Here is a 56761-nt window from a genome sequence, read left to right on the forward strand (position 1 = left end):
CGGAACTTCATGCCGAACAGCGGGCGCAGCAGCGGCACGCGTCGGATGATCGCGAATCCGATCCAGCAACCAGCGACGGTGCCGATCAGCACGGCGCTCGCTTCGATGCCCGCCGGCAGTCGCAGCGGCACCAGCCAGTAGGCGAGCAGCACGATCAGGCTCTGGTGCAGCACGTACCAGGGGAAGACGGCTTCCGTCGCCCACCCCAGCCACGGGAACGGGCGGTCGAGGTACGCCTTCGACCAGCCGAGCACCGCGGCGATCGCCCACCAGATGTAGACGCTGCGCAGCGCCCAGATGAGCTGCTGCGCGCCCGGCGCGTCGTCGGGCAACGCCACGCCGAGGCCGTAGTAGACGGGGAACAGCAGCAGCGCTGCGACGAGCGCGCGGCGGCGCAGGCGCGCCAGTTCGTCCCAGACGCCGCCCGAACGCGCGAGCCAGAAGCCGTAGAGGAACATCGTGAAGTAGAGGACATCGCGGTAGCCGTCGTGCACCAGGTCGCCGGTGTCCTCGAAGTGGCCCTGCAGGGTCACGGTTTCGATTGCAATCGGAATGGCGGGGATCAGCAGCAGCGCCCAGCCGCGCAGGCCCGTGAACGCGGCACGCACGCGCAGCCCGGGACGCGAGTCGAGCAGCGGCTTCACCAGCACCAGCGCGACGGTGAACGCCCAGACGTACGCGAGGTACCAGAGATGGTTCCAGGTGATGCCGTTGGTGTCGCCGTCGAACGCGCCCTTGGGCCACGGCTTGAACTCGTAGTAGCGGAACAGGAAGTCGAAGAAGCCCGGCTTCACGAAGCCGGTCTGGATCCCCTGCACGTAGGGCTGCACCGGCACGATCACCAACATGCCGAACACCAGCGGCAGCAGCAGCCGCCAGGTGCGCTGGCCGAGGAAGGCGAAGCCGCCGGTGCGCGCCATTAGGAAGGCGCTGGAGATACCGGAGATCAGGAAGATCAGCGACATCCGCCAGCGATTGACCACCAGCATCGGGATCTGCAGCCAGTCGGCGGTATGGGTGCTCTTGATGTGCCAGCCCCAGTCGCCGACGTAGAGCATCCCCCAGTGGTAGAGGATCAGCAGGGCGAAGGCGAGGGCGCGCAGGGCGTCGATGTCGTGGCGTCGCGTCATGTCGGCGGTCCGGGTGGAAGTGGGCCGACTCTCGTTGCGCGACAACGCGTTGCGGCACGCCCGGGGACGCATCGGGCCGCCCCGGGGACGAGCGGTGGACGGTTGGGACGGACGCATCGCCCGGGTCGCGTCCAACAGTGACAATGCGCGGATGGCCGATACCTCCCGCACCGCGCCCGACTCCGACTGGACCCGCTACCAGCCCTGGCGGCCGTGGGTGGAGTACGGGTTCTGGATCGCGATGTTCGTGATCAATGCGATCGCGAACAGCATCACCGCCGACTTCGACCTCCACCGTGCCCACGTCGACGTCCGCGACTGGGAGCCGGTGATCTGGGAGCTCAGCAGCAATCTCATGGTGCTGCTGCTCGTCCCCGCCATCGTCGCGTTCACCCGATGGCGGCCGATCCACTTCGACAACTGGAAGCGTCGGTTGCCGGAATACCTCGGCGCCAGCATGGTCTGGTCGATCCTCCACGTGGCCGGCATGGTCGCGTTGCGCAAGATCGGCTACGCCGCGCTCGGCAGCCACTACGACTTCGGCAACTGGCCGCTCGAGAGCGGCTACGAGTACCTGAAGGACGTCCGCGGCTTCGCGACCATGGTGGCGCTGATCGAGGGCTACCGCCTGTTCCTGCGCCGCCTGCAGGGCGAGGCGAGCCTGCTCGGCGCGCCGGACGATTCACCGGCTGCCGAAGCCGTTGCCCGTCCCGAGCGTTTCCTGGTGCGCAAGCTGGGCAAGGAATTCCTGGTGCCGGCCGCCGACATCGAATGGCTGCAGGCGGCGAGCAACTACGTGAACCTGCATGTGCGCGGCCGCGACTATCCGCTGCGAACCACCATGGCGCAGATCGAGGATCGCCTCGACCCCGCCACCTTCCGCCGAGTGCACCGCAGCTACATGGTCAACCTCGACCGCGTGGAGCGCATCGAGCCGCTGGAGTCGGGCGACGCGCGCATCGTCATGCACGACGGCGCGATCGTGCCGTGCAGCCGTCGCTATCGCGCGGCGCTGCGTGGCGATTCGACGGTGTCGGCGGCGGCCTGAAGCGTCCGAACAGTCACGTCGCTCATCGGCGCGGCAGCAGGCGACCCGCTCGGCGTTCGCGAAGGAGGTCCGTCGCCCTGTTCACGAATAGGGTCGCGATGCGTGCCTCGTGACAGCTCAAGGCGATGCCCGACGGCGCCGATAACGACGCCATGCGAATCCGCGTCCTGCTCCTGCTGACCGTCCTGCCGTCCATGGCATTCGCCAGCGGACGCGTCGACGACATCCTTCGCGAGCAGCACCGGCATGGCTACCGTTCCGCCGCGGTCGCGATCGATCAGTTGCAGTCCGCCGATGACCGTCCGACTGCGACGTCCGACGCCGGCATGCGCATGCGTTACAACGCCGCCGTGCTGCACCTCGCGGTCACGTCGCGGCGCCCGCGCATGGTGGCGACCGCACGCGACGCGCTGGCCGTACTCGACGGGATGGCGCGCGACGAGGCGTGCACGCGTTGCGCCAGCGAGGCCCGCATCGCGCGTGCGTCCGATGCATTGACGCGTCGCGAGACCGACGAGGCGGAGGGCTACCTGCGCGGCCTCGAAACGCGCGTGCCCGACGCCATGGCTGATCTCTCGGGACGGCTGCACTACCAGCGCGCACGTCTGTACAACCTGCGCGGCAATTACGTCGGCGGCGTCGCCGAGGCGTTGCGCGCCTCCGAACTGTTTGAGGGCGTGGGCGATGCCAGCGGCGCGCTGATGAGCCAGGCGCTGATGGTGTCCATGAGTACCGCACTGGCCGACTACCCGCGCGCCGAAGCGATCGGCCGTCGCGCATATGCAGAAGCACAACGCATCGGCTTCAACTTCGCGATGGCGTCGCTGCGCCTCAACATGGCGTACGCCTACGGCCGCGCCGGTCGGAGCGACGACCAGCTGCACGCGCTCGAGGAGGCGATCGCGCTGTCGCACGGCCAGGAGGGCATGGAAGAGTTCGAGGCGATCAGCCTGTCCAATCTCGCCGACCACTGGCTGATCGAGAAGGACTACGCGAAGGCGCTCGACGCCGCACGCCGGGGCGAAGCGCTCGCGCGCCGCACCGATGACCCGCGCAGCCTGTCGTATGCGCTTACCAACGACGGCGTTGCGACGGCGCATCTGGGCGATATCGATACCGGCCTGCGCCGCGTGCGCGAAGCCATCGCGATCGCCGAGCGCACTGGCGCGCGTGGCGACGTGATCGGCATGAACGGCGAACTGGTGGGCATTCTCAAGCTTGCTGGTCGCTATCGCGAGGCGTTCGAAGCGCTGGAGCAGGTCGCGTCGCTGCAGGCCGACCTCACCCGGCAGGAGCGCGACAAGACCTTGCTCGAAATGCAGGAGCGCTACTCCGCGCAGAGCCGCCAGCGCGAGATCGATCGGCTCGGCGCCGCCAATCGAATCAAGCAGGCGGAACTCGCGGCGCGTACGTGGCAGCAACGCCTGTGGGCGGCGCTGGCGGTCGTGCTCGCGCTCGCCGCGGTGCCGCTGGTGCAGCTGATCAAGCGTGTGCGCAACGACAACCGGCGTCTGTCGGGCGACGTGGCGATGCTCGCCGAGCAGTCGCTGCACGATCCACTCACCGGCGTCGCCAACCGTCGCCAGTGCCATGCACTCATGGCGCAGCATGCGGGCAACCCGGCGGCCGCCGTCGGGCTCCTGCTGCTGGACGTCGACTTCTTCAAGAAGGTCAACGATGCCTGGGGCCATGCGGCCGGCGACCGCGTGCTGATCGAGATCGCGACGCGACTGCGCGGACTCGTGCGCCAGGACGATGCGGTCGTGCGCTGGGGCGGCGAGGAGTTCGCGCTGGTGCTGCCCGGGATCGGCGAAGACGCGCTGGCGGCGCTGGCGTCCCGCGTGCTCCAGGCGATCGGCACGGCGCCGGTCGATCTCGGCGGTCACCTCGTGGACATCACGGTTTCCGTCGGCGCCGTGGTGCACCCGATGCATCCAGGCGGCGAATGGCAGCAGGCGATGCACGTCGCCGATCTCGCGCTGTATCTCTCGAAATCCGCGGGTCGCAATCGCGCCACGCTCGTGATGGACGTCGCAGTCGACGCCGACATGGCCGAGCTGGGCCGCGATCTTGCCGGTGCCCAGGCGCGCGGCGAGGTGCAGCTGCAGAGCGTCGTCGGGCCGTCGATGCACGCATCGGTCGATCGGCCGGACCGCGCAATGGCCTAGGCGCCCCCGACTTGTCTGAGCGGGTCAGCGGGCGGCCCCTGCACACCATCAAGTGTTCAGGCGCGCTGCCGATAGTAGGGACGATGACTCGTATTCTCCTCGCGCTCGCCCTGGTGCTCGCGGCCACGGCCGCGCGCGCGGAGACGGTGGACGCGATCCTCGACGACGTGCGCCTGCACGGCTTCGTTCGTCCACAGAACGTGCTGCAGCGTCTTTATGCCGCTGACGATCGACCGGGTGAGGACGCACCGGCGACGACACGCGCGACTTACCTGATCGCGATCGAAGGCTTCGAACGACAGCGCGATGCTTTCGATCGGGCGGACCCGGTGTTGGCACGCCTCGAACGCATGGTGGTCGCCGAGCACTGCCAACCCTGTGACCTCGCCGTGCGATTGTCGCGGGCGCAGCGCGCGACCGGGGTCGGCCATACCGCCGAGGCGCAGGCGATCGTCGCCCGCGCGGAAGCGTTGTCGCTGATCGCCGGCGATCAGCTGCGCTTCGAATTCCTGCTCACGCGTGCGCGGGTGAACGATCTGCGCACCGAAATGGCCTCCGGCATCGCCGATGCGGTGCAGGCCCGCGCGCTCGCGGCGCGACATGGGTGGACGGCCGACGAAGTCCGCGCGATGAGCCCGATGGTGGGCATGAATGCGGACCTTGGTGACTTCGCGCGCGCCGAGGCGCTGGGCAATGAGGCGTATCGCCTGGCGGAGCGGATCGGCTTCGCATACCTGCTTCCCACCATCCGCGCCCAGCAGGCCTACATCTACAGCATGCGTGGCGACGGCGAGTTGCAGCGTCAGGCGCTGCTGGACGTGCTGCGCCTCGCCGGCGATGACGCGTCGCTTCGCAAGCTCGTCGCCATCACGCTCGGCAACCTGTCCGACTACTACCTGCAGACGAACGAACTGCAGAAGGCGCTCGACGTCGCGGACCGCGCGCGAGCGCTATCCGCATCGCAGCACGACGACAACGGCGTCGCCGTCGCCGGTGCGAACCGGGGCATCGCGCTGGTACGGCTCGGCCGCTACGACGAGGGCATCGCCGACCTGCTCGCCGCGAAGACACTCGCCGAGCGCATCGGCGCGCGCACCTACCTGCTCGCCATTCTCGACGAGCTAGTGAAGGCGTACGAGAAGGCGGGGCGCCTGCGCGAGGCGGTGGCGACCATGCACGCGGAGCTCGAGCTCAACCAGGAAATGGTGAAGCAGGAGCGCGACAAGGCGGTGTTGGAGCTGCAGGAGAAGTACGCGTCCGAACGCCGCGGTCGCGAGATCGAGCGCCTGTCGATCGCGAACCGGGCGCAGGCCGCGGAGATGGAAGCACATCGCTGGCAGCAGCGCCTGTGGACGACGGTCGCGGTGCTGTCGCTGCTCGCCCTGGTCGCGCTGGTGCGCTACGGCTCGCGCGAGCGACGCGCCAACCGCAAGTTGTCGGGCGACATCGCGGTGCTGTCCGAGCAGACGATGGTGGATCCGCTGACCGGCGTCGCCAATCGCCGCTGGTGCGAGGCGGAGATGCAGCGGCGCGTCGGCTCGACGGTCGGCCTGATGCTGCTGGACGTCGACTTCTTCAAGCGCGTGAACGATACCTGGGGCCATGCCGCGGGCGATCGCGTGCTGGTGGAGATCGGTCGTCGCCTGCGTGCGCTGGTGCGCCAGAACGATGCCGTCGTGCGCTGGGGTGGCGAGGAGTTCGCGCTGCTGCTGCCGGACGCCGCCGGCGAGCGCCTGCCGCAGCTCGCCGAGCGCGTGATGCAGCACATCGCCGGCGAGCCGATCGATATCGGCGGACAGGCGATCGTGGTGTCGGTCTCGATCGGCGCGGTGATGTCGCCGCTGCGCGAGGGCGTCGACTGGCAGCACGCGATGCACGTGGCCGATCTCGCGCTCTACATGTCGAAAGGCGGCGGCCGCAATTGCGCGACCTGCGTGGTGGATGTCGTGCCGACGGCCGATGTCGCAGCGATCGCGAACGACCTCGCTGCGGCGAGTGCACGCGGGGACGTCACGCTGCAGATGGTCGAGGGCCCGTCGCCGGCGCGCCGGCCTGCCGCACGGGTCGTCTGACTACTTCTCGACGAACGCGCGTTCGAAGACGTACTGACCGGCGGTGCCGATACGCGGCGCCGCGGTGAAGCCGCGAGCGTCGAGCAGGGCGCGGAAGTCGGCCAGCATCTGCGGGCTGCCGCAGATCATCGCGCGGTCGTGCTGCGCGTTGAGAGGCTCGATGCCGAGCTGCTCCATCATCTGTCCGCTCGCCATCAGGTCGGTGAGGCGACCGCGGTGGTCGTTGTCATTGAACGCGAAAGGCTCGCGCGAGACGGCCGGGTAATACAGAAGCTTCTGCGCGATCTGCTCGCCGAGGAATTCGTGGCGTGGCAGCTCGTTGACGATGTAGTCGCGATAGGCGAGGTCCGCCGCCGAGCGCACGCCGTGGCAGAGCACCACGCGCTCGAAGCGCTCGTAGGTTTCCGGATCCTTGATGACCGACAGCCACGGCGCGAAGCCGGTGCCGGTGCCCAGCAGATAGAGGTTGCGGCCGGGATGCAGGTCGCTGATCAGCAGCGTGCCGGTCGGCTTGCGGCCGATCAGCACGGTGTCGCCGGGCTTGATGTGCTGCAGGCGCGAGGTCAGCGGGCCGTTCTGCACCTTGATGCTGAAGAACTCAAGCTGCTCTTCCCAGTTGGCGCTGGCAATGGAATACGCGCGCATCAACGGACGGCCGTCGACCTCCAGCCCGATCATCACGAACTGGCCGTTGTCGAACCGGAAGCCGTCGTCGCGGGTCGTGGTGAAGCTGAAGTAGGCGTCCGTCCAGTGGCGGACGTCGAGCACGGTCTCGGTGCCGAAAGGCGAGGACATCGGCAGGCGGGCGAAATGTGGGGGCGCGAATTTTAGCCGACCGGCGAGCCCGGGCTGGCGTCGGTGCCCTGAATCGCCGACGTCGCGGCGGCTTCGGCCAGTGTCGGCCGGGCGGCGTCGCGGTCGACCTCCGCCGCGATCGCACCCAGCGCGTCGGCGCGGATCAGGCCGAGGGACGCTGCGTGTTCGGCGATCGCGCGGCTGTCGCGGGCGCGCAGCATGGGCACGCGCGTGCCGGCGACACGGCCGATGTGTGCATCGACCGCGGCATCGCGCGGCGAATCGAGATCCGGATCGACGTCGCGGATGTAGATCGCGGCGATGCGGTCGCCGAACTCCGACGCGGCTTCGGCATACAGCTCCGCATCGGCCTGGCCGGAATCGCCGAGCAGCACCCAGCGCAGGCGCGGGAAGCGGGCGATGAGCTCACGTGCGCGCTCCAGCTTGTGGCCGTGGCCGGACGACTTGAGGAGCTTGGTGGGGTCCAGCCCGAAATCGCGCAGGAACATCGGCCCGGCCGGCAGCTTGTTGAGGGCCATGAACTCGTCCAGCAGGTCGTAGAGGTTCCACGGCGAACTCGAGACGTAGAACAGCGGCACGCGACCGCGGCCGTCGATACCGGCCTGCAGCGCCTGGTAGAGCGGCGCGGCGCCTTTCAGCGGTTTGCGCGTGCGCGCGTTGTGCAGGAACGTGAGTTGCGCGGCCGTCGTCCAGTCGGTGATCGCACTGTCGAGCACGGTGTCGTCGATGTCGGAGATCACCCCGATGCGCGCGTCGTCGTGCACGTAGAGCAGAGGTTGCGCGGTCGCGAGGCGGCCGTCGGCGAGGCTCGCGGTCGCCTGCGTCCACAACCCATCGGGCAGGGGCGGAGCGGGCAGGGTGGCGGCGTAGTAGCCCTCGTCGTCGCTGACGGTTTCGACCGCATGCGTGCCGATCGACAGTCGCAGCGGGGCGTGCGGCACCTCCGCACTCATGAATCGGCCGATGGAGTGCCGCAGGTTGCGCAGGCGCGAGTCCCGTTCCGTGGGACCGCCCTTAGGCGCATCGGCGAGCACGCGGCCGCGCAGCTCGATCCCGGACGCGTCGCCCCAGCCGCGATAGGCCGCGATGTACGCGGGTTCGCGCGGGGCGAGGCGGCGGTGCAGCCCGTCGGCGACGTCCTCCAGCGCGGAGAGCGCTGCGAGCAGTGGGTTGGGGGCGTGGGGCGAGGTCATGACCCGCACACGATAACGGCCGGACCCGTGAGGGCCCGGCCGTCGAGTTCATGGCGCGTTGGATCAGCGGGCGACGAGGCTGCGCGTCGTCCGCGTCGGGCAGGCGAGCAGCCGCGATTCATGCAGCCACTTGTTGTCCGGGTAGTACGAGAACACGAACTGGCCGCCCTTCAGCGTATCGATGATCTCGTGCGCCACCTGCGCGCGCACCGCGGGGCAGCCATGGCTGCGGCCGATGCGGCCCATCTTCTGCGCCATCGACGGATCCACGTACCACGCCCCGTGCATCACGATCGCGCGGGCTCGGGCGTTGTCGTTGAAGCCGGGTTCCAGCCCGTCCATGCGCAGCGAATAGCCGTTGTTGCCCTGGTACGTCTCCGCGGTGCGAAACAGGCCGAGGCTGGTCTGGTGGCTGCCGTCGAGGTTGGAGAAGTTGCGCGCGTAGTTGTCGCCGGTGCCCTGGCCATGCGCGACGTACTCGTTGTACATGACGCGCGGGTTGCGCAGGTCGAACACCCACAGACGCTTCTGCGTCGAGGGCATCGAGTAGTCGATGACGGCGAGCTTTTCGCCCGCACCCGTTGCGTCGCCGCTGCTGATCGCGCATTCGCGCGCTTCCAGCGCCATCTCGATCACCTTCGGATTCGCACCGGGCGCGAGCGTGGCGAGGCGCGATGCCAGCGACATCGACGGCGCGGTCGGTGCCGGCGTCGAAATCGGTGCGATCGGCGAGCTCACCGGCGACGGCGCGCGGGCGATGCTGGGTTCTGCCGGCGAAAGGGCCGGCAACAGGCAGCAGGCAATGGCCGAAGCCATGGCGAGATAGGTGCGCATCCACTGACCCCTTTGGTTCGAGACGACCGCTTCAGGGACGTGCAGTCCCGGTGAAGCTCGACCAAGGTTAGGGCAGTGAACGCTGCGTGCAAGCAGCCGGATTCAGGTCACGGTTCAGCCCGGCTGTTCAGTGAAGGCCGCGCTCCTCCTTCGGGCGCGCGCGATGGTCGGTGAGCAGCACGCTGACCACGACGAACAGCCCCAGGCACGCCGCCAGCAGGAAGAGCACGATCGCCACGGCGGGATAGCCGAACAGGCGCGCCCCGGTATCGACCTTCATCATCAGCGCCGACGACACCAGCAGCGCGGCGATGATCAGGCCTACCGTGATGCGGTTGGCGATCTTCTGCATGTTCTCCATGAGCTTGGAGTCGTCCAGCCCGTCGACCCGCACCTGCAGCCGGTTATCCGCCAGCAGGGTGAGCAGGTTGTTGAGCTTGCGCGGCGCCTCGCGCACGAGGCCTTCCACCTCGATCAGTTCGCCCGCGAGTCCCGCCGGCGAAAGCGACTTGCGCAGCCGTTGGCGCATGACGTTCTCGAGGTGGTCACGGACGACGTCCTTGGCGTCCATCTCCGGATCGAGTGCGTCGCAGATCGATTCGAGATTCAACAGGGTCTTGCCGAGCAGCGACAGCTCCGGCGGCGTGCGCAGGCCGCAGGCGGTCGCGATGCGCGTCATGTCGAGCACCAGCCGGCCCTCCGACACCGTGTCGCTGCCCGAACGCGCGGCGTACGACGCGACGAGCTGGCCGATTTCGCGCATGTAGCGCTCTTCGTCGAAGTCTTCGAGACGCGTGGAGATCGAGATGTTCTCGATGGCGACGTCTTCGCCGCGACCATCGACCGACGCGAAGAGCAGCTTCAACAGGCGGTCGCGCCGGCGCGGCGGCACGTGCGCGATCATGCCGAGGTCGAAGATCGCGAGACGGCCATCGTTCGTCAGCAGAAGATTGCCGGGGTGCGGATCGGCGTGGATTTCGCCGTGCACGAAGGCCTGGTCGAGATAGGCACGCAGCAGCGCTTCGGCCAGCGAACCCAGCGGTTGCTCGGTGCGCTGCAGGCCGGTGATGTCGGTGACCTTCTTGCCGCGGATGAGATCCATCGTCAGCACGCGCTTGCTGCTGACGCTCCACACCGGGCGCGGCACCACCAGCTGCGGATAGCGTTCGAGGCGATCGCCGAAACGCTGCAGGTTCTCGGCTTCCTGGCGGTAGTCGAGCTCCGCGAGCAGCGCGCGTCCAAACTCGTTGACCCAGTCGCTGAAGCGCACCCGCCGCCCCATGTCGGTGCCGCGATCGATCTTGCTCGCGATCGAACGCAGCGATTCGAGGTCGCCGTGGATGCTTGCGACCGCGTCCGGACGCTGCACCTTCACCGCGACTTCGCGGCCGTCACGCAGCACCGCGCGGTGCACCTGCGCCAGCGACGCGCTGCCGAGCGGCGTGTCGTCGAATTCGGCGAACACCTTGTTCGGGCGCACGCCGAGTTCGGCTTCCAGCACCTCGTGCACCACCTCGGGCGCCAACGGCTGCACGTTGTCCTGCATGCGGGCGAGGGCGGCGATGTATTCGGGCGGCACCATGTCGGCACGCGTGGACAACGCCTGGCCGAGCTTCACGAAGGTCGGACCCAGCGCTTCGAGGTCGTCGACGAACTCGTCGGGCTTGCCGCTGGCCTGGGGCGCGCTGGCGTCGCCATTGAGATCCTGCAGCGATGCATCGCTTTCCAGCCCGTTGAAGATGCCCGCGCTGCGGTACTTCAACAGGAACTTCACGATCTGTGCGGTGCGCGCGAGGCCGGTGCTCTGCTCGGACATGGGGTTCTCCATCGATCGACGCAGGCTAGGCGCACGGCTGTCAACGCCGCTTCATCGCGCCCGCGGCAGGCTGGGGCCATGGACGATCGGCGAACGCTCTGGACCGTAGGCCACTCGACCCACCCGTGGGACGCGTTCGTCGCGCTGCTGCACCAGGCCGGCATCGAGGCGGTGGCGGACGTGCGCCGTTTCACCGGCTCGCGGCGCCATCCGCAGTTCAACGACGAGGCGATGGCGCGAGCCCTGGCGGCGATCGGTATCGACTACGTGCCGTTCCGCGATCTGGGCGGCCGGCGCCGGCCGCGACCGGATACCCACAACGCGGCATGGCGGAACGAGGCCTTTCGCGGTTACGCGGATTACCTGGAGACCGACGAGTACCGCCATGCCGCCGAGCGGCTCAGCGGGCTGGCCGCGTTGAAGGTGACTACCGTGATGTGCGCCGAGGCGATGTGGTGGCAGTGCCACCGTGCGCTCATTTCCGACGACTTCAAGTCGCGCGGCTGGACGGTGCTGCATCTGCAGCCTGGCGGGCGTGTGCAGGAGCATCCGTATACGGCGGCGGCGCGCATTGTCGACGGGCGTCTGACGTATTCGGAACCGCAGGTGCAGGGTGGGTTGTTCTGAGGGCCGCAGTACAGGAGATCCCGGCGCCATGCGTTGAGCACCCAGCGGGCAACCAGCGGCGAATCCGGTTTCGCGATGCGCTAGCGGACGATGTTGTTCGCGTACTTCTTGCTTCGGCAGCTGACACGAATCGTCTAGACCCCGAAGGGGCGGCCGACAGGACGTCGGCCGCCGCCACCCGAGGCAGGATGCCGAGTGTGGCGATCGCGAGAAGGCTGTCCGCTCGCGAGCTGTAGATTCGTCGAGGAAGGTGCTTTCTTTTGGTTATCTTTTCTTTGCGCCAGCAAAGAAAAGTAACTCGGCCGCGTCAGCGGACGAAACGCTTCTGCCTTCGGCGCACGCCGCCGGCGACACGGGCGAACTATTTCCCCTTCGCTTTGGCAAACGCCGCCGCCAGCGCATTGTTCGCGAACGCCGGCTGCGCCTGCGCCTTCGGTGCCGGGCCACGCGATGGGCCACGATCATTCGACGGACGCCCACCCTGCGGGCGCGGCGCCTCGCGATCATTGCGCGGCGCCCGCGGCGCGGTGTCGTCGAGACGGCAGGTCAGGCCGATGCGCTTGCGCGGCACGTCCACCTCCTGCACGCGCACCTTCACGATGTCGCCGACCTTGACGACGTCGCGCGGATCTTTCACGTAGGTGTTCGACAGCGCGGAGATGTGCACGAGGCCGTCCTGGTGCACGCCGATGTCGACGAACGCGCCGAACGCGGCGACGTTGGTGACGACGCCTTCCAGCACCATGCCGGGCTTCAGATCCTTGATGTCCTCGACGCCATCGGCGAAGCGCGCGGCCTTGAACTCCGGGCGCGGATCGCGGCCGGGTTTCTCGAGTTCCTTGAGGATGTCGCGCACCGTGGGCGCGCCGAAGCGGTCGTCGACGAACTGCTCCGCGCGCAGGCCGCGAAGCGTGGGTGCATCACCGATGAGCGCGCGGATCGGCTTGCCGGTCGACGCGACGATGCGCTCGACGACGGGGTACGCCTCGGGATGCACCGAGCTCGCATCCAGCGGCTCGTCGCCATCGGCGATGCGGAGGAAGCCTGCGCACTGCTCGAACGCCTTGTCGCCCAGGCGCGGCACCTTCAGCAGCTCCTTGCGCGACTTGAATGCACCGTTCGTGTCGCGGTGACGCACGATGTTCTCGGCGACCGTCGACGTCAGACCCGACACGCGTGCGAGCAGCGCGGCGGACGCGGTGTTCACGTGTACGCCGACGGCGTTCACGCAGTCCTCGACCCTGGCATCGAGCGCGCGCGCCAGCTTGTACTGGTCGACATCGTGCTGGTACTGGCCGACGCCGATCGCCTTCGGCTCGATCTTGACGAGCTCTGCGAGCGGATCCTGCAGGCGACGCGCGATCGACACCGCGCCGCGGATCGACACGTCGACATCGGGAAATTCGCGCGACGCGAGTTCGGATGCGGAGTACACCGACGCGCCGGCTTCGCTGACGACGATCTTGGTGAGCTTGAGCTCCGGCGCGAGCTTGATCAGGTCCGCCGCGAGCTTGTCGGTCTCGCGCGACGCGGTGCCGTTGCCGATCGAGATCAGCTCGACGCCGTGCTGCTTGCACAGACGGCCCAGCGTCGCGAGCGACTGGTCCCACTGGCGCTTCGGCTCGTGCGGATAGATCGTGTCCGTCGCGACGAGCTTGCCCGTGCGATCGACCACCGCGACCTTCACGCCGGTGCGCAGGCCTGGATCGAGGCCGAGCACGGTGCGCGGACCCGCCGGCGCGGCAAGCAGTAGATCCTTGAGGTTGTCGCCGAACACGTTGATCGCTTCGGCCTCGGCGCGTTCGCGTGCCTGCGCAGTGAGGTCGAGCATCAGGTGCAGATGCAGCTTCGCCTTCCACGTCAGGCGCGCGCAGTCCATCAGCCACTGGTCCGCGGCACGCCCTCCGTTGCGAATTCCCGCGTGCTTGGCGACGCGGCCGGTCGCGATCAGATGACCGGCTTCGGCATCGGTGCCCGGATCGAGGTCGAACTGCAGGAACTCCTCGCGACGCCCGCGCAACAGCGCGAGCATGCGATGCGACGGGATCTTCGAAATGGGTTCGGCGTGGTCGAAATAGTCGCGGTACTTCGCGCCTTCGTTCTCCTTGCCTTCGATCACCTTCGAACGCACGACACCGACCTGCGACAGCCACTCGCGCAGTTCGCCGACGAGTGCGGCGTCTTCGCCCCATCGCTCCATCAGGATGGCGCGCGCGCCGTCGAGCGCGGCCTTGGCGTCGGCGACGCCCTTGTCCGCATCGACGTATGTTGCCGCGACGGCGTCAGGCGACTGCGTGGGATCCGCGAGCAGCGCGTCGGCCAGCGGCTCGAGTCCGGCTTCGCGCGCGATCTGCGCGCGCGTGCGGCGCTTGGGCTTGTACGGGAGATACAGGTCTTCGAGGCGCGCCTTGCTGTCGGCCGCGAGGAGATCCGCGCGCAACTCGTCCGTGAGCTTGCCCTGTTCCTCGATGCTGGCGATGACCTGCACGCGGCGGTCTTCGAGTTCGCGCAGATAACTCAGCCGCGTTTCGAGCTCACGCAGCTGCGTGTCGTCGAGGCCGCCCGTCACTTCCTTTCGATAGCGTGCGATGAAGGGCACGGTCGCGCCCTCGTCCAGCAGCGCCACCGCCGCTTCCACCTGTCGGGCCTGCGCATTGATTTCTTCCGCAATGCGGCGGGCGATGTGCTGGGCGGTGCTGCGGTCCTGCATGGGCGATGCGTCGACGATCGGATGGGGCGGCGATTGTGGCCCCCATGTCCGGGTGCGTCGACGTTGACAGCGGCGGGCGCGCTGTGGCGGCGTCAGCGCGGTGGTTCGAGCCGCAGCAGTTCGCCGTCGTCTTCGTCGGTCAGCACGTAGACCGCGCCGTCGGCGCCGATGCGCACGTCGCGGATGCGGAGCTTGCGGTCCTCCAGCAGCCGTTCTTCCGACACGATGCGGTCGCCGTCGAGCGTGAGGCGGATCAGGCAACGGTCGGCGAGGGCGCCGAGGAAGAGGCTGTCGTTCCACTTCGAGCCGGGGTGGCCGGTGTAGAACGCCATGCCCGACAGCCCGGGCGATTTCATCCACACGTGGTACGGCGACTCCATGCCCGGCACGTCAGTGCCCTTCGTTTCGGGGTAGGGAAAGGGCGTCGCGTAGTCCTTGCCGTGGCTCGCGATCGGCCAGCCGTAGTTCTTTCCCGGCTGCGGAAGGTTGATTTCGTCGCCACCGCGCGGGCCGTGTTCGGCCTCCCACAGTTTCCCGGTGCGCGGATCGATGGACAGCGACTGCACGTTGCGGTGGCCGTAGCTCCATATCTCGGGGCGCGCATCGCTGCGGCCCACGAACGGGTTGTCGGGCGGGATCGCGCCGTCGAGCGTGAGCCGAACGAGCTTGCCCTGCAGCATGCTCAGATCCTGGGCACGCATGCGCTGAAAGCGCTCGCCCTGGCTGATGAAGACGTGGCCGGCGCGGTCGAAGGCCAGTCGCGAGCCGAAATGGTTGGGGCCTTCCAGCTTGGGTTCCTGCCGGTAGATCACGCTGAATCCGGTGAGGCGTGGGCCGTCGAGGACGCCGTACCCTGCGGCCGTTCCCGCGGTGCCGTCCGCGCCGGCTTCGGCATAGGTGAGGTAGACGCGTCGACTGCTCGCGAAGTCGGGTGCGAGCGCGACGTCGAGCAGGCCGCCCTGGCCCTGCGCCCACACGGCCGGAACGCCCTCGATGGGCGCGGACAGACGACCGTCGCGTTCGACATAGCGCAGGCGACCGGGGCGTTCGGTCACGAGGAAGCGCCCGTCGGGCAGCAGCGCCAGCCCCCACGGGTGTTCGAGCCCGCTGGCGACACGGGTAATCCGCGGCGCGGCGTCCGCAACGTGCGCCGCCGTCGAAACGGGCACCGGCGGCGCATCGCCGGCCCGGCAACCCGCGGTGGCAAGCGCGCATAGAACGAGCGTGGCAACGGCGGCGCGATGCATGGCGTCTCCCCGGCTGAACAGGACAAGGGTGTGACCGTATCGCCAGTCCGCGCGATGACGGTATCGCGACGGGTGGCGAGCTGTTATCGGCTGCACAGTTTCATGCTGCGATCCGTTAACAGAATGCCGTTATTGACCCACAAGTGACGTACAGCGACCTACCGGCGGCAACTTGATCACGTCCCCCCGCGAATCACGCGAACGATCGGCTCCGACCACGGAGGCCCGGCAACGGAGCCTCGCGTCGGCGCGCCTGCTGCGCGCGCCCGTCGCGTTCGCGGTGCTGGCAGGCCTGCTGATGGCGGCGGTGGCGCGCATTCCGTCGCCGTGGATGGCTGCCGGCGTTGTCGGTCTGGTAGTGGGTGGCTGGTGCGGCATGTGGCTGGCGCGACCGCTGCCCGGCCGCGCCGACCTGCGCTGGCTCGCACCCGCGTTCGGCATGGCCGCGGGCCTGTTCGCCGCGCGCGTGACGCCGGCCACCGCGATCGTCACGACCGCCGCGGCCACCTCGATCGTCGGTGGCATCCGCGTGCTGGTGCGCCAGCTGCAACCGCATGCGGACTGGGACGATCCCGCGCCCGCATCGATCGCGCTCGCCACGCTGGCCGCAGTCGCGGCCGTGCTCGCGTGGCTGTGCACGCAGGGCGTTCCGTTGCTGCAGGGCGCTTGGCTCGCGCTGTGGCCGGCCATCGTCGTCGGCGCCATCGCAGCGTTCGCCGCGGCGCTCACGCTCGCGGCGGTCGACCCGCCGGATCCGTTCGCCGAGGATCCGCGTCGCGCAACGCTGGTGTTGTCGCTCGCGTTGCTCCTCGGCGCGGGTGCGCTGTCGATCTTCTCGCCGCGTCTCGTGCCGCTGCTCGCGATCGGCCTGCTCGCGCTCGCGGCGGCGGGTCGCCCGCGCACATTGGGTGTGCTGGCGCTGGTGTTCGCGATCGCCGCGCTGGTGCTTGCCGACTACGGCGCGGCCACGCTCTCGCGCATCGCGGGCGGGTGGTCGACGGCGGCTGCGCTCGGCCTCGTCGCCACGATGCTCGCCCTCGCGCTCGTCGGCAGCCTGCTCACGCACCAGCGCGATCGCGTGCGTGCGCGATTGCGCGCCGCGAGCGGCCATCTGCTCACGCTCACCGAGAAGAGTCCCGGGCTGGTCGCGACCTTCGATCGCGACCTGCGCCATCGCCACGTCAACGACGCGTATCGCACGTGGACGGGCCTGGCGCGCGACCGCATCGAAGGCGCGACGCTGGGCGACGTGCTCGGTCTGGAGTTCGCCGGAAAGCTCGCGACCAGCGCCGCGCGCGCCATGGCCGGCGCGCCGCAGCAATTGCAGGCCGATCGCGGCGATCGTGCGCTCGACATCCGCCTCGAACCGTACTTCGGCGTCGATGGCGCCATCGACGGTTTCCATCTGCTGGCCGAGGACATCACCTGGCGCAAGCAGGGCGAGCGCGACCTGCGCACCCTGGTGAACGCATCGCCCGAGCCCACGCTGGTGCTCGACGAGGATGGACGCATCCTCATGCACAACGAAGCGGCGTCGACGCTGCTGGGTGCGTCCGCCAGCGATTTGATCGGCACACCGCTGCCGACGTGGCTCAGTGAATCGGAAGGCGTCACGCCCGCAGCAGGCGAAGCGGGCCTGCGCGTGCGCCGTCGCGACGGGATGACCTTCCCGGTCGAACTCAAGCTCGGCGCAATGCCGGGCGAGCACGGCGGGCGCTCGGTCGTGACGCTGCGCGATCTCAGTCGCCACGTCGCGCTCGAAAACGCCGCGCGCGCGGCGCAGGCGCAGGCCCAGGCGACGCTCGATTCGATCAGCGATGCGCTGGTCGTGGTCGACCCGTCCGGTGCGATCACCGCGTTCAACCCGGCGGCGACCGCGCTCACCGGTTGGACCCGCGAGGATGCGCTGGGCCGCGCGTTGGAAGACGTGATCAAGCTGGTCGAGTCGGCCAGCGGCGTGCCGCAGGTGTCGGTGCTGCGCGACGCGCTGAAGTCCGGCCAGGCCATGCGACGTGAAGGCGAACGCGAACTCGTGCGTCGCGATGGCGAACAGCGCGTGGTCGAGGAATCCGCGTCGCCGCTCCGCGATGCGCACGGGCGCGGGATCGGCGGCGTGCTGCTCCTGCGCGATGTCAGCCACGCACGCGAACAGGCGCAGGCGCTGGCGCACATGGCCCAGCACGACGCGCTCACCGGCCTGCCGAACCGCGTGCTGTTCCAGGACCGCCTGATGCAGGCGCTGGCGACGGTCGGCCGCGGCAACCGCGGCGCGGTGCTCTACATCGACCTCGACAAGTTCAAGCCGATCAACGACACGCTCGGCCATCCCGTCGGCGACAAGGTGTTGCAGGAAGTCGCCCAGCGCCTGCGCGACTGCGTGCGCGAGGACGACACGGTAAGCCGCCAGGGCGGTGACGAATTCGTGTTGCTGCTGCAGCGCCTCGCCGATCCACGCGATGCCGCGCGCGTCGCCGAGAAGCTCATCCGTTCCGTCGAACAACCCATCGCGTTCGAAAGTCACGAATTGCGCGTCGGTGCCAGCGTCGGCATCTCGCTGTTCCCGCAGGATTCGCGCGAGGCCCGCACGCTGATGAAGCAGGCCGACACGGCGCTCTATCACGTCAAGGAAACCGGTCGCGGGCGCTACAGCTACTTCACCGACCTGATGGGCGAGCGCGCCGAGGTGCGCATGCGCACCGAGAACGATCTGCGCCTCGCGCTTGCGGCGGAAGACTTCGTGCTCGACTACCAGCCGGTGGTGAATGCGCGCACGGGCAATTTCTCGTCGATCGAAGCACTGCTGCGCTGGCGTCGCGCCGATGGCACCGTGCTGCTGCCGGAAACCTTCCTCGCCGTCGCCGAAGAAACGGGCCTGATCATCCAGATCGACGAGTGGGTGCTCGGCCGCGCCTGTCTGCAGAACGCGGCCTGGCAGCAGGCCGGTCTTCCGCGCCTGCCGTTGTCGGTGAACGTGTCGCTGGCCCGCTTCGATGCCGAGCGCCTGCTCGCGCAGGTCGACGCCGCGCTCACCCGCGCGACGCTCGATCCGCAGTGGCTCGAACTCGAGTTCCGCGGCGACCAGCTGTTCGCGCTCGGCGAGCCGGCGCGCGCGCTCGTCGCCGACCTGCGCGCGATGGGGGTGAAGGTCGCCATCGACGACATCGCGACCACGCAGGCCAGCGTCTCGCAGCTCGTCGATTTCGGTTTCGACGCGTTGAAGGTCGACATCGCGATCGTGCATGCGCTGGTCGACGACGAACGCGCACGTCGCATCGCCGAGGCGGTGTGCCGCACCGGTTTCGCGATGCAGTGCGATGTCGTCGCCAAGGGCGTGGAGACCGAAACGCACCGCGAGCTGCTTGCGCGCTGGGGTTGCGGCGGCCTGCAGGGCACGCTGTTCAGCGGGCCGCTGTCGTCGACCGCGCTGGCGCAGCTGCTGCAACGCACCGACCCGACGCTGGCCCGCAGCGCCTGAGCGGCCGGGCCGGGCGGGGCGGTAAAATGGCGGTTTCCCCGCAGCCGTGCCCGCCGTGTCCGCCCAGACCGCTCCGTTCGCTCCGTCCGCGCCTGTCGCCATCCGCCAGGACGACCTGATCCAGTCCGTCGCCGACGCGCTGCAGTACATCAGCTACTACCACCCGGTCGACTACATCAAGAGCCTCGCCGCCGCGTACGAGCGCGAGGAGTCGCCGGCCGCGAAGGATGCGATCGCGCAGATCCTCATCAATTCGCGCATGTGCGCCGAGGGCCATCGGCCGATCTGCCAGGACACCGGCATCGTCACCGTCTTCCTCGAAATCGGCATGAACGTGCGCTGGGACGACGCAACGATGTCGGTCGAGGACATGGTCCACGAAGGCGTGCGTCGCGCGTACAACCATCCGGACAACAAGCTGCGCGCCTCGGTGCTCGCCGATCCGGCCGGCAAGCGCATCAACACGAAGGACAACACGCCCGGCGTGGTCAACGTGAAGGTCGTGCCGGGCAACAAGGTCGACGTGATCGTCGCCGCGAAGGGCGGTGGTTCCGAGGCCAAGTCGAAGTTCGCGATGCTCAACCCGTCCGACTCCATCGTCGACTGGGTGCTCAAGACCGTGCCGACCATGGGCGCCGGCTGGTGCCCGCCGGGCATGCTCGGGATCGGCATCGGCGGCACCGCCGAGAAGGCGATGCTGCTGGCGAAGGAGTCGCTGATGGAGCCGATCGACATCACCGAACTGCAGCAGCGTGGCGCGTCCAATCGCGCGGAAGAACTGCGCCTGGAGCTGTACGAGAAGGTCAACGCGCTGGGCATCGGTGCACAGGGCCTCGGCGGCCTCACGACCGTGCTCGACATCAAGGTCAAGGACTACCCGACGCACGCGGCCAACCTGCCGGTGGCGATGATTCCGAACTGCGCCGCCACGCGGCATGCGCATTTCACGCTCGACGGCAGCGGCCCGGTGATGCTCGATCCGCCATCGCTCGCCGACTGGCCGGAACTCACCTACGACGCGTCGAAGGGCCGTCGCGTGAACCTCGACACGCTGACGCAGGACGATGTCGCCTCGTGGAAGCCGGGCGAAGTGCTGCTGCTCAACGGCAAGCTGCTCACCGGTCGCGACGCCGCGCACAAGCGCATGGTGGACATGCTCAACAAGGGCGAGACGCTGCCCGTTGACCTGCGCGGCCGCTTCATCTACTACGTGGGCCCCGTGGATCCGGTGCGCGACGAAGTCGTCGGCCCCGCCGGCCCGACCACCGCGACACGCATGGACAAGTTCACCGAACAGGTGCTCGCGCAGACCGGCCTGCTCGGCATGGTCGGCAAGGCCGAACGCGGCCCGGTCGCGATCGAGGCGATCCGCAAGCACCGCTCGGCCTACCTGATGGCGGTGGGCGGCGCGGCGTATCTGGTGTCGAAGGCGATCAAGGCCTCGCGCGTCGTCGCGTTCGAAGACCTCGGCATGGAAGCGATCTACGAATTCACCGTGCAGGACATGCCGGTGACCGTCGCGGTCGATTCGAACGGCACGTCGGTGCACGCGACGGGGCCGCGCGAATGGCAGGCGAAGATCGGCACGATTCCGGTGGTCGTCGAATCGGCCTGATGGACTTCGACGATGCCCGGCCCGCCGGGCATCGTCGTCTCTGCGGCCCCACTTCTGGACGCGCGCGCCTCAGAGCTTCGCCGCCAGCGCCCTCAGCATCTGCTGCGTCGCCGCCTGCGCGAGGTAGCCGCGCGCCAGCGCTTCGAGCGCCGCGATGTTCGTGTCGCTCACGTCGTCGAGGTCATCCAGTCCGATGGTGAGCGGCGTCTGCAGGCGGTAGTAGGCGTCGCCCACGACGTGCTGCGCGATGTAGTCGACCGATTCGGCGTTGCCGTCGAACAGCACGTCGATGATCGGTACCGCCCATTCCAGCGCGCCCCATTCGCGCGCCGAGCGAAGGTCGATCGTGCGCGTGCGTTCGCCGCTGCCGACCGACACCACGATCAGGTCGCGCGTGCAGTCGACGGTCTCGTCCTTGCGCAGCGCCTCGGCGATCGCGCAGGCCGTCGGATTGTTGGCGACGATGCCGCCGTCGATCAGCGCGCAGTCGCGGCCTTCGACGCGCAACGGGTGCGCGGGGAAATAGGTCGGTGCGGCGGCGGTGGCACGGCAGACGTCGCGCACGCGGATGTCCGCATGCTCGGGCTTGAAACTCTTGAAGATCACCGGCTTGCGGTTGATCGTGTCGTAGCTGGTGACCAGCGTCTTGATCGTGCAGTCGCCGAGGCGCGCATCGCCGAACACATCGGCCAGCACTGCTTCGAGGCCGCGACCGTCGTAGCGTGGCGCCGACGGGCCATCGCTGAAGAAGCGCGACGCGCGTGACCACAGGCGTCGTGCGATTCCGGGAAAGATTTCGTGGCGGCGCTGCAGGTAAAGCTGCGCGAGCACGTCGGGCGAGCGCCCCAGGGCGAGGCCGCAGGCGATCAGGCCGCCGGTCGAACTGCCAGCGAGCAGGTCGAAACTGCCCGGAATGTGCGGCTTGCCCGCAGCGGTAAGCGCGCCGTCGACACCGGCGAGCCAACGGGACGTGACAAGACCGCGGATGCCGCCGCCATCGAGCGAAAGGATGCGTCGAAGCTGCATGGTGTCCTCCCTGACGCCAGTGTCGATCCTGCCTGTCGCACAGGCTGCGCCCGTTCGCGACGACGCGCGTGAAATCCGCGCGCCGTCCGACGTGCGGTCAGATCAGGTTTTCATCGTCATGCGCGGCGCGTTGCGCATCCACCTGCGCATCGATATCGCGATTGACCGACGTGTCCGCGCCGCCCTTCGGTTCGTTGTCGGGCGGCGGCGTCACGGCCATGCCGATGCGACGCGCGATATCCGGCGGCAGCGGCGCGGAGAAGCTGTACTGCACGGGGCGCGGGCCGTCGATCTCGGCTTTTTCGTACGCCGACTTCACCGCACGCAATGCCTCGCTGCGCACCTTGCCGAGGTCGCTGTCGCGCTGGCTGACCCAGCCCTGGAACTTCAGCTGGATGCCGCCGGACAGGTATCCATCGACCGACCATGACGGCGCCGGGTCGGCCAGCACGCCCTTGGTCTGCGTGATCGCGGCGATCGCAATTTCCTGCGATTCGCGAATCGATTCGTTGACGTCGATCAGCATCGCGAACTCGAAGCGGCGCTTCGGGTTCTGCGAGTAGTTGCTCACCACCGACTTGAACACCAGCGCGTTCGGCACGGCGACCTGCACGCCGTCGAACGTCATCAGGATGGTCGAGCGCGACGTCAGCGCGACGACCTTGCCCTCGTACTTGTCGACGAGGATGTGATCCCCCGGCGAGAAGCCGCGACGCAGGCTGAGCAGGATGCCGGCGACGTAGTTCTCCGCGATGTCGCGGAAGGCGAAGCCGATCGCGATGCCGGCCACCCCGGCGGAGCCCAGCAGCGCACCGACGATCGCGGTGGCTTCCATGAGATCCAGCGCGATGACGAGGCCGACCAGCAGGATGATCCAGTTGATCAGCCGCGCGACCAGCGCGTCGATGTACGGGTTGTTGGCGCTGAAACGCGACAGGTGGATGCGCCGGCTCACGGTGCGGCCGACCCACCAGGCGAACAGCACGATGAGCGCGGCGACGAGCAGCAGCGGCAGGCGAGCGACGAGCCCGATCAGTTTGCTGCCGACCTGCTGCAGCGCGATCTTCAGGCGCGTCGACACGCTGCCCGCGATCTGGAGCTGGTTGCTGACGCGCACCACGCCGGGCTGCTGCGCGGCGATCTGCTCGGCGTGCGCGCGGTCGTCCTCGCCGCCGACCGAGCCTTCGAGGCGCACCACGCCGCCGGTCACCGTCGCGGTGACCTGGCTGAAACCGGGCACCGCGCGGATGCGTGTGCCGACGGCGCGTGCGATCTCGGCGTCGCGCGCGGTGGGCGTTGCCGGTGCCGTCGCGCCGGTGGCCCGGGCGAGCCAGACGGCGTCCTGGGCAAAAACGAACGATGTCGACAGGAACAGCAGCAGGAAGGCCAGCGCGACGCTGGCGGTACGGCGGATGGGCACCTGGACCTCGGGTCAGAGCTGCGACTTGATCGGAACGATAAAGCGTTCCGACATTTTCTCCTTCCAGGGCCGCGATGCCCACATCGCGTAGGTGTAGGGCTTGGTCGACTTCAGGTCGCGCTCGAACACCTGCGTCATGTGCTCGGCGAAGTCGGCGTCGTAGACGTTCAGGCTGGCCTCGTCGTTCAACTGGAACGAACGCTGGTCGAGGTTGGTCGATCCGACCGAGACCATGTACTTGTCGATGATCATCAGCTTCACGTGCAGCATCGTCGGCTGGTACAGGTGCATTTCCGCGCCGGCGGCGAGCAGCGGCCCCCATTCCTTCTTGGTCGCGATGCGCACCGTCTCGGAGTCGATGTACGGGCCCGGCAGCAGCAGGCGCACGCGCACGCCGCGGTGACGCGCGGCCATCAGCGCGTCGCGCAGCAGCGGGTCGGGGATGAAGTAGGCGGCCTCGATGTCGATGCTGGTCTTCGCCGCGGCGATCGCCATCAGGAACATCAGGTGCATGCTCTCGGCGCCGCCGGCGGGCGAGGCGATGAACATGTGCGCTGACATGTTTCCGGCAGGTTCGACGGCCGGGAAGTAGGTCTCGCCGTTGAGTACGCGGCCGGTCGTCTTGATCCAGTTGTCGTTGAAGGCGGCCTGCACCTGCGACACGACGGGGCCTTCGATCTTGAAGTGCAGGTCGTGCCAGTGGTCCGGATCCTGCGCATGACCCAGCCACGGATCGCCGATGCCCACGCCGCCCGTAAAGCCGACGCGCCCATCGACCACCAGAAGCTTGCGGTGCGTCCGGTTGTTGAGGCGGCCCAGGTTGTACCAGTGCAGCGGGCGATAGCGTTCGATGTGGACGCCGCAGTCCTGCATCTTCTTCAGCATCGAGCTGTCCATCTTGATGCTGCCCGCCCAGTCGACGGTGACGTTGACCGCCACGCCCGCCTGCGCGCGCTCGCAGAGCGCGGCGCTGAACTTCTTCGCGATCTCGCCCTCCCACCAGATGTAGGTCTCGAAGGTCACCGTGCGCTTCGCGCCCGCGATGGCTTCGAGCATGGCCGGGAAGATCTGGTCGCCGTCCTCGAGCACCGTCACCTTGTTGCCCGGCACGATCGACGGCCCGAGCATCACGCCCATCTCGCGCAGGAATTGCGGCTCGGTGCTCGCGTACTTGTGGACGACGCGACTCTCGAGCTTCTTTTCGGGCGTCGCGAAATTCATTGCGATCACCACGAGAAGCACCGTCGCCAATGCGGTGAGGGCGATCGTCCAGAACATTCTGCGGCGGCTCCACTGCAATCGGAATTTCATGGAGCGCGACTCTGGACGGCCGCTTCGCAAGTCCGCGTGAAGCCGCTTAGCTCCCCTGGTGGGCGACCCACACCACGGCGAACAGGCCGAGCATGCCGAACGCGATCACGAGCTTGAGCACCGTGCCCAGCAGGAGCCCGACCCACGTGCCGACGCCGACCTTTGCGGCATGGCCCGTGTCGTGGAGCTTGCGGCGATGGGCCAGCTCACCGATCACCGCGCCCACGAACGGGCCGACGAAGATGCCGATGAAGCCGAAAAAGAGGCCGGCGAGGGTGCCGATGGTCGCGCCGATCAGCGCCAGCCGGCTCGCGCCGACGCGTTTGGCGCCCATCGCAGTCGCGAGCAGGTCGACGGCGAAGGAGAGGATCGTGAGCACCGCGAGGATGCCCAGCGTCCACCCGCCGACGTGATGGAAGCCGTCGGCCCACGCCGCGAGCAACAAGCCGGCGAACACCAGTGGAATGCCGGGCAGGGCGGGCAGCACGGTGCCGGCAATGCCGACGATCACCAGCACGACGGCGAGCACGTACCACAGCGTGGACAGGTCGGACACGGGCACCTCCGCGAAAGGACGTCCGCATTCTGCAGGACGTCGCGTCGTCGCCGTCATCGCGCTCCCCAAAAGAAAAGCCCGGCCGAAGCCGGGCTTCCCTCATCCCCATGGGGGAGGATCGTTACTTCTGCGAGGGATTGTTCTCGGCGAAGTACTCGTGGTTGTCGGCGTTGTCGAGCGCCTGGTCCGGATTCGACGACGCGAGGCTCTTCGCACCGCTCTGCCCGTAGACGTGGTCGTCCGTGCCCGCCGTCACGTTGAAGTGGCTCATCTCGTGGATCAGCGTGCCGCCCTTCGAGTCCGTGCCCGTCAGCGGCGCCGACCAGAACGCCTTGCAGACGAAGATCTCGTAGGGGCGGGTCGGATAGACGTAGGCGTAGTAGCTCTGGTTGCAGCCGCAGTTGATCGTGACCTGGCCACCGCTCTGGTCGATGGCGTTGTCGATGTTCACGAAATGCTGGCGTGCGGTCGAATAGCGCGACGACGTGTAGGCGCCGAACCACGTGGTGTAGCGCGCGCCGACGGTGCCGCCGTTGAGGTAGCCCTTGGCGTTCTCGGAGTAGTTGCGCGCCGCGTTCACCGCGCTGCCGGCGGTGCTGATCTGGGTGGTCGAGCAGCTCTTGTAGGAGACGCCGTTGACCACCGTCGCGCCCGCGCTCGGCTTGGCCTGCGCCTGGAGCGTGCGGGTGCCGGCGAGCTGGTCGGTGCCGTCGACCCAGAGCTTCAACGGCGCGCTCTGCGCCGTCATCGGCAGCCCGTTCGCCGTCATCAGCATCTCGCCGCCCGACAGGGACGCGTGCTGCAGCGGCGCCTTGTAGGTGACCGTGTATTCGCCGGAGCTCGAGAGATCGTAGAAGGCCGAGAGGTCGACGCTGGTGCGCACCGTCTCGCCCGGACGCAGGACCACGAAGTCCGCCGCCTGCGGCAGGCCGCGCTTGATCATCGGGCCTTCGTAGGCGACGTCACGGCCATCACGGGTGATGCTGAAGACATCCGACTGCAGGAACTGCGACGGCAGCTGCCAGGCCGGCATGCGCACCGTGCGGTTGCTCGTATTGGTGACATCGACGTCCACCGCGCCCAGGAACGACGACTGGCTGGTCGAGGCGACGATCGCGACGCGCAGCGGATTGAAGCGCGCCGACTGGACCGAAGCATCGGCGGCGACGTTCAGGGCGAGACCGGCGAGCAGGACGCTACCGGCGGCGAGCAGGGGCAGGCGGTTCATTCGGCACCTCGGGGGAGTGGGTGGGCGTCCGGGATGGACGGCCCGACGTTAACCCCCCGGTCAGGTTGGCGCATGTCGCGGCGCAGCAAACGCAAAGCGGCGAATGGACCGGACACGAAAACGGCTCCGACCTGCGGAGCCGTTTTCTGAACTGTGACGCGGACCGGCTTAGCGGGCCCAGACCTTGCCGTTGTAGACACGCACCGCCGAACCCTCGCGCACGCCACCCAGATCGGCTTGGCTGACCATGGTGGTGCGGCCGTCGTCCATGCGGACATAGACGTTGTATGTGGCGCCGGAATTCATGTTGCGCTGGATCGCGGCACCGGCCGCGGCGCCGGCGACAGCGCCGACGACGGTCGCGGTGTTCTGCTTGCCGTTGCTCGAATCCTTGGTCAGCTCATGGCCGGCGGCCGCACCGACGACGCCACCGATCACGCCGCCCGCCACGCCCGAGCTCGGGGTGCCGGTGCCGACGGTTTCGATGCGGGTGACGACGCCGCAGTCGTAGCAGGTGCCGTAGCTGTTCGCCGGCGGCGGGCCGCCCGCATAGGTCGAGGACGGCGAGGTCGCACAGCCGGCCAGCGCGATCATCGACGCGGCCGCAAGGGAAACGATACGAAGTTGGACACTCATGGGGGGCGCTCCGGTAGGTCGTGATCGGGACGATGGCTGTCGCCATGTGCGATCGATGCTGGGAGCGCACCGGTGAACGCGTTATCAAACGCCGAACATGCGTTCAGCGGAGAGTTCTTCGCGCGGCACTCACTGGTGCACGTACTTGTGGCAGTTCTCGCAGGCTTCCCCGAGCTTGGCCGCCGCGGCCTGCACGCCCGGGCAGTTGAGCGGCGGCGTGGCCAGCGACGCATCCACCGCGGCGCGCAGGTCGCTCGCGTACTTGCCGAACTTCTCGTCGTCGCGCATGTCCTTGAACGCCGGCTCGATGTCGTTGGACATCGTGCGGATCGCCTGCAGATTCGGAATGACGTCGGTCGCGGCGCAGCGGTTCTGGGTGACGCTGTCCTTGAGCGCATGCATGTGCGCAGCCATCACGTGCATCACGGCTTCCGGATACTTGTCTTTTCGCGCGTCGAGGGCGTTCATGATCATCACGCTTGCCACGACGCCGACCACCAGGCCGAGCAGCGCCATGAACAGGTAGCGGGTGCCGTTGCCGCGGCGGGGCGGGGCGGGCGACGAAGCATTGAGATCGGACATCGGGCGTGTTCCTGATGGATGCGCGAGGTGCGCGCGACCATAGCACGCAGCTGCGTCGCGCCCGCCCTCACGCGCGCACCGCCTAGAATGCACACATGCAGACGCACGACCTCGACCCGGCCTGGACCGAACGCTTCGCCGGAATCGACCGACTTTATGGCGCGGGGAGCGTGGCGCGAATGGTGCGATCCCGCGTCGCCGTGGTGGGGCTGGGCGGCGTGGGTTCGTGGGTGGCCGAGGCGTTGGCGCGATCCGGCGTTGGCTATCTCAAGTTGATCGACGCCGACGACATCTGCGTCTCGAACACCAATCGCCAACTCCCAGCGCTGGACGGTACTTACGGCCACGCCAAGGTCGCTGCGATGGCCGCACGTTGCCAACGCATCAGTCCGTTGATGGATGTCGAGCCGGTGCCGGCCTTCATCACCGCGACCAACCTCGCCACGCACCTGGACGCGGAGCTTGATCTGGTCATCGACGCCTGCGACAGCTTCCGAAGCAAGGTCGAGATGATCGCGTGGTGCCGCCGACGCAAGCTTCCGCTGGTGGTCAGTGGTTCGGCCGGCGGGCGCACCGATCCCACGCTGGTGCGCGTCCGTGACCTGTCGCGCACCGAACACGACGCCATGCTCGCGCTGGTGCGCAAGAAGCTGCGTGCCGAGTTCAATTTTCCGCGGAACAAGGACCGCTACTTCAGCATTCCCGCGGTCTATTCGCTGGAGAACGTGAAGTATCCGCAGGCCGACGGCAGCGTCTGTGGCATCCGGCCGACCGCGGACGGCGACAGCCTGAAGCTCGATTGCAGCGGCGGGCTGGGTGCGGCGACGCACATCACCGGGGCGTTCGCGTTCGCAATGGTGGGCAAGGCGATCGAGATGCTGCTCAAGCCGAAGGCAGCGGCTGCGGCGTGAGTCCGAACAGGCGTTCGGCGTTGGCGGTCGTCGCGGCGGCGACCTCGTCCCCCGATTGACTGCGCAGCGATGCGATGACAGCAAGCACGTGGACGAGTCGCGCCGGTTCGTTGCGCTCGCCGCGATGCGCAGCGTCGGGTTGATCGGGCGAATCCGTTTCCAGCAGCAGATGCTCGATCGGCATCGTGGCGGCGAGCGTCCGCAGACGGTTCGCACGCTCGTACGTCACCGGTCCACCGAGACCGATCAGGAAGCCATTCGCCCACAGCATCTCGGCCTGCTGCCGACTGCCGGAAAAGCTGTGCACCACACCGCGCAACCCACCGATGCGACGCACGGCGGCAATGACGTCGTCGACCGCATGCCGCGCGTGCACGATCAACGGCAGGTCGAATTCACGCGCCAGACGGAGATGGCCGTCGAACAGCACGCGCTGCCGCTCGCGATCGAGGCCTTCGACGAAGTAATCCAGCCCGCATTCGCCGATCGCGACCGGCCGCTCGCATTCGATCCATCGCCGCAGCGCGTCGACGTGCGCGTCCGCATGACGCTCCAGGAACATCGGATGCAGGCCATACGCGGGAAACAACCCGTCGAATTCCGAGCACACCGCACGCAACGCCGGCCACGTCGCCGCTTCGATCGCCGGAACGATCTGCCGCGTCACACCCGCCGCCCGCGCGCGTTCGACCGCCTGCGCCCGATCGGCGTCGAACTCATCGACGTCCAGATGCGAGTGGCTGTCGACCAGAAACGTCATCGGGGCGGCAGCGTTCCGTCGTCGTTCTTCCAGCGCGACAGCAGCAGCGTCGCGAGGCCGAGGATGATCTCGTCCGCGAACGGAATGAAATCGGGAATGAGCAGGTCGATGACGAACAGCGTCGCGGTGATCCAGAACAGCGTGGGATGACGCAGCTTCTCCGCACGGCGGAGCAGGGGTTTCAACAGGAATCGGGCCATGGTCACCTCGTGGTGCGAGCGACGCTAGCACGGTCGCGCGACGCAGCCGGTGCACGTCTGAACGAACGGCGTTAAGACCCCGTCACGCTCCGTCATCGTTCAGCTTCACGGTGCTCGAATCGAGCCACGCCAGAACGAACTGGTTGGAGGCTCTCATGGACAAGAACATCCTTGCGGTCGCACTCGGCTCGATGCTGCTGGGCGGCGTCGCGGTTGCGGCTTACAGCTCGATCAATCACCGCGACGAGGCGGTCGCCGTGCCCGCAGCGCAGCCCGCGATCGGTGCGACGCAGTTCGATGCGTCGGCCGACGCGCAGGGCCGCATCGCACCGACGAACCCGGAACTCGCCGCACCGCGCGCGGAGTATGCGGACGTCGTCGACGTCGATCCGGTGCGTACGTCGTCGCCGCGCTATGCGCAGGTGATCGGGGTCGATCCGGTGAAGGAGACCAGCACGACCAGCACGCCGCGTCAGGTGTGTAACGACGTCGTGGTCCAGGAACGACTGCCCGAGCGCGACGGCAACGTCGGCGGCACGGTGGCGGGTGCGTTGATTGGTGGCCTCGTCGGCAACCAGGTCGGTGCAGGCAACGGCAAGAAGCTGGCGACTGTTGCCGGTGCGGTGGGTGGCGGTTTCATCGGTAACCGCGTCGACCGCAACCATGTCGGCGGTCGGGTCGTGGATCGCACCGAGCAGCAGTGCCACACGGTCAGCGACCGCTCCAGCAGCTCGCGCACGGTCGCGTACAACGTGACGTTCCGGAATCCGGACGGTACGACTGGCACGCAGCGCATGGCCAGCCGCCCAGGCAGCCGCATCAAGATCGGCACGGATACGAATGTCGCCGGCTACGACGTGACGTATCGCTACCAAGGCACCGAGCACACCGTGCGCATGAACGAGCGTCCGGGCTCCCAGCTGCCGGTAATCGACGGCCGCGTGGTGACGTCGACGGCGGTCGCGTCTCGCGGCTAAGCGGGATTCCTCGGGAGGAAACGGAAGAGGGCCGGGCGACCGGCCCTTTTTCGTGCCCGTGGGACGCCGGCGGTCGGGTCGGGGGTGTCGAAGGATTGTGACGGCGGCCTACAATATCGGGCTCCATCGCCCAAGGTTCGAACGCCGCATGGCCCTGAATCCGTACGACCTCTACGACGTCCGTTCGCTGCTGTCCGAGGAAGAGCGGGCCGTGCAGGACACCGTCGCGCGTTTCACCGACGAGCGCGTCATCCCGATCATCGGCGAGGCCTTCGACCAAGGGCGTTTCCCCCGTGAACTCGTACCGGAGATCGCGGAGCTGGGCCTGCTGGGATCGTCACTGCCGGAGAAGTACGGCTGCGCCGGCCTCAACGCGGTCAGCTACGGCCTGATCTGCCAGGAACTCGAGCGCGGCGACAGCGGCATCCGCTCGTTCGTCTCCGTGCAGAGCTCGCTCTGCATGTACCCGATCTACGCCTACGGCACAGAAGAGCAGCGCATGCGCTGGCTGCCGGACATGGCCGCGGGCAAGGTCATCGGCTGCTTCGGCCTGACGGAACCGCACGGCGGTTCCGATCCGGCCAACATGAAGACGAACGCCAAGCGCGACGGCGACGACTGGATCCTCAACGGCGCCAAGATGTGGATCACGAACGGCAACCTCGCCGACATCGCGATCGTCTGGGCGCAGACGGACGACGGCATCCAGGGCTTCGTCGTCGAGAAGGGCATGCCGGGTTTCGCCGCGCAGGAGATCAAGCACAAGATGTCGCTGCGCGCGTCGGTCACCAGCGCGCTGTACTTCGACAACGTACGCGTGCCGGAAGCGAACCGCCTGCCGAACGTGAAGGGCCTGAAGGGTCCGCTGGGCTGCCTGACGCAGGCGCGCTACGGCATCACGTGGGGCCCGATCGGCGCGGCGATCGCCTGCCTCGACGAGGTCGTGAACTACACGAAGGAGCGCATCCTGTTCGGCCGTCCGGTCGCCGCGACGCAGAGCGCGCAGATCAAGATGGCCGAGATGGCGCGTCGCATCACGCTCGCGCAACTGCTCGTCGTCCAGCTGGGCCGCCTCAAGGACGCCGGCACGATGCAGCCGACGCAGGTATCGCTGGCGAAGTGGAACAACTGTCGCATGGCCATCGACATCGCACGCGAATGCCGCGACCTGCTCGGTGGCGCCGGCATCACCACCGAGCACGGCGCGATCCGCCATGCGCTGAACCTCGAATCTGTCATCACCTACGAAGGCACGGAAACCGTGCACCAGCTGGTGGTCGGCCGCGAGCTGACGGGCATCAACGCGTTCTGATCATCGGGACCGGCCTTCGGGCCGGTTTCCACTTGGGCGCTCGATGCATGCGCCACCGGATCGTCCCGCGACGCGCGCGTCGCCGAGCAGAGGAAGGAAGATGTCGGACCACGGCCCGCGGCTCGAAACCGAACGCCTGATCCTGCGTCAGTGGCGCAAGGACGACTTCGAGCGCTACGCGGAGATGTTCGCAGCGCCCGAAACGCACCACATCGGCGGCCCGCTGGTGCTCGGCGACGCCTGGCGTCGCTTCCTGCAGATGCCGGGTGCGTGGGCCGTGCAGGGCTTCGCGATGTTCGCCATCGAAGAGAAGGCGACGGGTCTGTGGATGGGGCAGGCCGGCCCGTGGCAGCCCGCGGGCTGGCCGGGCACCGAAGTCGGCTACGCGTTGCATCCCGATGCCTGGGGCAAGGGCTACGCGACCGAAGCCTGCGCGGCCGCGATGGACTGGGCGTTCGACACGTTGGACTGGACGGAGATCATCCATTCGATCGACGTCGCGAACACCGCATCGCAGAACGTCGCCAAGCGACTCGGTGCGACGAACCGCGGTCGCGGCATATTCCAGCCGCCGCACGACAAGTTCCAGATCGACATCTGGGGGCAGACGCGCGAGGAATGGCGCGCACGTCGAGGCGTCGCCGCGTGATCACGGTTTACGGCTTCTCGCCGTCCGGCAATTGCCACAAGGTGCGCCTGCTGCTCGAGCAACTCGGCCGCCCGTACCGCTGGGTCGAGACCGACAGCAGCACCGGCGCGACGCGCACGCCGGAGTACCTCGCCAAGAACGCGAACGGCAAGGTGCCGATGCTCGAGCTCGACGACGGCCGCGTCCTCGTCGAATCGAACGCGATCCTGTGCTGGCTCGCCGATGGCACGCCGTACCTGCCCGGGGACGCATGGGCGCGCGCGCAGGCGCTGAGCTGGATGTTCTTCGAGCAGTACAGCCACGAGCCCTATGTCGCCGTCGCGCGCTTCATCTGCGGCTGGACGCCCGCGGACTCGCCGCGTCGCGCCGACCTCCCGCGCCTGCGCGAGCGCTCGCACGAGGCGCTGCGCGTGATGGAGCGGCACCTGCAATCACACGACTGGTTCACCGGTGACGCGTACGGCGTCGGCGACATCGCATTGTTCGCCTACACCGACGTCGCGCCGCACGGCGGTGTGTCGCTTGACGACTATCCCGCGATCCGCGCCTGGCTCGCCCGCGTACGCGCGACGCCGGGCTTCGTCGCAATGGCCGAACCCGACGCACGTGCCGCTGCGCAGATCGCGCAATCCTCCTGATTTCCCACGACGCAAGGCGGGCTCCGGTCCGCCCGGATGACCGCATGGCCGCTACGCTTCCGAACCCGATTCCCGCCCGCATGAAGGGCGTCAACCGCGCCGAGATCTGCGACGTCAATTTCGTCGAATTCGTGAAGGCGTGGGACGGACGTCCCGACGCGCGCCCCGCGCCGGACGAAGCGGTCCTCGAGGGCAGCGCGCTTGATGCGCGAAGCTTCCGCGAGTTGTTCGAGTCGCAGCTGATCAGTCGCCACCTCGACCTGATGGCGCGCGTCTTGCGCGTGCAGAACAAGGTCTTCTACACGATCGGCAGCAGCGGTCACGAAGGCAATGCGATGGTTGCGCGCGCCACGCGCCACACCGACCCCGCGTTCCTGCATTACCGTTCCGGCGGTTTCATGGCCGAACGCTTCCGGAAGCTGCCGGGGATGGATCCAATCATGGATTCGGCACTCAGCTTCGCCGCGAGCAAGGACGACCCGGCCAGCGGTGGTCGCCACAAGGTGTGGGGCAGCAAGCCGTTGTGGGTGCTGCCGCAGACGTCGACGATCGCCTCGCATCTGCCGAAGGCACTGGGCACCGCCATCGCGATCGAGACGGGTCGTCGCATCGATCATGCGCTACCGATCCCGGACGACTCCATCGCGATCTGCTCGTTCGGCGATGCCTCGTCGAACCACGCGACCGCGCAGACCGCGTTCAACGCCGCCGCGTGGACGGCCTACCAGAAGCTGCCCGCGCCCGTGCTGTTCGTCTGTGAGGACAACGGCATCGGCATCTCGGTGAAGACGCCGACCGGCTGGGTCGCCAACCGCTTCCAGCACATGCCGGGCCTCGACTATTTCTTCGCCGATGGCCTCGATCTCGCGACGGGCTACGGCGACGTGCAGCGCGCGGTCGAGCATTGCCGACGCACGCGCCGCCCGACGTTCCTGCATCTCAAGACCACCCGCATCATGGGCCACGCGGGCACCGACTTCGAGATCGAATGGCGTTCGATCGAAGAGCTGTGCGCCGTCGAGGCGACCGACCCGCTGCTGCGTTCGGCGGCCATCGCGCTCGAATCCGGGCTGATGTCGAAGGACGACGTACTCGATCTGTATGAAGCGACGCGCAGGAAGTGCTTCGCCGCCGCCGAGGAAGCGGATCGTCGACCGAAGCTCGAGGCGCTGGACGACGTGATCGCGCCGCTCGCGCCGTACACGCCAGCCGCGGTGAAGGCGGAAGCGGAACGTACCGACTACGTAGAGCGTCGCACCGAAGTCTTCGGCGGTGAGGCGAAGCTCCCCGAGAACCAGCCCCCGCGTCACCTGGCCATCCAGATCAACAACGCGCTGCACGACCTGTTCGCGAAGTATCCTGAGACGTTGCTGTTCGGCGAGGACGTCGCGCAGAAGGGCGGCGTCTACACGGTGACCAAGGGCCTGTACAAGGCGTTCGGTCCGCGCCGCGTGTTCAACACCCTTCTCGACGAGACGATGATCTTCGGCCTCGCGCAGGGCTTCGCGAACATGGGCATGCTGCCCGTGCCGGAGATCCAGTACCTCGCGTATTTCCACAACGCGGGCGACCAGATCCGCGGCGAAGCGTCGAGCCTGCAGTTCTTCAGCAACGACCAGTACCGCAATCCGATGGTCGTGCGCATGGCGGGCCTGGGCTACCAACGCGGTTTCGGCGGACATTTCCACAACGACAACTCGATCGCCGCGCTGCGCGACATTCCGGGCCTCGTCGTGGGCTGCCCGTCGCGTGGCGACGACGCGGCGACGATGCTGCGCACCCTGATGGCGCTGGCGAAGGTCGATGGTCGCGTCAGCATCTTCCTCGAGCCCATCGCGCTGTACATGACCAAGGATCTGTACGAGGCGGGCGACGGCCAGTGGCTGACGACGTTCCCGGCGCCGGGCGAAGCGATGACGCTGGGCGAAGGGCGCACGTATGGCGACGGCGATGATGTCGTAATCATCAGCTACGGCAATGGCGTGCCGATGAGCCTGCGCGCCGCGCGCCGAATCGAACAGGCGCATGGCTGGAAGACCAAGGTCGTCGATCTGCGCTGGCTGGTGCCGCTCAACGATGCCTACATCGTCGAACAGGCGAAGAACGCCAAGCGGATCATCGTTGTCGACGAGGGGCGCCGGAGCGCAGGCGTGGGCGAGGGCGTGATCACGGCGCTCACGGAAGGCGGCCTCGGCGCGACGCCGCTGCAGCGCGTGGTCGGTACCGATACCTACACGCCGCTCGCGGGCGCCGCGTTCCTGGTCATTCCGGGGGACGACGACATTGTGGCCGCGGCGGACGTGCTCGCGAAGGGTTGACGGATTCAGTGACTCCCCACGACGGCGAATGCGCGTCGTGCCGGAGGACGTCGCGGATGATCGTCGTGAAGCGTCGGCCCAAAGCCGGCCGGCGCGTGCGTCAGCGCTTCAGGCCGTCCGCGAGCGCAAGCCGTTCGACAGCGCCATCACGCAGACGCAGCACCGCGTCCGCCGGCTCGAGCGGCACGACGGCCAGCGCTTCGTCGCTCCGAACCACGACGACCTGACCCACGTCGCGACCCTCCGCGTCGGTTAGGGCATCGCCGGCCGACGCGTCACCACCGACGCGCAGCCTCGCCAGCCCGCGCTTGGCGCGCCCAAGGAAATGCGTGCGCGCGACGATCTCCTGGCCGGGATAGCAGCCCTTCTTCACGCTGAAGGCGTCGAAGCGCTGAAGCGACAGTTGCTGCGGCGTCCAGTGGTCGAGCGCCGTGCCGGGAAGACCGGGCCAGCCGTGCGCGATATCGAGGTGCCACCACGCCGCTTCCTCATCGATCGTCGGCGCCGCGCCGGGCGAGGGCGCCAGAACGAGCGTCCGCCCACCCGCATCGCCGCTGAGATCGAGCTCGATCGCGTCGCCGGTCCGCGCAGAGCGCCCACCCGTGGCGCTTTGCGGGGACATGAAGACACCGGACGCGTGAACGCTCGCGTCCTCGATCTTCACCTTGCTGCGGAACACGAATCGCCGAAGCGACGCGGCCAACGTCTCGGCGTCCGCCGCCGTGACGACCCACGCCGTCTCCGCATCGATCCGCAGCAGCGCGAACAGCGCCTGCACGCGGCCTTTGGGGTCGAGCCAGCCACTCCATTGCCAGTCGCCATCGGCGAGCGATGTGACGTCGTTCATGAACTGCGCCTGCGCGAACGCCAGCGCATCGCGGCCCGAAAGCTGCAGAACGCGGAGCGCGTGAAGAGCGAACGGACGCGACGCGCCGTACTGCGGGTTGTCAGACATGGGGTCCGGATTTAAGCTTTTCCGCTCGAATGATAGGCCAGACGCCCCCCGACACCCCGCAGGAAACGCCGGAGAATCCGGGTTCTGCGCCGTCACCCGCCACACTGTCGACGCCGCGTCCGCGCGAGGTCGGCGGTCGAGCGGGCCCCGAGCCGACACGCTACGGGGACTGGGAAAAGGACGGCCGCTGCATCGATTTCTAGCGTCGCCCGCTCGACCCCGCGGCCGCGCCGCATCAGAACGAGACCTCCCGCATGGCGTACCGCGAACGTCCGTTGTCCCCGCACCTGCAGGTCTATCGCTGGCAGGTCCAGATGGTCAGCTCCATCCTGCATCGCGCGACGGGCGTGATCCTGTCGCTCGGCAGCCTGCTCGTCGCCTGGGGCCTCGTCGCCCTCGCGACCGGCACGGACCGCTGGTCCCACTTCACTCACGCAGCGCGTTCGCCGTTGGGCTTCCTGATCCTGTTCGGCTGGACGTGGGCGCTGGCGTTTCATCTGCTCAGCGGCATCCGCCATCTTTCCCAGGACATGGGCGTCGGTACGTCGGTGCCGGCGTTCGTGAAGAGCGCCTGGACCGCGATCATCGGCAGCCTCGTGCTCACCGCGATCGTCTGGCTTCTCGCCATGCAGAAGTGGGGTGGCGCATGAGCGCCAACAACGGTCGTCCGCTGCTGCGTCATCCGCTGAAGGTCGCGCTTGGCCTGGGGTCGGCGAAGGACGGCACGCATCATTTCCTCGTGCAGCGCGTCACCGCGGTCGCACTGGTGTTTCTCGTGCTGTATGTCGTCGGCCTGATCATTTCGCTGGTCGGCGCGGATTTCGCGACGGTGCGCGCGCGCGTCGGCCATCCGGTCAACGCGACGCTGCTGATCGCCTTCATCGTCGCGAACTTCTGGCATGCACGCCTTGGTCTGCAGGTGATCGTCGAGGATTACGTGCACACCGCCGTCCGCTACTCGATTCTGCAACTGCTCATCACGTTCGCATGCTGGATCGCGGGCCTCGCGAGCGTCCTCGCCGTCGTGCGCGTCATGCTCGGCGCCTGATCCGGAAATCCCGATGCCTGCTGCCTATTCCATCCAGGAACACAAGTTCGACATGGTCGTCGTCGGCGCCGGTGGCGCCGGCCTGCGCGCCACGTTCGGCCTCGCCCAGAAGGGCTTGAAGACCGCCTGCATCACCAAGGTCTTCCCGACGCGTTCGCACACTGTCGCGGCGCAGGGCGGCGTGGCTGCCGCGCTCGCGAACATGGGTGAAGATGACTGGCGCTACCACTTCTTCGACACGGTGAAGGGCAGCGACTGGCTGGGCGACCAGGACGCCATCGAATACATGTGCCGCGAGGCGATCCCGGCGATCGTCGAGCTCGAGCACTACGGCGTGCCGTTCTCGCGCACCGAAGACGGCCGCATCTACCAGCGCCCGTTCGGCGGCATGACGACGCGCTTCGGCGAAGGCCCCCCGGCACAGCGCACCTGCGCCGCAGCCGACCGCACCGGCCACGCGATCCTGCACACGCTCTACCAGCAGTCGCTCGCGCATGACGCGCAGTTCTTCATCGAGTACTTCGCGCTCGACCTGATCATGGACGCGGACGGCTCGTGCCGCGGCGTGCTCGCGCTCGACATGGCCTCGGGCACGCTGCACCTGTTCCGCGCGCACGGCACCGTGCTCGCGACGGGTGGCTACGGCCGCGCGTATTTCAGCGCGACCTCCGCGCACACCTGCACGGGCGACGGCGGCGGCATGGTGCTGCGTGCCGGCCTCGGCATGCAGGACATGGAGTTCGTGCAGTTCCACCCGACCGGCATCTACGGCGCCGGCTGCCTTATCACGGAAGGCGTGCGGGGCGAGGGCGGCATCCTGCGCAACAGCCAGGGCGAGCGCTTCATGGAGCGCTATGCGCCGAGCGTGAAGGATCTGGCGCCGCGCGACATGGTGAGCCGCGCGATGACGATGGAAATCCGCGAAGGCCGCGGGGTCGGCGAGCACAAGGACCACATCCTGCTCGACCTCACGCACCTCGGCCCGGAAGTTATTCACGAGAAGCTGCCGGGTATCGCCGAGTCCGCGCGCATCTTCGCCGGCGTCGACGTCGAGAAGCAGCCGATCCCGGTCATTCCGACCGTCCACTACAACATGGGCGGCATCCCCACCAACTATCACGGCGAAGTCGTGCAGTTGCGCGGCGGCAACCCGGACGCGGTCGTGCCAGGTCTGTACGCGATCGGCGAAGCGGCCTGCGTGTCGGTGCACGGTGCGAACCGCCTCGGTTCGAACTCGCTGCTCGACCTCGTCGTGTTCGGTCGCGCCGTCGCGAACCGTTGTGCGGAGACGATCAAGTCCGACATGCCGCACGCGCCGCTCGCCGCGGACGCCTGCGACAAGGCGCTCGGCCGCCTCGACGCACTGCGCAACGCCAGCGGCGGCACGCCCACTGCGGTCATCCGCGACAAGATGCAGCGCACGATGCAGGCCGACGCCGCGGTGTTCCGCACCGGCGAAACGCTGGCGGACGGCGTCGCGAAGATGCGCGAAATCCATGCGTCGTTCGCCGATGTCCGCGTCACCGATCGCTCGCTGGTCTGGAACTCCGATCTCATCGAAACGTTCGAGCTGGCGAACCTGCTCGACCAGGCGCTGGTCACGATCGTCTCGGCCGAGAACCGCACGGAGTCGCGCGGCGCCCATGCCCGCGAAGACTTCCCGGAACGCGATGACCAGAACTGGATGAAGCACACGCTGTGCTGGATCGACGACGCGGGCAATACCCGCATCGACTATCGCCCGGTGCATTCGTACACGCTGACCAACGACGTCGCTCCGGTGCCGCCGAAGAAGCGCGTCTACTGACTTTCGCGTCCGCCGGCGACAGCGGACGAACCGGAACCGACCGACCATGGCCGAATTCACCCTCCCGAAGAACTCGCAGATCCAGAAGGGCCGTCACTTCGCTGCCGCTGGCGCGAAAAACGCCCGGGTCTTCAAGGTCTACCGCTGGAATCCCGACGACGGCCGCAACCCGACCGTCGACACGTACGAAGTCGATCTCGCGACGTGCGGCCCGATGGTTCTGGACGCGCTGATCAAGATCAAGAACGAGATCGATCCGACGCTGACGTTCCGTCGTTCGTGCCGCGAAGGCATCTGCGGCTCGTGCGCGATGAACATCGACGGCACGAACACGCTGGCGTGCACGAAGGCGATCGACGACTGCCGTCCGGGCGAGGTCGCGATCTATCCGCTGCCGCACATGCCGGTGGTCAAGGATCTCGTTCCCGACCTCACGCATTTCTACGCGCAGTACGCGTCGATCCGCCCGTGGATCCGCACGCAGAGCCCGACGCCGAGCGATCGCGAGCGGCTGCAGTCGCCGGAAGACCGCAAGAAGCTCGACGGCCTGTACGAGTGCATCCTCTGCGCCTGCTGCTCGACGAGCTGCCCGAGCTACTGGTGGAACGGTGACCGCTACCTCGGCCCGGCGATCCTACTGCAGGCCTATCGCTGGATCATTGATTCGCGTGACGAGGACACTGGCGCGCGTCTGGATGACCTCGAGGATCCGTTCAAGCTGTATCGCTGCCACACGATCATGAACTGCGCGCGCACCTGTCCGAAGGGGCTGAACCCGGCGCGCGCGATCGGTGAGATCAAGAAGCTGATGCTCGCGCGTCGCGTCTGATACGCGACGTCATGGACGTCCGCGCGATCTACCTGCCGGGCTTGGCGATGGTCGTGCTCACGGCCATCGTCTGGTGGCGCATGTACACCATGCGCATCGCGCAGATGAAGCGCGAACGCATCCATCCGCAGAAGGTTGCGACGTCCGCGCAGGCCGCTGCACTGCTCACCGACAGTCGCGCCGCGGACAACTTCCGCAACCTGTTCGAACTGCCAGTGCTGTTCTACCTCGCACTGGTGGTTGCTGACCGTATCGATCGCGTCGACACGATCAGCGTCGCGCTGGCCTGGCTTTTCGTCGCGCTGCGTATCGCCCACAGCACGATCCACGTCACCTACAACAAGGTCATGCACCGTTTCATGGTGTATGTGGCGGGCGGCGTGGCGCTGTGGCTGCTGTGGGTCTATCTCGCGATCGGGTTCTTCGTCCGATGAGCACGGATGTCGAACTCAAGGCGTTGCGCTGGCGCTGTCGCCGCGGCATGCGTGAGCTCGATCAGTTGCTCGAGCGCTGGCTGGACCGGTGCTGGGCGGCATCGTCCGACGCGGACCGGGAAACTTTCCGACGGTTGCTCGCCACCGAGGACGATAAGCTCTGGCGCGCCTTCCTCGGACACGACCGCCTCGACGATGACGAAACCCAGACCCTCGTCGAACGCATCGCCACCCTTGCGCCTTGAACTCGGCGCGTCGCGGGCACTTTCGATCGCGCTGGTCGCGATCGGCGTCATCGCCGGCCTCGGCCTGTTCCTGACGGACCTGCCGACGATCGCCGCCTGTGCGGCCGCGCCCGCCTGTGCGGCGTGGGGCTTCGCGCTCGCCGCTCGGGAACGTCAACGGGCCACGCGCACTGTGATGCTGCGGGCAGACGGCACCGCGACGGTCGACGACGAGCGCGCGGATGATCTGCGCATCGACTGGCAGGGCCCGATTGCCAGCGTCATCTGGAGGCAGAACGGGCGGGGCCAGCGCATCGTGGCGTGGCCGGACGTGGTCGACGCGCCGCGTCGACGTGAACTGCGACTGTGGTCCGTCACGCGGCCTTCCCGCGCAGCCGCAGCGGCAGTGGCACCATAAGCGACCCCCGGAACAGGCTCCGCATGTTCACGCCCATTCCCGTCGCCATCGGCCTGCGCTACCTGCGCGCCAAACGCCGCAACGGCTTCATCTCTTTCATCTCGCTGGCGTCCATCCTCGGCATCGCGCTGGGCGTGGCCGCACTGATCACCACGCTGGCGGTGATGAGCGGCTTCCAGCGCGAAATCCGCGATCGCATGCTGCAGATGGTCGCGCACGCGACGGTCAGCGGTTACGGCGAGCCGATCGAGGACTGGCCGCGCGCGGTCAACAAGGCGCTGGCCGACAAGCGCGTCGCGGGCGCCGCGCCCTACGTCGAAGCGCAAACCCTCCTGTCGGGCCCGCGCAAACAGCCCGCGATCGTGCGCGGCATCCTGCCGGACCAGGAACGGCACGTGTCCGTGCTCGCATCCAAAATGGTGCAGGGCAAGCTCGACGACCTGAAGCCGGGCACCTTCAACATCGTGCTCGGTCGCGAACTCGCGCTGTGGCTGGGCGTCGGGGTGGGGGACGACGTGGTGATGATCACGTCGGAAGCGTTGACGACGCCGATCGGCGCCGTGCCGCAGATGAAGCGCTTCCACGTGAGCGGCATCTTCGAAGCCGGCTACAACGAATACGACCGCGGAATGGCGTTCACGTCGATGCAGGACCTTCAGCGCGTGCAGCGCATGGGCGACGGCGTCACCGGCGTGCGCCTGCGCCTGCACGACATGGACCAGGCCTGGCAGGTTGCACGTGATCTCGCGCTGTCGCTCGGCGGCCCGTATCGCGTGAGCAACTGGGCCGACGAGAACGCCAACATGTTCCGCGCGCTCAAGATGGAAAAGACCATCATGGCGATCCTGCTGTCGCTGATCGTCGCGATGGGCGCGTTCAACCTGGTGTCGTCGCAGGTGATGCTGGTTACCGACAAACAGGCCGACATCGCGATCATGCGCACGCTCGGGCTGACGCCGCGCGGCGTGATGCAGGTCTTCATGGTGCAGGGCACGCTGATCGGCGTGATCGGCACGATGTCCGGCGTGATTCTCGGCGTGCTTCTGACGCTGAACCTCGAGCACATCCTGCATGCGATCGAGCGCTTACTCGGCGTGCAGCTGTTGCCGGAGGACGTCTACTACATCACCGGTCTGCCGACCGACATGCAGCCGAGCGACGTCATCATCATTGCGACCACCGCGCTGGTCATGGCCTTCCTTGCAACGATCTATCCGGCCTGGCGCGCCTCGCGCACGCCGCCGGCGGAGGCGCTGCGCTATGAATGACGTGCGCTCCGATGTGGTGATCCGTGCGCAGGGCCTCGGCAAGACCTACGCGGAGGGCAAGCTGCGGACGCCTGTGTTCGATGGGCTCGAACTCGAAGTCACGCGGGGCGAGACCGTCGCGATCCTCGGCGCTTCGGGCGCGGGCAAGAGCACGCTGTTGCATCTGCTCGGCGGTCTCGATACGCCAACCGCGGGCGAGGTCTTCGTCGAAGGCCGCAAGATGAGTGCGCTGTCGGACGCCGAGCGCGGGCGACTGCGCAACAGCGCGCTGGGTTTCATCTACCAGTTCCACCACCTGCTGCCCGAGTTCACCGCGCTCGAGAACGTGATGCTGCCGGTGATGCTCGCGGGCGTTTCGGCGAATGAAGCGAGCAAGCGGGCGACGTCGCTGCTCGAGTCGGTCGGGTTGGGGCATCGTCTCGGCCACAAGCCCGGCGAGCTGTCCGGCGGCGAGCGCCAACGCGCGGCGGTCGCGCGCGCGCTGGTCAATCGCCCCGGCTGCGTCCTCGGCGACGAGCCGACAGGCAACCTCGACGAGAAGACCGCGGCGACAGTGTTCGACCTCATGCTCGGCCTCAATCGTGACCAACGCACCAGCCTCGTGCTGGTGACCCACGACCGCAGCCTCGCGCGGCGCCTCGACCGCGTGCTGGAACTGCACGAAGGGCGATTGCGCGAACTCGCGCCGGACGAGGTCTAGTCCGGCATGAACGCGGCAAGGACGCCGCTCCTCTCCCCGACGATCGCGATCGCGCTGCTCGCGGGCGTGTGCGCGTGCCTCGGGCTGCCGGTCATGCCGCCCATGGCGGTGTCGATCGCATTGCTCGTGGCCGGTCTCGTAATCGCGTGGAAATGGGCAGCGCGGCGATGGGCGGGCGCGCTCGTCATCGGTTTCGCGATCACTGCGCTGCACGCCGCCCACGCGCTGACGATCCAGTTGCCGCCCCGGCCCGCGCAGCAGGAAGCAACGCTCACCGGTCGCATCGTCGACCTGCCGCGACGCGAGCCACGTCGCACGGCATTCGTCTTCGAGGCCGATACCTCGACGCTGGCCGCGCTGGGCCATCAGCGTCTTCGCATCTCGTGGTACGACGATCGCAGCGGCGATGCGCCGGTACTGCATGCAGGTGAGCGCTGGCGTCTGACCGTGCGCGTCCGCGCACCGCGTGGCCTGCGAAACCCGGGGGGCGCGGATGGCGAAATGCATGCGTTCGCCGATCGTCTTGCTGCGACCGGCTATGTGCGTACTGGCGAGCGTCTCGACCGGGCAAGTGGTCTGCAGGGCTGGCGGGACACCACGTCGACGCGCATTCGCGCAGCCGTCGCGAAGCCTTCGTCGCGCTTCGTCCGAGCGCTCGCGCTCGGCGACACCCGCGACCTCACCGACGCCGACTGGACGACGCTGCGTGCGGACGGATTGACGCACCTCGTCGCCATCAGCGGCTTCCATGTCGGCATGGTCGGCAGTGTCTGCGCGCTGCTGGTGCGCCTCATCTGGTGGCTGCTGCCGATGCTCGGTCGTCGACTGCCCGCGCGTCTCGCTGCCGCGATCGCGGGCCTCGCCGGCGCGACGGCCTACGCGGCGGCATCAGGCTTCTCGCTGCCGACGGTGCGCACGCTGCTGATGATCGCGATCGTCGTCGCTGCGCAGCTCTCGCGCCGCGCGATTGGCATGACGCAGATTCTGGCGATTGCGGCGATCGGGATGCTTCTTGTCGATCCGCTGTCGGTGTTGTCGGCGGGTTTCTGGCTGAGTTTCGCCGGTGTGGCGTGGTTGCTGTGGTGCATGCCGCGCGCGGGCACGTCGGCGGTGCGGGAACTCGCGAAAGCGCAGGCGGTGGCGACGATCGGCCTGCTGCCGTTGACCGTCGTGCTGTTCGGTCAGGCGTCGCTCGCGGGACCGATCGCGAACCTGCTCGCGGTGCCGTTGTGGAGTCTCGTTGTCGCACCGCTGTCGGTCGCAGGCGTTGCGCTGGACGGCATCCATCCCGCATTGGGCGCGGCGGCGTGGCGGCTCGCCGCGTGGACATTCGATCTCGCGTGGCCGCTGTTCGAGAGGCTGGCCGCGACGCCCTTGTCGCTCTGGTACGTACCCGAGCCATCGATCCTCGCCATCGTGCCCGCGCTTCTGGGCGCGGCGTGGTGGCTGATGCCACGCGGCACACCCGGTAAGGCCCTCGCGCTGATGCTGTGGCTCCCACTGCTGTGGCCCGATCGCCACGCACCCGTCGCGGGCGACCTCGAAGTCACCGCCATCGACGTCGGTCAGGGGCTGTCGGTACTGGTCCGCACCCGATCGCACGCACTGCTCTACGACATGGGGCCAGCGGTGCCGGATGGATTCGACGCCGGCGAGCGCGCGGTCATCCCTGTACTGCACGCGCGCGGCGTCGCACGGCTGGACCGCATGGTCGTCAGTCACGCGGACCTCGACCATGTGGGCGGTCTCGCGGCAGTGCGGCGCGAGATGCCATCTTCCGACCTGCAGGCGCCGCCGGAGTCCGGTGTCGAGGGTTCGCGACCCTGCGTCGCCGGCCAGTCGTGGACCTGGGACGGCGTCCGCTTCGTGTTCCTGCATCCGCCGCCGGACTTCCCGTATCTCGCCAACGATTCGAGTTGCGTGCTGCGCATCGAGAGCCGCCACGGCGCCGTGCTGCTGACGGGCGACATCAGCACGCTCGTGGAAACCCGGCTGGCGGCGGACGACCCGCCCGCGGTCCGCGCCGACGTCGTGTTCGTCGCGCATCACGGCAGCCGGCATTCGTCCGATCCCGCCTTCGTCCAGGCCACGGGCGCGCGTGAAGCCGTGTTCTCGACCGGCCACGCGAATCGCTTCCATCACCCCGCTGACGAGGTGGTGGAGCGCTGGCAGGCCGCGGGCGCCCGGACCTGGAACACGTCGGAGGAGGGCGCGGTCACCTTGCGGCTGGAGGCGGGCGGAATCGATGTCTGGGGCCAGCGCGACCTGCATCGCCGGTTGTGGGACGCGGCGCGACGGGACACCGCGGACGCTGGGCTATCCTATCGACGCGACTAACGCCCACGGAGGCGACGTGCTCGAACTCGTGAAGTCCGGCGGCTGGCCGATGATCCCGCTGCTGCTGCTGTCGGCCTTGGCGCTGGCGCTTATCGTCGAACGTGGGTGGACGCTCCGCCGCAGCCGCGTCATGCCGCCCAAGCTGGGCGACGAAGTGCGCGTCTGGGCGGCGCGCGGCAACCTCGATCCCGCACACATCGAGTCGCTGCGCCAGACCTCGCCGCTGGGGGCGCTGCTCGCGGCGGTGCTCGACATGCGCAACCGCTCGCGCGAGGTCATGCGTGAACGCGTCGAGGACGTCGGTCGCCACCTCGTGCACCGCATGGAGCGCTACCTGAACACGCTCGGCACGATCGCGGCTGCGGGCCCGCTGATGGGCCTGTTCGGAACCGTCGTCGGCATGATCCAGATGTTCCTCGGCATCCTCGACTACGGCATCGGCGACGTGAACCAGCTCGCCGGCGGCATCGGCAAGGCGCTCGTGTGCACCGCGACCGGCATGATCGTCGCGATTCCCGCGCTGGTGGCGCATCGCTGGTTCCGCGGCCGCATCGCCGAATACATCATCGACATGGAGCACGAGGCGATCGCGTTGATGGACGTGGTCGAATCGCGCGCGACGCGCCCGGCACCGCAGGCCGCCTGACATGCGCATCGGCGGGCATCGTCCGGTCGACGAGCCGGAGATCAACCTGATTCCCCTGATCGACGTCATCCTGACGCTGGTCATCTTCTTTGTCGTCACTGCGACCTTCGAAGGCCGCTCCGCGCTCAAGCTCGAGCTGCCGAAGGCGAGCGGGGAAGCGACGAACGTGCACGAGCCGCTGACCGTCCTCGTGAATGCGCAGGGCAAGTATTTCGTCGGCGATCGCGAAGTGATTCGTGATGACGCTGCTTCCCTGAAGGCGACCATCAACGAAGTTGGCGGTAACGATCGAGATCGCCCGGTCATGCTCCGCGCCGACGCGCGCACGCCGTACCAGGCCGTCATCACCGCGCAGGAAGCGCTGGGCCAACTCGGCTATCGCCACATCCTGCTCGCCGTCGCCACGCCGACCGAGCGCAAGGCGGCAACGAAGTGAGCGACGACCGTTCGGCCTGGCCGACCTATCGCCGCCTGCAGCAGTTCGGCAAGCCGTATCGCGGCCTGATGATCGTCGGCTTCATCGCGATGGCGCTCGAAGCCGCGGCGGGCGGCCAGTTCACCCGGCTGATGCAGCCGATCATCGACAAGAATTTCGTCGCGCCGAACGCCCGTTTCGACTGGGCGCTGCCGCTGCTGATCGTCGCGCTGTTCGTCGGCCGCGGTATTGCCGGCTACGTCACCGACATGGCGATGGCGCGCGCCGGCCGCAGCATCGCGCGCGACCTGCGCGTCAAGGTGCTGGCGAAATACCTGCGCCTGCCGGGCCTGCGTTTCGACACCGAACCCGTGCCGTCGATGCTCACGCGGCTCGGCTCCGACAGCGATCAGGTCGCGCTGGCCGCGGTCGATGCGCTCAAGGTGATGCTGCAGCAGTCCTTCCAGGTGATCGCGATGCTCGCGGTCATGCTGTGGGCAAGCTGGAAGGTGACGCTCGCGATCCTCGTGCTTGCGCCGCCGCTGGGCTGGATCATGGACAAGGTCGGGCGTCGCTATCGACGCATCGGCCATCGCATCCAGGAGAGTGGGGCCACGCTGCTGCAGCTCGCCGACCAGTCGCTGGGCAACCATCAGGAAGTGAAGGTCTACGGCGCGCAGGGCGTGGAAACGGCGCGCTACCAGGCGCAGGCCGACAGTTACCTCAAGCTCTCGCTGAAAGTGGAGTCCACGCGCTCGATCTCGTCCGCGATGGTGCAGCTGATGGGCGCGATCGGCCTGGCTGCGCTGCTGATCCTCGCCGGCAACGAAGCAGCGAAGGGTCATCTCACCGCGGGCGGCTTCGTCGCCCTGATGATGTCGATGATGGCGATCATCCCCGCGATCAAGCAGCTCACGAACGTGCAGGGCATGCTCCAGCGTGGCGTTGCGTCCGCCGATCGCCTGTTCGATGTGCTCGACATGCCGGATGAAGTTGACGCGGGCGACGTTCCGATCGAGCGCTCGCGCGGTGAACTCGAATTCCGCGACGTGTTCGCGCGCTATCCCGGGCAGGCCGCGCCGGCGCTATCGGATATCACGTTCTCCGCGAAGCCCGGCACCGTCACCGCGATCGTCGGTCGCTCCGGCAGCGGCAAGTCTACGCTGATCAAGCTGATCCCGCGTTTCTACGATGTCGAAGCGGGCGCGATCCTGCTCGACGGTCGCCCGATCGGCGACTACCGGCTCGCCGATCTGCGTCGTCAGATCGCGCTGGTCGGCCAGCAGGTGATGCTGTTCGACGGCTCCGTCGCGGCGAACGTCGCCTACGGCGAACTCGGTGAATCGACGCCGGAAAGCCTCCGCGCCGCAATCGAGGGCGCGAACGCCGCGGAGTTCGTCGATCGCATGCCTGAGCTGTCCGATACCGCGATCGGCGTGCGGGGTGGTCGCCTTTCAGGCGGCCAGCGCCAGCGCCTCGCGATCGCGCGCGCGATGCTCAAGGACGCGCCGATTTTGATCCTCGACGAAGCCACCGCAGCGCTCGACACCGAATCCGAGCGCCTCGTGCAGGACGCACTCGAACGCCTGATGCCGGATCGCACCACGCTGGTGATCGCGCATCGCCTGTCGACGATCGAACACGCCGATCAAGTGCTCGTGCTCGACCAGGGCCGCATCGTCGAGCGTGGCACGCATGCCGAATTGCTCGCATTGGGTGGTCTGTACGCGCATCTGCACCGGATGCAGTTCCGCGAGGCGAACTGATGGCGCGCACGCCGCGCCACTGGTACGGCGACGCGCCCGTGCCGCTCGCGGCTCGCGCGATCGAACCCCTGTATCGCTTCATCACGCGAACGCGCGCGGCCATGTATGCGCGCGGACTGCTGCGACGTCGCCGTGCAGGCGCGCCGGTCCTGGTCGTTGGCAACATCACCGCCGGCGGTACGGGCAAGACGCCGCTGACGATTGCGCTCGTCGAACGCCTGCGCGCTGCGGGCTGGACGCCTGGCATCGCCACGCGCGGCTACGGTCGAGAAGGCAAGGAACCGCTGTGGGTCGATGCCGCGACGCCCGCGCAGCTCGCCGGCGATGAGCCCGTGCTGATCGCGCATCGCACCGGTGCGAAGGTGCGTGTCGATGGCGACCGCGCACGTGCGGCCGCTGAGCTGGTGCGCGCCGGTTGCGATGTGATCGTCTGCGATGACGGCCTTCAGCATTACCGGCTTGCGCGCGACATCGAGATCGAGGTCATCGACGGGGCGCGTCGTTACGGCAACGGCCGTATGCTGCCGGCCGGACCATTGCGCGAGCCTGCGAGCCGCGCGACGCACTGCGACTTCCGCGTCGTCAACCTCGGCGACGGTGGGCAGAGCGAACCGGAATTCGGCGAGTGGCCGATGCGACTGACGGTCGACGACGCGATGCCGCTGCACGGGCGACGCCCGCGTCCGCTGGCCGCCTTCGCGGGTCAGCGGGTGCACGCTGTCGCAGGCATTGGCGATCCGTCGCGGTTCTTCAACACCTTGAAGTCGCGCGGGATTGCCGTCGTGCCGCATGCATTCGCCGACCACTACGCGTATCGCGCCGAAGACCTCGCGTTCGCGAGCGCATTGCCGATCCTGATGACCGAGAAGGATGCGGTGAAGTGCGCGGCGTTCGCACCCGATGACAGCTATGCCGTGCCGATCACCGCAGGGCTTCCGGAAGCGTTCTGGACCTCGCTGCTCGACCGCCTCGATCGCCTTCGCAGGACGCCCGCATGACCGATTTCGTCGTCGCCATTCCCGCGCGCTACGCCGCGTCGCGACTGCCGGGCAAGCCGCTGCGCCTGCTCGGTGGCGATCCGCTCGTGCTGCACGTCGCGCGACGCGCGCTCGAGGCCGGCGCCCGCGATGTCTGGGTGGCGACCGACGACGAGCGCATCGCGCGCGCGCTGGACGGCAGCGGCGTGCGGGTCGCGATGACGTCACCCGACCACGCGTCCGGCACCGACCGCCTCGCCGAATGCGCACGCACGGCGGGCTGGGACGACGCCACGATCGTGGTGAACCTGCAGGGCGACGAGCCGTTTGCCCCGGTCGCGGGCATCCGCGCTGTGGCCGGCCTGCTGGAAACCTCGACCGCACCGATGGCGACTTTGGCCGCGGTGATCGACGACGTCGACCAGCTGCTCGATCCGAACGCCGTCAAGGTCGTCGCCGATGCGACCGGTCACGCGCTGTATTTCAGCCGGGCGCCGATTCCGTGGCCGCGTGATGCGTTCGCCCGCTCGCGCGATGCGCTGCCCGGCGTCGGTCCGTGGCTACGCCACATCGGAATCTACGCCTATCGCGCCGGGTTCCTGCAGACGTTCGCCTCGATGCCGCCGGGGCGTCTGGAATCGATCGAATCGCTGGAGCAGCTGCGGGTGCTGGAAGCGGGGTACCGCATCGCCGTCACCGTCACGCCCGAGCCGTTCCCACCCGGCGTCGACACGCCCGAGGATCTCGAACGCGCGGAACGGCACCTGGCGTCGCGCGCAGGCTGAACGCGGCATTGCGACGCGGCCGTGCCGGTTCTCACCGCCTGCGCTTGCCTGCCGGATAATCGGCCCCATCTCGCGCTGATGCCGATCCCCCGCATGTTCCGACGCTGTACGCGCGGGGCGGAGCTTTCCGGACGATGAAGCCGTCCACGCCCGCTTTCGACGCCAAGGACTTCGTCCGCAACCTGAGCACCGCGCCGGGCGTGTACCGGATGATCGCGGCGGACGATGCCGTGCTGTACGTCGGCAAGGCGAGCGCGCTGAAGAACCGCGTATCGAGCTACTTCAACAATACGCCGAAGTCCGCGCGCATCGCGGCGATGATTTCGCAGATCGCGCGCATCGAAGTCACGGCAACGCGCACCGAAGCCGAAGCGCTGATCCTCGAGAACGAGCTCATCAAGTCGCTGAAGCCGCGTTACAACGTGCTGCTGCGCGATGACAAGAGCTATCCCTATGTCCTGCTGACGACCGAGGACTATCCGCGCATCGCGGTCCATCGCGGCCCGCGTGCGGTGCAGGGCAAGTACTTCGGCCCGTATGCGAGCGTCGGTGCGGTGCGCGAGACGCTCAACCTGATACACAAGCTGTTCAAGCTGCGCAGTTGCGAGGACACCGTCTTCCGCAACCGCTCGCGGCCATGCCTGCAGTTCCAGATCGGCCGGTGCAGCGCGCCTTGCGTGAACCTGATCGCGAACGACGAGTACGCGCAAAGCGTGCGGCGCGCGTCGATGATGCTCGAAGGCCGCAGCGACGAGCTCACCAACGAGCTTGCGCGCAGCATGGAGCAGGCGAGCATGAACCTCGACTTCGAGGAGGCTGCACGCCTTCGCGATCTTGTCGCCGCGATCCGCACCTTGCAGGCGCGCCAGTACGTCGACGGTCGCGCCGCCGACCTCGACGTACTCGCCATCGCCGCACAGGGCGCGAATGCCTGCGTCGTGCTCATGGCCTTCCGCGACGGTCGCAACCTCGGTACGCGGGCGTTCTTCCCCAAGACCAACGGCAGCGACCAGGCGGACGAAGTGCTGGGCGCATTCGTCTCGCAGCACTACATCGACAAGACGCCTCCCCGTGAGATCGTGCTCGATCGCGACATCCCCGATCGCGAGTTGCTCGAGCAGGCGCTGTCGATGGCGAGCGATCGCAAGGTCCAGATCCGCTGCAGCGTGCGCGGCGAGCGCGCCGGCTACCTCGACATCGCAGGTCGCAATGCGCAGATGGCGCTGGCCTCGGAGATGACGAGCGCAACCGCGCAGCGCGGGCGTGTCGAATCGCTGCGCGACCTGCTGGGCATGGACGACGTGCCCAACCGTATCGAATGCTTCGACATTTCGCACACGATGGGCGAGGCGACCGTTGCGTCGTGTGTCGTGTTCGATGCCGAGGGCGCGTGTCGTGGGCAGTACCGTCGCTACAACATCACCGGCATCACGCCGGGTGACGATTACGCCGCGATGCATCAGGCGTTGTTCCGACGGTTCAAGCGCGCGATCGATGCGCGTGAGGCGATTGAAGGTGAGTCGCCGGCGTCCGATCGCGCGACCAAGGCCGCGGCCGTGCTGCCCGACATCCTGCTGATCGACGGCGGCGCCGGGCAGGTGGCGCAGGCGAATGCGGTGCTGGCCGAACTCGGTGTCGACGGCGTGCGCGTGGTCGGTGTCGCCAAGGGGCCGGAGCGTCGTCCGGGCGACGAGGATCTGCTGTTGCCGGATGGCCGCATCACGCACCCCGGGGCGCAGTCGCCGGCGCTGCAGCTCGTCCAGCAGGTGCGTGACGAGGCGCACCGTTTCGCGATCACGGGGCACCGCGGCAAGCGGCAGAAAGCCCGCACGACCAGTCGCCTGGAGGATATTCCGGGCATCGGGCCGCGCCGCCGCGCCGCATTGCTCAAGCATTTCGGCGGGCTCGGCGGACTGAAGGCCGCGGGCGTCGAGGAGATCGCGCGGGTCGAGGGCGTGAATGAAGCCCTCGCTCAGCGGATCTATGACACCCTCCACGGATTGGCGTCGCAGGGCGGCGCGGAGTAGGGCATGCGCATTACGGTTCCAACCATTCTCACCCTCGTGCGGATCGTGCTGATTCCGGTCCTCGTGGTGGTGTTCTATCTGCCGTATCCGTGGACGAACTTCGCCGCCGCGGCAGTGTTCGCGATCGCGTCGATCACCGACTGGCTCGATGGCTGGATCGCGCGCGCCTACAACCAGTATTCGGCGTTCGGCGCGTTCCTCGATCCGGTCGCCGACAAGTTGATGGTGGCGGTCGCACTACTGCTCATCGTGCAGGTCCATCCGACCAAGTGGATGGCGTTGTGGGCGGCGGTGATCATCGGTCGCGAGATCGCGGTGTCCGCGCTCCGCGAGTGGATGGCCGAGCTCGGCCAGCGCGCGAAGGTGAAAGTCGCCACCATCGGCAAGTTCAAGACGATCGTGCAGATGGTCGCGCTTGAATGCCTGCTGTATCAGGCGAAATTCCTCGGTCTGCCGATCTTCTCGATCGGCGAATGGCTGCTCGCGCTGGCGGCGATCCTGACGTTGTGGTCGGGCTGGGCCTACCTGCGCGCCGCGTGGCCGGTGCTGATGCGCGACGAGCGCACGGGCATGGTGTAACCGCATTCATTTTGAAATCCGGGTGTTGACACGGCCGGCTGCACCCGTAGAATGCGCAGCCTGTTCCGCGGGAATAGCTCAGTTGGTAGAGCACGACCTTGCCAAGGTCGGGGTCGAGGGTTCGAGTCCCTTTTCCCGCTCCAGATTCGTCGGAGCCAGAGCATCGGAACCGTCTGACCAGACCCCGCTCGCGGGGTCTTGTCTTTTCAGGGGCACGCTTCGATAGTGCGCCTTACGCGCCTCCTGGCCGGGTGGCAGAGTGGTTATGCAGCGGACTGCAAATCCGCGTACGCCGGTTCAATTCCGACCTCGGCCTCCAGTTAGAAAAGCCCTGCAGCGATGCGGGGCTTTTTCTTTTTCCGCGATGTGCGCACGGCGGACGTAAGCTATGTGCGTTCACGCCTGGGTGGCGAAATCGGTAGACGCAGGGGACTTAAAATCCCCCGACCATGTCGTGCGGGTTCGAGTCCCGCCCCAGGCACCACGTCGATCGGGTGGGTCGATGCGCGAGGGGTGATGCCCACCGCGATTGCGGACGTGCTTCGCTGCAACGCCTCCGTCTGCAGTTCCGCCGTGCGTGTCGCGGCGGAATGGAAGCGCGGACGCATGTGGCGGATTGATCGCTGCTCGTGAACGCGGCCGCGGTATTTCGGGTAGCGACGCGATGTGCATCGTCGTACGCCATTCGAGACGCGATATGCCAGATGTTCGCCCCGTGCCGCCTGCCATCGGCGCAATCCGCGGAGCGACGTCGCTGCGACGCGCGATCCACCGGCGCGATCGCGCGGCGCGCTGCGGACCACGCCCGAAGCCGCGAACCGCGGTGCCGTTAACGAGGCGTACTGCGCAAACCGCGCAGAGCGGTCGTGCGGCGTCGACCCTCGAACGACCGCCACCCGTTAAGCTCTTCACCTGTGCTCCGGCAGCGGCTTTTCTGCGATATGGCGGCGACCCCGATCGATCTTCCGACGCTGCGGCGCGGCTGCGCCCAGTGCTCGCTGCAACAGCTCTGCCTGCCGGCGGGCATCGGCCGGGATGATCTTCAGCAACTGGAGGAGATCGTCCGCCGAAAGCGCCCGGTCGATGCAGGGGAACGCCTGTTCCGCCAAGGCGATCCGATGGGGGCGGTGTTCGTCGCCCGCGACGGCGCCTTCAAGACCGTGCTGGTCAACGAGGACGGCGAGGAACAGGTCATCGGTTTCCACCTGCCCGGCGAACTCATCGGCCTGGATGCACTCGGTTCCGGCTTGCATCGCTGCGAGGCGGTGGCGCTGACCACCGCGAACGTCTGCGAAGTGCCATTCGACGAGTTGTCCGACGTCGCCGCGCACGTGCCCGCGCTGCAGCGTCAGCTGATGCGCGTCATCGGCCAGAGCGTGGGCCGCGACCAGGACCATCTGGAGATCCTGGCGCGGCGCCAGGCCAACGAGCGCATCGCGCTGTTCCTGCACGGTCTAATCGAGCGCCTGCGTGCGATCGGCGAACCGACCGACCGCATGCGCCTGCCCATGAGCCGCGAAGACATCGCGCGCTTCCTCGGCCTGGCGCTGGAGACGGTGAGCCGCGGTTTCACGCGCCTGCAGGACGACGGAGTGATCGCCGTGCAGGGCCGCAAGGTCGACATCCTGGACGCAGCGGAGCTGGAGCGCCTCGCGCACGGCGGCGACGGAGCGCCGGTGGATCCTCGGATGCGTCAGCGCGCCTGATCAGGCGGGCGACAGGCAGCCCAACGCGCTCAGCGGGCCGTGCAGGCCCGGCATCGACGCCACCAGCCAGGGCGCCGTGATCGTCAGCGCCCCGGCGGTCGCGATGACGAGCCCGGCGACTGCCCGCAGGCGACCGCGCAGCAGCCGACGCCCCAGCTGCTGGCCCGACCACGTCAGCGGCAGCATCACCGGCAGCGTGCCGAGGCCGAACGCGGCCATGGTCACCGCGCCGTTCACCGCGCTGGCCTGCAGCCACGCCGCGGCGAGCAGGGTGGTGCTCAGTCCGCAGGGCAACCAGCCCCAGAGCGCGCCAAGCGCGAGGCGACGGGGCGTCGTCGACGCCGGCAGCAGGTGGCGCTGGATCGGCTTCAGCGCACGCCAGATGCCGCCGCCGAGCGAGGAATAGGTCGACGTGGCGCTGGTGCCGCGCCACAGCCGAAGGCCCACGGCCAGCAGCACGAAGCCCGTTGCCGCGCGTAACGCAATCCGCAGCCAGGGCATCGCAGCGACACCGACGATCGCGTGGCCCAGGCCGCCAGCGACGGCGCCGGCCACGGCGTAACCGAGTACGCGTCCAAGGTTGGGCTCGACCACATAACGCCATTGCGCGCGAGGCGCCATCGCCGGGAAACCGGTCGCGATACCGCCGCACATCACCGCGCAATGCCCGCTGCCGACCAGGCCAGTGAGCAGTGCGGATACGAGCGTGAGCCAGGCGAGCTGCATGTCAGTCGTGCTTGGGTGGATCGTCGCGAAGGATGTCGATGGCGGGCGTGTCGAGGTCGTCGAACTGGCCGCGCTTCACCGCCCACCAGAACGCACCGACAGCGACCACGAGCAGCATCAGGCTGAGCGGAATCAGCAGCAGGAGGATGGTCATGCGGCCCTCCGGGCGAGGCGCAATGCGTTGAGCGTCACCGCGAGCGACGACAGGCTCATGCCGAGCGCGGCGAGCCAGGGCGCGACGTGGCCAGTCACCGCGACGGGCAGCGCGAGCAGGTTGTAGCCGAGCGCCCACGCGAGATTCTGGCGGATAACGCGGCGAGTACGACGGGCGAGATCGACGGCCTGCGCGAGTCGCGACAGCGAATGGCCGGTCAGCACGAAGTCCGCGGCGCGCTGTGCGAGTGCGGCGCCTCCGCCGATCGCGATGGAGACGTCCGCCCCCGCGATGACCGGTGCGTCGTTGACGCCATCGCCGACCATCGCGACGACGCGTCCATCGCGCTGCAGTTCACGCGCGTAGGCGAGTTTGTCTTCAGGGGTCTGTCGCGCACGCGCAGTGCCGATCGAGAGATGGCGCGCGATGGCGTCGACCCGGCCGTGCGCATCGCCACTGGCGAGATGCACGCGCAGACGCTGGTCGCGTAACGAGGCGATCGCCGGGGCGGCATCGCTACGCAGTGACTCACCGATCTCGAAGCGTGCCGCGGCGTGGTTGCCGTCACCCAGCCAGACCGCGTCATCGTCGTCGCGCCCCGCCGCGAAGTCCGCGCGGCCGATGCGCCAGCTTCGACCTCCGACCAAGCCTTCGAGGCCGCTGCCGGCAACGACACGCACATCGTGCGCGGCGACGGCATCGACCGCGGCGAATGCGACCGCGAGCGGGTGCGTCGACCCCTGTTCCAGGGATGCGGCAATGCGCAGCGCGCTCGCTTCGTCGATGCCGAACGTCTCGACCGACGCGATCCGTGCGCCGCCGTCGGTCAGCGTGCCGGTCTTGTCGAAGACGATGTCGTCGGCGCGCGCCAGGCGGTCGAGCGCATCGGGGCGCGTCGCCAGCAGGCCGATGCGTGCGAGGCCGCCGTGTGCGGCCGCGAGTGCGGCGGGCATCGACAGTGAGAGCGCGCAGGGGCAGGAGATGGCGAGAACGGCGAGGGTGACGTCGAGAGCGCGCAGCGGGTCATGCACACGCCAGACGAAGAACGTCACGGCGGCGACCAGCAGCATCGCGATCACGAACACGCCGGCGATGCGGTCGGCCACCTGCGCGAGTTTCGGACGATGCGCCTGCGCCTGTTCGACGAGGCGCGTGAGTTCGGACAGCCGGGTGTCGGCACCCACGCGCGTCACCTGGACGCGGGCGGTGCGGTCGCGGCAGATAGTTCCGGCGAAGATCGTGTCGCCGCTGCGGTGGGCAACCGCATGTGGTTCGCCCGTGAGCAGCGCTTCCTCGAAGCGAGCTTCCTCATTGCGCAGGACGCCGTCGGCGGGGGCTGGTTCCCCGGCAGCGACGCAAGCGATGTCGCCGACCGCAAGCGCCGCGATCGGCACTGTCTCGCGCGTGCCATCGGCGAGCTCGCGCGTGGCGAGCACCGGACGCGCGCGCGCGAGCGCGTCGACCTGCGCGTTCGCTGCGGCGCGTGCACGTTCCTCGAGCGTGCGTGCGACCAGCAGCAGGAAGACGAACATCACCGCGGCGTCGTACCAGACATGCGGCCCGCCGCGCACGGTTTCGACCACGCTGGCCGCGTAGGCGAGCAACGTCGAAGTCGCAACGAGCACGTCCATGCCGAGACGGCGATGCCGCAGCTCGAGCCACGCGCCCTCGAGAAATGGCCAGCC

Annotated in this window: 51 protein-coding genes and 3 tRNA genes (2 of these 54 running past the window's edge); 34 read left to right on the forward strand and 20 right to left on the reverse strand. The window is 68.1% G+C overall.

What is annotated here, in order from left to right; genetic code table 11:
* A protein-coding gene (locus DWG18_RS04365) for an acyltransferase family protein (protein ID WP_115645754.1) crosses the window boundary here: on the reverse strand, nucleotides 1–1130 show its 5' portion. Its footprint begins 67 nt before the window's first position; only the first 1130 of its 1197 coding nucleotides appear in the window; it begins with the start codon at nucleotides 1128–1130; its stop codon lies beyond the left edge, outside the window.
* A gap of 151 nt (nucleotides 1131–1281) precedes the next feature.
* Between DWG18_RS04365 and DWG18_RS04370 the strand changes: the two genes are divergently transcribed.
* The 3 genes from DWG18_RS04370 to DWG18_RS04380 all read left to right on the forward strand — a co-directional run bounded on the left by DWG18_RS04370 (nucleotide 1282) and on the right by DWG18_RS04380 (nucleotide 6418).
* Entirely contained in the window at nucleotides 1282–2178 is an 897-nt protein-coding gene (locus DWG18_RS04370; RefSeq protein ID WP_205289396.1) for a LytTR family DNA-binding domain-containing protein, read from the forward strand.
* A 152-nt stretch (nucleotides 2179–2330) separates the two neighbouring features.
* On the forward strand, nucleotides 2331–4346 hold the full coding sequence (locus DWG18_RS04375; RefSeq protein ID WP_162823698.1) for a GGDEF domain-containing protein: 2016 nt from the start codon (nucleotides 2331–2333) through the stop codon (nucleotides 4344–4346).
* Nucleotides 4347–4429: 83 nt separating this feature from the next.
* Nucleotides 4430–6418: a GGDEF domain-containing protein gene (locus DWG18_RS04380; protein WP_115645758.1), complete on the forward strand. Its 1989-nt coding sequence runs from the start codon at nucleotides 4430–4432 to the stop codon at nucleotides 6416–6418.
* On the opposite strand, the gene DWG18_RS04385 is transcribed toward DWG18_RS04380, so the two are convergent.
* The 4 genes from DWG18_RS04385 to DWG18_RS04400 form a co-directional block, all read right to left on the reverse strand.
* Entirely contained in the window at nucleotides 6419–7213 is a 795-nt protein-coding gene (locus tag DWG18_RS04385) for a ferredoxin--NADP reductase (protein ID WP_115645760.1), read from the reverse strand. It abuts the gene before it with no gap.
* A 32-nt stretch (nucleotides 7214–7245) separates the two neighbouring features.
* The gene (locus tag DWG18_RS04390) at nucleotides 7246–8427 is read right to left on the reverse strand and encodes a phosphatase domain-containing protein (protein WP_115645762.1); all 1182 of its coding nucleotides are present in this window, start codon (nucleotides 8425–8427) and stop codon (nucleotides 7246–7248) included.
* Nucleotides 8428–8490: 63 nt separating this feature from the next.
* Entirely contained in the window at nucleotides 8491–9243 is a 753-nt protein-coding gene (locus DWG18_RS04395; RefSeq protein ID WP_115648030.1) for a murein L,D-transpeptidase catalytic domain family protein, read from the reverse strand.
* A 145-nt stretch (nucleotides 9244–9388) separates the two neighbouring features.
* Nucleotides 9389–11077: an AarF/UbiB family protein gene (locus DWG18_RS04400; protein ID WP_240318599.1), complete on the reverse strand. Its 1689-nt coding sequence runs from the start codon at nucleotides 11075–11077 to the stop codon at nucleotides 9389–9391.
* Nucleotides 11078–11155: 78 nt separating this feature from the next.
* Between DWG18_RS04400 and DWG18_RS04405 the strand changes: the two genes are divergently transcribed.
* A complete protein-coding gene (locus DWG18_RS04405) occupies nucleotides 11156–11704 on the forward strand; it encodes a DUF488 domain-containing protein (RefSeq protein ID WP_115645766.1) in 549 nt (182 codons plus the stop codon).
* Between the two features lie 361 nt (nucleotides 11705–12065).
* Here the strand turns inward: DWG18_RS04405 and DWG18_RS04410 are convergent, their stop codons facing one another.
* Both DWG18_RS04410 and DWG18_RS04415 read right to left on the reverse strand, forming a co-directional pair.
* Nucleotides 12066–14414 (reverse strand): Tex family protein, encoded by a 2349-nt coding sequence (locus DWG18_RS04410; protein WP_115645768.1) that lies wholly within the window; start codon nucleotides 14412–14414, stop codon nucleotides 12066–12068.
* 92 nt (nucleotides 14415–14506) lie between these two features.
* Nucleotides 14507–15661, reverse strand: a complete 1155-nt coding sequence (locus tag DWG18_RS04415) for a PQQ-dependent sugar dehydrogenase (protein ID WP_115645770.1) — start codon at nucleotides 15659–15661, stop codon at nucleotides 14507–14509.
* 172 nt (nucleotides 15662–15833) lie between these two features.
* On the opposite strand from DWG18_RS04415, the gene DWG18_RS04420 reads away from it, so the two are divergent.
* Both DWG18_RS04420 and DWG18_RS04425 read left to right on the forward strand, forming a co-directional pair.
* Nucleotides 15834–19136, forward strand: coding sequence for an EAL domain-containing protein (locus DWG18_RS04420; protein ID WP_115645772.1), 3303 nt, complete (start codon nucleotides 15834–15836; stop codon nucleotides 19134–19136).
* Between the two features lie 55 nt (nucleotides 19137–19191).
* Nucleotides 19192–20751, forward strand: coding sequence for a fumarate hydratase (locus DWG18_RS04425; protein WP_115648031.1), 1560 nt, complete (start codon nucleotides 19192–19194; stop codon nucleotides 20749–20751).
* A gap of 69 nt (nucleotides 20752–20820) precedes the next feature.
* Here DWG18_RS04425 and DWG18_RS04430 read toward each other — a convergent pair whose 3' ends face one another.
* The 7 genes from DWG18_RS04430 to DWG18_RS04460 all read right to left on the reverse strand — a co-directional run bounded on the left by DWG18_RS04430 (nucleotide 20821) and on the right by DWG18_RS04460 (nucleotide 27510).
* Nucleotides 20821–21777 (reverse strand): patatin-like phospholipase family protein, encoded by a 957-nt coding sequence (locus DWG18_RS04430; protein WP_115645774.1) that lies wholly within the window; start codon nucleotides 21775–21777, stop codon nucleotides 20821–20823.
* A gap of 97 nt (nucleotides 21778–21874) precedes the next feature.
* The gene (locus DWG18_RS04435; RefSeq protein ID WP_115645776.1) at nucleotides 21875–23197 is read right to left on the reverse strand and encodes a mechanosensitive ion channel domain-containing protein; all 1323 of its coding nucleotides are present in this window, start codon (nucleotides 23195–23197) and stop codon (nucleotides 21875–21877) included.
* 12 nt (nucleotides 23198–23209) lie between these two features.
* Nucleotides 23210–24475, reverse strand: coding sequence for a phospholipase D-like domain-containing protein (locus DWG18_RS04440; RefSeq protein ID WP_115645778.1), 1266 nt, complete (start codon nucleotides 24473–24475; stop codon nucleotides 23210–23212).
* Nucleotides 24476–24554: 79 nt separating this feature from the next.
* Nucleotides 24555–25070, reverse strand: a complete 516-nt coding sequence (locus tag DWG18_RS04445; protein WP_240318600.1) for a DUF456 domain-containing protein — start codon at nucleotides 25068–25070, stop codon at nucleotides 24555–24557.
* 115 nt (nucleotides 25071–25185) lie between these two features.
* Nucleotides 25186–26292 carry a M35 family metallo-endopeptidase gene (locus DWG18_RS04450; RefSeq protein WP_115645782.1) on the reverse strand — a complete coding sequence of 369 codons (1107 nt, stop codon included), beginning with the start codon at nucleotides 26290–26292 and terminating at the stop codon, nucleotides 25186–25188.
* Nucleotides 26293–26460: 168 nt separating this feature from the next.
* Nucleotides 26461–26928: a glycine zipper 2TM domain-containing protein gene (locus DWG18_RS04455; RefSeq protein WP_115645784.1), complete on the reverse strand. Its 468-nt coding sequence runs from the start codon at nucleotides 26926–26928 to the stop codon at nucleotides 26461–26463.
* Nucleotides 26929–27057: 129 nt separating this feature from the next.
* Nucleotides 27058–27510 (reverse strand): hypothetical protein, encoded by a 453-nt coding sequence (locus DWG18_RS04460; protein ID WP_115645786.1) that lies wholly within the window; start codon nucleotides 27508–27510, stop codon nucleotides 27058–27060.
* Between the two features lie 95 nt (nucleotides 27511–27605).
* On the opposite strand from DWG18_RS04460, the gene DWG18_RS04465 reads away from it, so the two are divergent.
* Nucleotides 27606–28421 (forward strand): tRNA threonylcarbamoyladenosine dehydratase, encoded by an 816-nt coding sequence (locus tag DWG18_RS04465; protein WP_115645788.1) that lies wholly within the window; start codon nucleotides 27606–27608, stop codon nucleotides 28419–28421.
* Here DWG18_RS04465 and DWG18_RS04470 read toward each other — a convergent pair.
* Nucleotides 28393–29181, reverse strand: coding sequence for a TatD family hydrolase (locus DWG18_RS04470; protein ID WP_115645790.1), 789 nt, complete (start codon nucleotides 29179–29181; stop codon nucleotides 28393–28395). The two genes, DWG18_RS04465 and DWG18_RS04470, sit on opposite strands and share 29 nt — an antisense overlap.
* Nucleotides 29178–29381 carry a DUF6116 family protein gene (locus tag DWG18_RS04475; RefSeq protein WP_115645792.1) on the reverse strand — a complete coding sequence of 68 codons (204 nt, stop codon included), beginning with the start codon at nucleotides 29379–29381 and terminating at the stop codon, nucleotides 29178–29180. Before DWG18_RS04475 ends, DWG18_RS04470 begins: the two co-directional genes overlap by 4 nt.
* A gap of 155 nt (nucleotides 29382–29536) precedes the next feature.
* On the opposite strand from DWG18_RS04475, the gene DWG18_RS04480 reads away from it, so the two are divergent.
* From DWG18_RS04480 to DWG18_RS04500, 5 genes are all read left to right on the forward strand, one after another.
* Nucleotides 29537–30358, forward strand: coding sequence for a glycine zipper 2TM domain-containing protein (locus tag DWG18_RS04480; protein WP_240318601.1), 822 nt, complete (start codon nucleotides 29537–29539; stop codon nucleotides 30356–30358).
* A 148-nt stretch (nucleotides 30359–30506) separates the two neighbouring features.
* Nucleotides 30507–31670 (forward strand): acyl-CoA dehydrogenase family protein, encoded by a 1164-nt coding sequence (locus DWG18_RS04485; protein WP_115645794.1) that lies wholly within the window; start codon nucleotides 30507–30509, stop codon nucleotides 31668–31670.
* A gap of 100 nt (nucleotides 31671–31770) precedes the next feature.
* Complete coding sequence (locus DWG18_RS04490) at nucleotides 31771–32319, forward strand: GNAT family N-acetyltransferase (RefSeq protein WP_115645796.1); 549 nt, start codon at nucleotides 31771–31773, stop codon at nucleotides 32317–32319.
* Nucleotides 32319–32957 (forward strand): glutathione S-transferase family protein, encoded by a 639-nt coding sequence (locus DWG18_RS04495; RefSeq protein ID WP_240318638.1) that lies wholly within the window; start codon nucleotides 32319–32321, stop codon nucleotides 32955–32957. The genes DWG18_RS04490 and DWG18_RS04495 overlap by 1 nt, the downstream gene beginning before the upstream one ends.
* Nucleotides 32958–33001: 44 nt before the next feature.
* The gene (locus DWG18_RS04500; protein WP_115645800.1) at nucleotides 33002–35275 is read left to right on the forward strand and encodes a thiamine pyrophosphate-dependent enzyme; all 2274 of its coding nucleotides are present in this window, start codon (nucleotides 33002–33004) and stop codon (nucleotides 35273–35275) included.
* Nucleotides 35276–35375: 100 nt separating this feature from the next.
* On the opposite strand, the gene DWG18_RS04505 is transcribed toward DWG18_RS04500, so the two are convergent.
* On the reverse strand, nucleotides 35376–36230 hold the full coding sequence (locus DWG18_RS04505; protein ID WP_115645802.1) for a folate-binding protein YgfZ: 855 nt from the start codon (nucleotides 36228–36230) through the stop codon (nucleotides 35376–35378).
* A 29-nt stretch (nucleotides 36231–36259) separates the two neighbouring features.
* Here DWG18_RS04505 and DWG18_RS04510 point away from each other — a divergent pair, with 29 nt between their 5' ends.
* From DWG18_RS04510 to DWG18_RS04615, 22 genes are all read left to right on the forward strand, one after another.
* Nucleotides 36260–36433, forward strand: coding sequence for a DUF1674 domain-containing protein (locus DWG18_RS04510; protein WP_115645804.1), 174 nt, complete (start codon nucleotides 36260–36262; stop codon nucleotides 36431–36433).
* A gap of 51 nt (nucleotides 36434–36484) precedes the next feature.
* Nucleotides 36485–36880, forward strand: a complete 396-nt coding sequence (sdhC, locus tag DWG18_RS04515) for a succinate dehydrogenase, cytochrome b556 subunit (RefSeq protein WP_115645806.1) — start codon at nucleotides 36485–36487, stop codon at nucleotides 36878–36880.
* A complete protein-coding gene (gene sdhD, locus DWG18_RS04520; RefSeq protein WP_115645808.1) occupies nucleotides 36877–37278 on the forward strand; it encodes a succinate dehydrogenase, hydrophobic membrane anchor protein in 402 nt (133 codons plus the stop codon). The genes sdhC and sdhD overlap by 4 nt, the downstream gene beginning before the upstream one ends.
* A 13-nt stretch (nucleotides 37279–37291) precedes the next feature.
* A complete protein-coding gene (gene sdhA, locus DWG18_RS04525) occupies nucleotides 37292–39085 on the forward strand; it encodes a succinate dehydrogenase flavoprotein subunit (RefSeq protein WP_115645810.1) in 1794 nt (597 codons plus the stop codon).
* 46 nt (nucleotides 39086–39131) lie between these two features.
* Nucleotides 39132–39914, forward strand: a complete 783-nt coding sequence (locus DWG18_RS04530) for a succinate dehydrogenase iron-sulfur subunit (RefSeq protein WP_115645812.1) — start codon at nucleotides 39132–39134, stop codon at nucleotides 39912–39914.
* An 11-nt stretch (nucleotides 39915–39925) separates the two neighbouring features.
* Nucleotides 39926–40348 carry an MAPEG family protein gene (locus DWG18_RS04535; RefSeq protein WP_115645814.1) on the forward strand — a complete coding sequence of 141 codons (423 nt, stop codon included), beginning with the start codon at nucleotides 39926–39928 and terminating at the stop codon, nucleotides 40346–40348.
* Complete coding sequence (locus tag DWG18_RS04540) at nucleotides 40345–40593, forward strand: succinate dehydrogenase assembly factor 2 (protein ID WP_115645816.1); 249 nt, start codon at nucleotides 40345–40347, stop codon at nucleotides 40591–40593. The genes DWG18_RS04535 and DWG18_RS04540 overlap by 4 nt, the downstream gene beginning before the upstream one ends.
* On the forward strand, nucleotides 40583–40990 hold the full coding sequence (locus DWG18_RS04545; RefSeq protein WP_115645818.1) for a hypothetical protein: 408 nt from the start codon (nucleotides 40583–40585) through the stop codon (nucleotides 40988–40990). Before DWG18_RS04540 ends, DWG18_RS04545 begins: the two co-directional genes overlap by 11 nt.
* Before the next feature lie 23 nt (nucleotides 40991–41013).
* Nucleotides 41014–42258 (forward strand): lipoprotein-releasing ABC transporter permease subunit, encoded by a 1245-nt coding sequence (locus tag DWG18_RS04550; protein WP_115645820.1) that lies wholly within the window; start codon nucleotides 41014–41016, stop codon nucleotides 42256–42258.
* Nucleotides 42251–42958, forward strand: coding sequence for a lipoprotein-releasing ABC transporter ATP-binding protein LolD (lolD, locus tag DWG18_RS04555; RefSeq protein ID WP_162823699.1), 708 nt, complete (start codon nucleotides 42251–42253; stop codon nucleotides 42956–42958). Before DWG18_RS04550 ends, lolD begins: the two co-directional genes overlap by 8 nt.
* A 6-nt stretch (nucleotides 42959–42964) precedes the next feature.
* Nucleotides 42965–45295 carry a DNA internalization-related competence protein ComEC/Rec2 gene (locus tag DWG18_RS04560; protein WP_115645822.1) on the forward strand — a complete coding sequence of 777 codons (2331 nt, stop codon included), beginning with the start codon at nucleotides 42965–42967 and terminating at the stop codon, nucleotides 45293–45295.
* A gap of 16 nt (nucleotides 45296–45311) precedes the next feature.
* Complete coding sequence (locus DWG18_RS04565; RefSeq protein WP_115645824.1) at nucleotides 45312–45941, forward strand: MotA/TolQ/ExbB proton channel family protein; 630 nt, start codon at nucleotides 45312–45314, stop codon at nucleotides 45939–45941.
* A 1-nt stretch (nucleotide 45942) separates the two neighbouring features.
* A complete protein-coding gene (locus tag DWG18_RS04570; RefSeq protein WP_115645826.1) occupies nucleotides 45943–46377 on the forward strand; it encodes a biopolymer transporter ExbD in 435 nt (144 codons plus the stop codon).
* Complete coding sequence (gene msbA, locus DWG18_RS04575; RefSeq protein WP_255417404.1) at nucleotides 46374–48122, forward strand: lipid A export permease/ATP-binding protein MsbA; 1749 nt, start codon at nucleotides 46374–46376, stop codon at nucleotides 48120–48122. Before DWG18_RS04570 ends, msbA begins: the two co-directional genes overlap by 4 nt.
* The gene (gene lpxK, locus DWG18_RS04580; protein ID WP_115645828.1) at nucleotides 48122–49120 is read left to right on the forward strand and encodes a tetraacyldisaccharide 4'-kinase; all 999 of its coding nucleotides are present in this window, start codon (nucleotides 48122–48124) and stop codon (nucleotides 49118–49120) included. The genes msbA and lpxK overlap by 1 nt, the downstream gene beginning before the upstream one ends.
* The gene (gene kdsB / locus DWG18_RS04585; RefSeq protein ID WP_115645830.1) at nucleotides 49117–49884 is read left to right on the forward strand and encodes a 3-deoxy-manno-octulosonate cytidylyltransferase; all 768 of its coding nucleotides are present in this window, start codon (nucleotides 49117–49119) and stop codon (nucleotides 49882–49884) included. The genes lpxK and kdsB overlap by 4 nt, the downstream gene beginning before the upstream one ends.
* A gap of 134 nt (nucleotides 49885–50018) precedes the next feature.
* Nucleotides 50019–51911, forward strand: a complete 1893-nt coding sequence (gene uvrC / locus DWG18_RS04590) for an excinuclease ABC subunit UvrC (protein WP_115645832.1) — start codon at nucleotides 50019–50021, stop codon at nucleotides 51909–51911.
* Nucleotides 51912–51914: 3 nt separating this feature from the next.
* Nucleotides 51915–52490 carry a CDP-diacylglycerol--glycerol-3-phosphate 3-phosphatidyltransferase gene (gene pgsA / locus DWG18_RS04595; protein ID WP_115645834.1) on the forward strand — a complete coding sequence of 192 codons (576 nt, stop codon included), beginning with the start codon at nucleotides 51915–51917 and terminating at the stop codon, nucleotides 52488–52490.
* Between the two features lie 67 nt (nucleotides 52491–52557).
* Nucleotides 52558–52633: transfer RNA gene (locus DWG18_RS04600), tRNA-Gly, on the forward strand.
* Nucleotides 52634–52735: 102 nt separating this feature from the next.
* Nucleotides 52736–52809: transfer RNA gene (locus tag DWG18_RS04605), tRNA-Cys, on the forward strand.
* An 81-nt stretch (nucleotides 52810–52890) separates the two neighbouring features.
* A tRNA-Leu gene (locus DWG18_RS04610) sits at nucleotides 52891–52974 on the forward strand.
* 457 nt (nucleotides 52975–53431) lie between these two features.
* Nucleotides 53432–54196, forward strand: a complete 765-nt coding sequence (locus tag DWG18_RS04615; protein ID WP_115645836.1) for a helix-turn-helix domain-containing protein — start codon at nucleotides 53432–53434, stop codon at nucleotides 54194–54196.
* On the opposite strand, the gene DWG18_RS04620 is transcribed toward DWG18_RS04615, so the two are convergent.
* The 3 genes in view from DWG18_RS04620 to DWG18_RS04630 are tightly spaced (at most 1 nt apart) and all read right to left on the reverse strand, a layout consistent with a single transcriptional unit that may run on beyond the window.
* Entirely contained in the window at nucleotides 54197–54922 is a 726-nt protein-coding gene (locus DWG18_RS04620) for a sulfite exporter TauE/SafE family protein (protein WP_115645838.1), read from the reverse strand.
* Between the two features lies 1 nt (nucleotide 54923).
* Nucleotides 54924–55076: a cbb3-type cytochrome oxidase assembly protein CcoS gene (ccoS, locus tag DWG18_RS04625; RefSeq protein ID WP_115645840.1), complete on the reverse strand. Its 153-nt coding sequence runs from the start codon at nucleotides 55074–55076 to the stop codon at nucleotides 54924–54926.
* Nucleotides 55073–56761: the 3' portion of a heavy metal translocating P-type ATPase gene (locus DWG18_RS04630; RefSeq protein WP_115648035.1), read on the reverse strand. The gene runs 693 nt beyond the window's last position; 1689 of the gene's 2382 nt are visible here — the last part of the coding sequence; the start codon falls outside the window, past its right edge; its stop codon occupies nucleotides 55073–55075. The genes ccoS and DWG18_RS04630 overlap by 4 nt, the downstream gene beginning before the upstream one ends.

Source organism: Lysobacter sp. TY2-98 (assembly GCF_003367355.1).
Classification (GTDB): Bacteria; Pseudomonadota; Gammaproteobacteria; order Xanthomonadales; family Xanthomonadaceae; genus Cognatilysobacter.

Excerpts from the sequence above, each read along its gene's own strand:
- DWG18_RS04530 (WP_115645812.1), top strand. The coding sequence starts at position 39,132 with ATGGCCGAATTCACCCTCCCGAAGAACTCGCAGATCCAGAAGGGCCGT.
- DWG18_RS04450 (WP_115645782.1), bottom strand. The coding sequence starts at position 26,292 with ATGAACCGCCTGCCCCTGCTCGCCGCCGGTAGCGTCCTGCTCGCCGGT.
- DWG18_RS04615 (WP_115645836.1), top strand. The coding sequence starts at position 53,432 with ATGGCGGCGACCCCGATCGATCTTCCGACGCTGCGGCGCGGCTGCGCC.
- DWG18_RS04400 (WP_240318599.1), bottom strand. The coding sequence starts at position 11,077 with ATGTCCGAGCAGAGCACCGGCCTCGCGCGCACCGCACAGATCGTGAAG.
- DWG18_RS04395 (WP_115648030.1), bottom strand. The coding sequence starts at position 9,243 with ATGGCTTCGGCCATTGCCTGCTGCCTGTTGCCGGCCCTTTCGCCGGCA.
- DWG18_RS04470 (WP_115645790.1), bottom strand. The coding sequence starts at position 29,181 with ATGACGTTTCTGGTCGACAGCCACTCGCATCTGGACGTCGATGAGTTC.
- DWG18_RS04550 (WP_115645820.1), top strand. The coding sequence starts at position 41,014 with ATGTTCACGCCCATTCCCGTCGCCATCGGCCTGCGCTACCTGCGCGCC.
- DWG18_RS04535 (WP_115645814.1), top strand. The coding sequence starts at position 39,926 with ATGGACGTCCGCGCGATCTACCTGCCGGGCTTGGCGATGGTCGTGCTC.
- lolD (WP_162823699.1), top strand. The coding sequence starts at position 42,251 with ATGAATGACGTGCGCTCCGATGTGGTGATCCGTGCGCAGGGCCTCGGC.
- sdhD (WP_115645808.1), top strand. The coding sequence starts at position 36,877 with ATGAGCGCCAACAACGGTCGTCCGCTGCTGCGTCATCCGCTGAAGGTC.
- DWG18_RS04560 (WP_115645822.1), top strand. The coding sequence starts at position 42,965 with ATGAACGCGGCAAGGACGCCGCTCCTCTCCCCGACGATCGCGATCGCG.
- DWG18_RS04490 (WP_115645796.1), top strand. The coding sequence starts at position 31,771 with ATGTCGGACCACGGCCCGCGGCTCGAAACCGAACGCCTGATCCTGCGT.
- kdsB (WP_115645830.1), top strand. The coding sequence starts at position 49,117 with ATGACCGATTTCGTCGTCGCCATTCCCGCGCGCTACGCCGCGTCGCGA.
- DWG18_RS04505 (WP_115645802.1), bottom strand. The coding sequence starts at position 36,230 with ATGTCTGACAACCCGCAGTACGGCGCGTCGCGTCCGTTCGCTCTTCAC.
- DWG18_RS04390 (WP_115645762.1), bottom strand. The coding sequence starts at position 8,427 with ATGACCTCGCCCCACGCCCCCAACCCACTGCTCGCAGCGCTCTCCGCG.
- DWG18_RS04480 (WP_240318601.1), top strand. The coding sequence starts at position 29,537 with ATGGACAAGAACATCCTTGCGGTCGCACTCGGCTCGATGCTGCTGGGC.
- DWG18_RS04460 (WP_115645786.1), bottom strand. The coding sequence starts at position 27,510 with ATGTCCGATCTCAATGCTTCGTCGCCCGCCCCGCCCCGCCGCGGCAAC.
- DWG18_RS04440 (WP_115645778.1), bottom strand. The coding sequence starts at position 24,475 with ATGTTCTGGACGATCGCCCTCACCGCATTGGCGACGGTGCTTCTCGTG.
- sdhC (WP_115645806.1), top strand. The coding sequence starts at position 36,485 with ATGGCGTACCGCGAACGTCCGTTGTCCCCGCACCTGCAGGTCTATCGC.
- DWG18_RS04370 (WP_205289396.1), top strand. The coding sequence starts at position 1,282 with ATGGCCGATACCTCCCGCACCGCGCCCGACTCCGACTGGACCCGCTAC.
- DWG18_RS04385 (WP_115645760.1), bottom strand. The coding sequence starts at position 7,213 with ATGTCCTCGCCTTTCGGCACCGAGACCGTGCTCGACGTCCGCCACTGG.
- uvrC (WP_115645832.1), top strand. The coding sequence starts at position 50,019 with ATGAAGCCGTCCACGCCCGCTTTCGACGCCAAGGACTTCGTCCGCAAC.
- DWG18_RS04465 (WP_115645788.1), top strand. The coding sequence starts at position 27,606 with ATGCAGACGCACGACCTCGACCCGGCCTGGACCGAACGCTTCGCCGGA.
- DWG18_RS04570 (WP_115645826.1), top strand. The coding sequence starts at position 45,943 with ATGCGCATCGGCGGGCATCGTCCGGTCGACGAGCCGGAGATCAACCTG.
- DWG18_RS04455 (WP_115645784.1), bottom strand. The coding sequence starts at position 26,928 with ATGAGTGTCCAACTTCGTATCGTTTCCCTTGCGGCCGCGTCGATGATC.
- sdhA (WP_115645810.1), top strand. The coding sequence starts at position 37,292 with ATGCCTGCTGCCTATTCCATCCAGGAACACAAGTTCGACATGGTCGTC.
- DWG18_RS04405 (WP_115645766.1), top strand. The coding sequence starts at position 11,156 with ATGGACGATCGGCGAACGCTCTGGACCGTAGGCCACTCGACCCACCCG.
- DWG18_RS04500 (WP_115645800.1), top strand. The coding sequence starts at position 33,002 with ATGGCCGCTACGCTTCCGAACCCGATTCCCGCCCGCATGAAGGGCGTC.
- ccoS (WP_115645840.1), bottom strand. The coding sequence starts at position 55,076 with ATGACCATCCTCCTGCTGCTGATTCCGCTCAGCCTGATGCTGCTCGTG.
- pgsA (WP_115645834.1), top strand. The coding sequence starts at position 51,915 with ATGCGCATTACGGTTCCAACCATTCTCACCCTCGTGCGGATCGTGCTG.
- DWG18_RS04375 (WP_162823698.1), top strand. The coding sequence starts at position 2,331 with ATGCGAATCCGCGTCCTGCTCCTGCTGACCGTCCTGCCGTCCATGGCA.
- DWG18_RS04430 (WP_115645774.1), bottom strand. The coding sequence starts at position 21,777 with ATGCAGCTTCGACGCATCCTTTCGCTCGATGGCGGCGGCATCCGCGGT.
- DWG18_RS04475 (WP_115645792.1), bottom strand. The coding sequence starts at position 29,381 with ATGGCCCGATTCCTGTTGAAACCCCTGCTCCGCCGTGCGGAGAAGCTG.
- DWG18_RS04410 (WP_115645768.1), bottom strand. The coding sequence starts at position 14,414 with ATGCAGGACCGCAGCACCGCCCAGCACATCGCCCGCCGCATTGCGGAA.
- DWG18_RS04540 (WP_115645816.1), top strand. The coding sequence starts at position 40,345 with ATGAGCACGGATGTCGAACTCAAGGCGTTGCGCTGGCGCTGTCGCCGC.
- DWG18_RS04415 (WP_115645770.1), bottom strand. The coding sequence starts at position 15,661 with ATGCATCGCGCCGCCGTTGCCACGCTCGTTCTATGCGCGCTTGCCACC.
- DWG18_RS04380 (WP_115645758.1), top strand. The coding sequence starts at position 4,430 with ATGACTCGTATTCTCCTCGCGCTCGCCCTGGTGCTCGCGGCCACGGCC.
- DWG18_RS04485 (WP_115645794.1), top strand. The coding sequence starts at position 30,507 with ATGGCCCTGAATCCGTACGACCTCTACGACGTCCGTTCGCTGCTGTCC.
- DWG18_RS04510 (WP_115645804.1), top strand. The coding sequence starts at position 36,260 with ATGATAGGCCAGACGCCCCCCGACACCCCGCAGGAAACGCCGGAGAAT.
- DWG18_RS04620 (WP_115645838.1), bottom strand. The coding sequence starts at position 54,922 with ATGCAGCTCGCCTGGCTCACGCTCGTATCCGCACTGCTCACTGGCCTG.
- lpxK (WP_115645828.1), top strand. The coding sequence starts at position 48,122 with ATGGCGCGCACGCCGCGCCACTGGTACGGCGACGCGCCCGTGCCGCTC.